Source organism: Streptosporangium oxazolinicum, assembly GCF_039537505.1.
GTDB lineage: Bacteria > Actinomycetota > Actinomycetes > Streptosporangiales > Streptosporangiaceae > Streptosporangium > Streptosporangium oxazolinicum.
Map to the genome: position 1 here is coordinate 172,347 of NZ_BAABAQ010000010.1, position 57,671 is coordinate 230,017.

Consider the following 57,671-nt stretch of genomic DNA (forward strand, 5'->3'; position numbering starts at 1 on the left):
CCGGCGGCGCGGTGCCGTTCCAGCCCTACGGCGCCCACGAGGGGGAGATCCTCCACTCGGTCCTGCGCCACGACCTGATCACCACGCTCGTCGACCACGCCGAGGCCCAGCCGGGGGTGACCTTCCACTTCCGGCACCGGCTGGTCGGCCTGGACCGCGAGACGGCCGCCGCCCACCTCGTCCACGAGGAGACCGGGGACGAGAGCACCGTCGAAGGCGACGCGGTGATCGGCGCGGACGGCGCGTTCTCGCAGGTGCGGGCGCACATGCAGCACGGGCTGCGGGCCGACCACCACCAGGAGTTCCTGGAGTGGGGTTACAAGGAACTCACCATCCCCGCCGCCGACGACGGATCGGCCAGGACCAGGCTGGAGGCCCTGCACGTCTGGCCCGGCGAGGACGCCCTCATCGTCGCCCACCCCAACCGGGACAACTCGCTCACCGGCACGCTCTTCCTGCCCGTCGAGCGGTTCGGCGAGATCACCGACCCCGAGGAGTTCCTCGGGGAACGGTTCCCGGACACGCTCGACCTGATGCCCCACCTGGCCAAGGAGTACGCCGAGCACCCGGTGGGGCACCTGGTGTCGATCCGCACCTCGCCCTGGCACCACCGGGACCGGGTGGCGCTCATCGGCGACGCCTGCCACGCCGTCTACCCCTTCTACGGCCAGGGCATGAACTCGGCGCTCGAGGACTGCACGGTCCTCGACCGCTGCGTGGGCGACCACCCCGGGGACCTCGGGGCCGCCTTCGCCGAGTACCAGCGGCTGCGCAAACCGCACACCGACGTGCTCGACGAGCTGTCCAAGCAGAACTTCGTGGAACTGCGCGACCGGCTCAGGTCCCCGCTGCACCTGCTGCGCAAGAAGGCGGACCTGCTGCTCGCCCGGACACTCCCCGGCCGGTGGGTCCCGCTCTACACGATGATCTCCCACACCACCGTCCCGTACGCGGACGCGCTCGCCCGCGCCCGGCGGCAGGACGCGCTCCTGCGCCGGGCGGGGGCGGCGGTGGCCGTCGCAGGGCTGCTCGCCGCCGCCCCGGCCGTCGTCCGCCTCGCGCGCGGCTCCGGCCGCTCTCCAGACGGCACCGGCCGCATTCCTGCCGTACGCGCCGCACACGTCGTACGCGGTGCCGACCCCGCATCTCTCGTACGTGCCGCCGACGCCGCACACGTCGCGCGTGGTGCCGACCCCGCACCCCGCACCGTCTTCGCGCGTCTCGTACGCCTCACGCGCTTCGCACGTCGCGCACGCCTCGCACAGCGAAACACCCGGAAGGGCGAACCACCATGCTGACCGATCCCGCGGATCCCTCCCGCGTCCTCCTGGAGACCGCCGATCTGGCCGGTGACCACGATCTGGTCCTGCGCTACCGCACCCCGCTCAGGGAGATCGTCACCTGGGCACGAGAGTACCTCTGCCGCCCCCACGAGGAACTGGGCAGGAAGGGGCCCGTCTGCCCGTACGCCCAGACCGCGCTGGAGCGCGGCACCTTCTACCTGGCGGTCCGCCCCGGGCGGCCCGGCGGGCCCGAGGCCGCCGAGACCCTCGCCGGCTACCGCGACTGGTTCCCGAGGCTGCCCGCGACGCCGGGGGTGTCCGCGCAGTACCGCACGATCCTCGTCCTCTTCCCCGACCTGCCGGAGCCCGAGGCCGCGGCGGTGATCGACCACGCGCAGGAGACGCTCAAGTCGCGCTACGTCTCGGAGGGGCTGATGATCGGGGAGTTCTACCCCGGCCCGCCGCCCAAGGCGGGGCTGTGGAACCCCGCCTTCCTCCCGCTGGGCAGCCCGGTCCCGCTGCTGGCGATCCGGCACATGGTCGCCACCGACTTCCCGTTCCTGCGTGACGACCCCGCGCAGGTCGCGGCGTACCTGGAACGTTTCGGCGACCGTCCGCCGGCCGCCCTCAGGACGGAGATCCAGGCCGTCGCCGGCCGCTACGGCCTGGTGCCCGGGAACGCGTCCCGCGCGCCGTCCCTCACGGCCTCCTGACCCGGTCTTCCTTCGCGAGAAAGGACACGGCCCGTCCCCGCGAGAACCGAGGGGACGGGCCGTGTCGTGGGACGTCAGACGCCGAGGAGCTCGGCGGCGGCCTGGGCGTTGGCGCGGGCGGCGCCGTAGGTGGCCAGGTAGGTGACCCCCTCCGGACGCCAGATCGGCAACCCCATCTCGACCACCGTGGCGTCGGGGCGGGCGGCCAGCAGCGCGGAGACCACCGACTGGCTGACCTCGTAGCGGTGGGCGTCCTTGACGACGACGATCAGGGAACGTCCCGAGGCGCGCTCCAGGATGTCCGCCACGTCGGCCACCTCCGGCTTGACCCGCAGCACCTCCGCCTGCGGCAGCAGCGGCGTGAAGCCCCACGGCACGTCGCCGACCGCGATGGTCGGCGGGGTGTCCACCTCGACCACCAGCGGGTCGACCAGGGGGGCGGCCGAACCGGTGAGGCTGACCGCGCGACGGGCGGCGGTGAGGCCGATCACGTCCCGCTCGGCCTCGCCGGTGCGGGGCGTGCCGAACCAGGCGCGCAGGGCGGCGACCCGCTCGGCCGCCGCCTCCAGGCGGGCCGCGGGGAGCCGTCCGTCGTGGACGGCCGCGACGATCTCGTCCACGATGAGGCGGACGTCGTCCTCGGTGGGGATCGGGCCGAGGCAGAGCAGGTCGGCTCCGGCGGCGAGGGAGAGCACCGAGCCCCCGGCGAGGCCGTAGGCGGCGGTGACGGCCTTCATGTCGAGGGCGTCGGTGATGATCACGCCCTCGTAGCCCATCTCGCCGCGGAGCAGCCCGGTGAGGGCGGCGGGGGAGAGCGTCGCGGGAAGCGCGCCGGTGACGGCGGGGACGCGGACGTGCGCGGTCATGATGGACCTGGTCCCGGCCTCGATCGCGGCGCGGAAGGGCGCCAGCTCGCGTTCGCGCAGCAACTCCACGGAGGCGTCGACGAGCGGGACCTCCAGGTGGGAGTCCTGCCGGGTCGAGCCGTGGCCGGGGAAGTGCTTGACGCAGGCGGCCACCCCCGCCGACTGCAGGCCGTGGACCGCGGCGACGGTGTGCCGGGCGACGAGCGCGGTCTCCGCCCCGAACGAGCGGGTGCCGATCACCGGGTTGTCGGCGGCGGTGTTGACGTCCGCGGACGGAGCCATGTCCAGGTTGACGCCGCAGCGGGCCAGGTCGTCGCCGATGGACCGGTAGACCCGCCGGGTGAGCTCGACGTCGTCCACGGCGCCGAGGGCGGCGTTGCCGGGGTACGGGCTGCCGACGTGGTAGGCGAGCCGGGTGACGTCACCCCCCTCCTCGTCCAGGGATATGACCGGATCGGCGGACGCGCGCAGACGGGAGGTGAGCGTGGACAGCTGTGCGGCGTCGGCGACGTTGAAGCCGAAGAGCGTGACGCCGCCGAGACCGTTCTCCAGCTCCCGCAGGACCCACTCGGGTGCCTCGGTGCCCTGGAACGCGGCGAGCAGCGTGCCGGCCGCGAGACGACGCAGCCCCTGATCGCCGCGTTCCGCGATGAACTCAGACATGGCGGTAGGTGTTCCTTACCTGAGATGTAGGGGGGTGTCGGACATGGGAGTAAACAATGTGAAAACAGACAGAGCTGGTACGGCCCGCGCCTTGTGGGTGCGTGCCGTACCAGCACCGATGGGATCAGCCCTTGACGGCGCCCGCGACAAGTCCGGAGACCATCCGCCGCTGCACCAGCAGGAAGAAGATGATGACCGGGATGGTCATCAGGGTGGAGGCGGCCATGATGGCGCCCCAGTCCACCGACCGCTGGCTGACGAAGTAGCGCAGCGCCACGGGCATGGTGTAGTTGCCCTGGTCGCCGATGAGCGTCAGCGCGAACACGAACTCGTTCCACGCGGTGATGAACGAGAAGATGCTGGTCGCCACCAGGCCGGGGGCCACCAGCGGGAACAGCACCCTCCAGAAGGTGGCGAACCGGCTCGCGCCGTCGATCCAGGCGGCCTCCTCCAGCTCCTTGGGCACCGCCGCGACGAAGGTGCGCAGCATCCAGATGGCGAACGGCAGCGTCATGGCGACGTTCACCACGACGAGGCCGAGGAGCTGGTCGTACAGCCCGGCCCGCCTGACCATCATGAACAGCGGGATGAGCAGCGCCTCGCCGGGGACCATCTGCACGATGAGCAGCAGGATCAGGAACGAGGTGCGCCCGCGGAAGCGGAAGCGGGCCACCGCGGTCGCCGCGAGCAGGGAGAACACCGCGCCGATGAGCACGGTGCCGAGGGCGACGATGGAGCTGTTGAGCAGATACTGCCAGATGGAGTGGCCCGCGACGCCCTCGGTGAAGACCCGCGTCACGTGTTCGAGCGTGGGGTCGGTGGGGAACGGGATGAAGTCCGTCGTGAAGATCTGCTCGCGGCTCTTGAAGGCCGTGCTCACCATCCAGTAGACGGGGAACACCGCGAACAGGAACACCACGATGGCCAAGGTGTTCAGGCCGGCCCTGCCGAGTTTCTTGCGCCTCTTGAGGCTGCCCTGCGTCCCGTACGCGGGCTTCCCGCGCGTGTCGTAGGTGGTCATCGCACGTCCTCCGTCTTCACGATCTGGCGGACGTAGAAGAAGGTGATGACGAGCAGGATCAGCGTCAGCACCACCGCGATGGCCGCGCCCATGCCCATCTTGGGCGGCGCGCTGAAGGCCTGGGTGAAGGCGAAGAGCGACAGGTTGAACGCCTCCCGGTTGGACGTGCCGCCCGCCAGCACGAACAGCTGGGTGAAGACCTTGAAGTCCCAGATCACCGAGAGCACCGTGAGCACCGCGAAGACCGGCTTCAGCAGCGGGAAGGTGATCTTCCAGAAGATCCGCCACGCGGAGGCGCCGTCCACCCTGGCGGCCTCGTACAGCTCCTGGGAGATGCTCTTCAGCCCGGCCAGGATCGAGACGGCGATGAACGGGAACGACGCCCAGACCACCGCGATGATCAGCACGATGTAGATGGTGAACGCATCGTTGAGCCACGGCTCGCCGGTCCAGTCGGAGCGGCCGAACAGCAGGGAGGAGAACCAGTCGGGCAGCGCGTTGAGCGCCCAGTTGACGACGCCCGACTCCGCGTCGAACAGCCAGCGCCAGATGATCGCGGTGGCGATCTGCGGGGTGGCCCAGGCGGCCATGATGCCGACGATCAGGAAGGTCGACATCTTCTTGCCCAGCTTGTGCAGGAGCAGGCCGACCAGGGTGCCGAGGATCAGGGTGAGCGCCACCGTGACGACGGCGAAGACGACGGTGTTGCGGAGGGAGGTCCAGAACAGCTCGGACTCGATCAGCTTCTGGTAGTTCTCGAAGCCGACGGACTCGGCCGGCACTCCCCGGATCTGTCGCAGTCCCACGTTCTGGAAGGACATGACGACCATCTGGTACAGCGGGTAGAGCAGCAGACCGGCGATGACGAGCAGGCCGGGGACGAGCAGCGCGTAGGGGACCACCCAGGCGGGCAGTCCGCTGGACGTGCGCGGGGGCGTGGCGCCTCGGTGCCCCCGCGCCGGGACGGAGGGGGTGCCCCCGTCCCGGGCGATGGTTGAGGTGTTCGCCATGGTTACTGGTTCAGGATCTCTTCGAGTTCCTTGTTGGCGTCGGTCAGCGCGGTGTCGACGTCCTTCTTACCCTCGATGACCGAGCGGGCCGCGCTCTGCAGGACGGCCTTGGTGTCGTTCGCCTCGGCCCAGTTGGTGTCGTTCGGGAAGCCCTTGGCGACCTTGAAGGTCTCGGCGAACGGCGCCTGCACCGGGTCGGCCGCGTACTCGGTCAGCGCCTCCGGGTAGAGCGGCAGCAGGCCACCCTCCTTGGCGTAGCGGGTGCCGAACTCCTTGCCGGCGGCGAGCTTGACGTACTCGGCGGACAGCTCGACGTTCTTGGTGTCCTTCCAGATGGCGATGTCGTTGCCGCCCTGGAAGGCCGGGGCCGGGCCGCTGCCGTCCTTGGCCGGGAGCGAGAAGAACGCCATCTTCGCGTCGTCGACCTTGCCGCCGCTCTGCTCCTTGATGGTGGTGATGTCCCAGCCGCCGGTCACGTACATGCCGACCTTGCTGTTGGCGAAGCGGGTCGCGATGTCCACCGAGTTCTGGGTGAGGGCGGACTTGCGCGAGACGCCGTGCTTGGTCACCAGGTCGGTGTAGTACTGGAAGCCCTCCTTGAAGCCGGGCTCGGTCAGCTTGCCGACCCACTTGCCGCCCTCGAACGCGGCGAAGTCGCCACCGGCCGACCAGACGAACGGCGACAGCGACATGTTGGCGTCGGAGCCGCCGTTGAAGGCGAAGCCGTCGACGTCCTTGCCCTTCTCGGCGACGATCTTCTTGCCCGCCGCGACGAGGTCCTCCCAGGTCTTGGGCACCTCGATCTTCAGGTCCTCGAACCAGTCCTTGCGGTAGAGGACGGCGCGGGTGCCGCCACCCCACGGGGCGGCGTAGATCTTGCCGTCCACCGTCTCGTAGCCCCACAGGTTCTGCGGGATCTGCTGGAAGTCGGGCGCGCCCTTGACGATGTCGGTGATGTCGGTCAGCGCGTCCTGCGCGACCCACGCGGCCACCTGGTCGTTGCCGAATTCGGTGACGTCGGGGCCCTCGCCGCCGGCGAGCGCCGCGGTCCACTTGGCCTGCGCGTCGGGCCAGGGCACCCACTGGAGCTTGACGTCGGCGCCGGTGGTCTCCTTGAACTTGGCGTTCAGGTCGGCCATCAATTTGTTCTGCTTCTCGTCCGGAGCGCCAAGGCGCCAGACGGTCAGCGTCTGACCTGCGAACTTGGGGCCGGACGCGGCGGGTGCCGTCGCGTCGGAGCCGGCGGCCGGGGCGGCAGGTTCACTGCTGCCACACGCGGCGAGACCCAGGGCGAGGGCGGCCGTGGTGGCCGTCGTGGTGGCGATTCTCGCGAACTTCACTGGAGTTCTCCCTTTCAGGCTTTCGCCGGGGTTTGCGCTCATCTGTTATGGCCGGGGTCCCCGTGACCCTCTGCACTCAATGGGAGCGGTCGGAACTACCGCAACCCGCGGTTCCGATCGCTTGCCTGCGGGCTGACTGGGGTTAAACTAACAAGAAACTTTATTAAAAGAAACGATCGTTAGCGGATCGTGACGGGGAGGACGGCCTTGCCCACACGCCCGGGAACCCCCCGGCTGCTGCGCCAGCTCAACGACCGCGCGGCGCTGGAACTCCTGCTGTCCAGCGGCCCTCTCACCCGGGCTGAGCTGGGAGAATACACCGGGCTCTCCAAAGTGACCGCCGGTCAGCTGCTCTCCAGACTGGAGGAGCGCGACCTCGTCACGGTGGTCGGCGAGCAGGCGGGCGGGCGCGGCCCCAACGCCGCGCTCTACGGGGTGGTGCCCTCCTGCGCGTACGTGGTCGGACTCGACGTACTGCCCGACAGGATCAGCGCCGGGGTCGCCGACATCACCGGCGCCCTCGTCGCCGAGGTCTCCGCCGACCCCAGCGGGCACGACGACCCGGCACGGCTCGTGCGCAGCGCGGTCGGCCGGGCGTGCGAGTCGGCGGGTATCGGCGTCGACCGGCTGCGCGCCTTCGTGATCGGCACCCGGGGTGTCGTCGACCCCTGCAGCGGCGACGTACGTTTCTCCCTCGACCTGCCCTCCTGGCACAACGGCGTGCTCGCCGAGCTCCGCCGCGACCTCGGCGTCCCGGTCACGATAGAGAACGACGTGAACCTGGCCGCGCTGGCCGAGCGCGCCTACGGGGCGGCGCTGGGCGTCGACGACTTCGTGCTCGTCTGGGCGGGGGTCGGGCAGGGACTCGGCGTCATGCTGGGCGGACGGCTGCACCGCGGCTTCACCGGCGGCGCGGGCGAGATCGGCTGGCTCCCCGTGCCCGGCGAGCCGCTCCCCACCGACGTGAGCGAGCCCCAGTCGGGCTCGTTCCAGCGCCTGGTCGGCGGCGACGCCGTGACCGGGCTCGCGAACGCCCACGGCATCGGCTCCGCCTCGGGGGCCGACGCCGGTTCCGTGGGAGACCGCGTCCGTACGGCCGTCGCGGAGGGCGCCGAAGCGTTCCTGGACGAGCTGGCCGGACGACTGGCCGTCGGCGTCGCCGCCGTCGCGGTCGTCCTGGACCCCGGACTGATCGTGCTCAGCGGCGACGTCGGCAGGGCCGGGGGAGACGCGCTCGCCGCCAGGGTGCAGGACGCGGTGGCCCGGTTCTGCCCGAGCCAGCCCAGGGTGGTGGTCTCGCGGGTCAGGGGCAACCCCGTACTGCGCGGCGCCCTGGTGTCGGCGCTCCAGCAGGCCCGCGAGCAGGTGTTCTCGGACACGGTCTGACGTCCCGTGCCGTGGTCGCTGCCGGTGCCGGTCACGATGGGAACGGGGGCGGACCGGCGTTGTTCCCTTCCGGGCACAGGGACGGGCACGGCACGGTACTCCCGTTCCCTCCTGAGCGGGGTCCGCGCATCGTGGCGCTTGGGGAAGAATTGCCGCCATGCGTGACATCGTTCTGATCTCCGATCCCCGAGTCGCCTCGATCCCCGTCGAGGAGTCAGGAGAACAGCTGGTCGACGTACGGGGGCGGCTGCGGACGGACGGGCGGCTCGCCGACCCCGAGGGCGCCTTCGCCCATCTGCGGCTCGGGCTGCTGACCCGGCTGGAGGAGGCACAGGCGCAGCTTCCCACCGGATACCGGCTGCTGGTCGTGGAGGGGTACCGGCCACCGGCGACGCAGAAGGAGATCTTCGACGGCTACTCGGCGGAGCTCCGGGCGCTGTATCCGGAGATGTCACCCGCGGAGCTGCGGGCCGCCGCCAGCCGCTACGTGTCACCCGTCGAGATCGCCCCGCACACCGCGGGAGCGGCGGTCGACCTCACCCTGTCCACCGAGGACGGGACCGAGCTCGACATGGGCACCCGGCTCAACGCCACCCCCGAGCAGAGCGACGGCGCCTGCTACACCGACGCCCCCGGCCTGTCGCCCGAGGCCCGCCACCACCGCAAACTCCTCGGCGTCACCCTGGAGGCCGCCGGACTGGTCAACTACCCCACCGAATGGTGGCACTGGTCCTACGGCGACCGCTACTGGGCCCTGGCCACCGCCTCCCGAGCCGCCCTCTACGGCCCGGTCTCCATCTGACCCCGTACGGCGGTTGGGAGCGGTATTTCGCGACCATGGGATTGTGCTGTTCAACAAATACGGCATTGGCTTGTTCCGGCGAATCCTTATCAACTGGCATTGCCCTTTTCCTCGGTAGGAACATCCCTCGGCACTGGCATGCCAAACCAGCGTTACTTTGCCGTGCGCTCCTCAAAGACTCTCGTTTTGCTCTGTTCGTCCTGTTCTGGCTCTCGGTGGTAGGGGCGGCGTCACGAGAAGTGGCGTGGAAGTGGCGATGGTTTGGCGTATTGGTGCCACGGACCGTGCGTCACGGTTGAACCCAGGCCGAGCGTGGCCTACGCCACAGGGCGTCTCGAGTGTGAGGAGACGAGGGTGCCCCCGACAGCCGTCGATTTGGTCCACCACCGAGGTTTCGGAAAGCTAGTCGACCACCGTGACATCAATCTCACCAACCATGTTGCTCCCCAGGGGGTAGCCCGTGTCGAGGTGCGCACGGCGTTGAACGGCTGGTTCAACGCGGAGCGGATCGATGACGCGGTCCTGGTGGCCGATGAACTCGTCGGCAATGCGCTCAAGCACGCCGGCGGCCCGGTCTCGCTCATTCTCGACATCTACGAGCAGTGCGCCGTCGTGGCGGTTGCCGATCGCGACACCGACATCGACGCAGTCCCGGTCAGTCCGTCCAACCCGTCGAATGACTTGGACGACATACCCGAAGACGGCCGCGGGATGTTCCTCGTGGCCCTCCTCTCGACCGCCTGGTGGGTGGAAAAGATGGAAGCGGGCAAAGTCGTGACGGCGTTCTTCGCCTCGTCCACCGGTGATCACTGATGGCTGGGCATGATCATGCACTTCGGTGCCTGTGCCGCCGTCCCTTCGTTCACCTTTCAGGTGTGAACTGCGGTGTCATCGGCGCTATGGCAGTAGGGCGGAAACTCGGTCCCTCAAGTTTTTCCCGTAGGGATACAGGCCCCGGTACCGGGCGCGCCCTCTGGATCTTGCCCGTCACACTGGTCGGCGACTTCCAATCGCCCTGGCCCGCGGCCCACCCGCCCACGTGTAAGGCCCACGATCACCATATCTCCCAGGGAAGGAACGCCAAGAGATGGAAGGCCAGTCGGATTTCAATCGGTGGTTCGGCCGGGCCAAGACCCTGGTACTCCAGCCGACCACGCTGTGCAACCTTGATTGCGTCTACTGCTACCTGCCGTTCCGGCGGCTCGGCAATGAGATGTCATCCGAGGTGGCTCGGGCCGTTGCCGCCTCGGCTGTGGATCTGACCGACTCTGGTGACGAACTGGACATTGTGTGGCATGGCGGAGAGCCCCTGGCCTTGGGACGACGCAAGTTCGCCGCCCTGCTCGCGCCGTTCGAGGAACTGCGGCACGCGGGCCGCATACAACACAGCGTGCAGACCAACGCCACCCTCATCGACGACGAGTGGTGCGACCTGCTCGCCCAGTACCAAATCCATGTTGGCGTCAGCATCGACGGCCCGGCGGCTCTGAACACCCGGCGGGTCGATCTTCGTGGCCGCCCTGCCTTCGACCGGATCGTCCGAGGCATCCGCCGCCTCGCAAACTACGGCATCCGCTTCTCTCTGATCGCTGTCGTGGGGGCCGAAGGTATCAAGCAGCCCGAATCCCTCCTGGATTTCCTCGCGGACCTGGGGCCGCACACCATCGGCCTGAACGTGGAGGAGATGGAAGGCGTCAACGACCAGCAGTGCGGGATCACCCAGGATCAGGCCGAACGCTTCTGGTATGGGGTCCTGAACTGGCGCAAGACCCACGACGGAGGACCGGCGCTGCGGGAACTCGACCGGCTCGCCGACTACCTGGGCCTCGCCCGCAGCGGGCGAGGCGACGAGTGGTGCAGATATGGCCTCGATCCGATCCCGACAGTGTCGGTGGATGGAGACGTGGTGCTGCTCTCGCCCGAATTGGCCGGCATCGGCGACGACGCCTACGGCGACTTCCTTGCCGGGAACGTCCGCTCTCAGAGCATCGCCAGCATGCTGGATCAGGCGCACCGGCTGCGCTACGCCCGCGAGTTCATGGCCGGTCTGCGACGCTGCGAAGCCGAATGCGAATTTTGGGACTTCTGCCGGGGCGCCCAGGCGTGCAACCGCTACTTCGAGAACGGCAGCTTCGCCACGACAGAGACCGACTACTGCCGCCTTACCCGTCAAGCCCTCATCACCGCCCTGTACACCGCAACCACAAAGGAGATCGCGACATGACCATGCTGGAGTACCTGGCCGCCACGGATGCGAAGGTGGTCGACAAGCTGATCGGCAGCAGCACCCCTGAGAGTCCCGGTCCGATTCAGGCCGCCAAGTTCGACAACAAGCCGAGCTGGGACAACAAGAAGGGGGGATTCGACAACAAGCCGAGCTGGGACAACTGGAGCAAGAAGAAATAGCAGATGACCGTCGTGGGCGCGGCGATCTCGCGTCCACGACGGAATCATTCACCTCCCCTGGAAGGTAGGACCATGGACACACGTACTGTGCGCGAGACGAGCGTCACGCTGCCGGACCTGGACGACGCGGACTTGGACGAGGTCGATTCGCTGGAGGGCGAGCACGGCAAGCTGCGCGACTTCCGATATGCCGACGCCCGTCTGCGTGAGCTGTCCCTGTCGGGGACCCAGCTCATGGACGGGCGCGTCATCGGCCTCACCACCCAGCGTGCCCGCCTGGACGATCTACGCCTGCACTCGGTGGAGTTCTCCGACTGCGACCTGTCCGACCTCCACTGGGAAGACAGCAAGCTCTCCCGGGTCACGTTCACCAACTGCAAAATGCTCGGCACCGTGTGGGAGGGAATCACCCTCGACGACGTGGTCTTCGAAGGGTGCAAGCTCGACCTCGCCGCCTTCACCCGCGTACGCGCCACCGGGTCGGTCATCTTCTCGTCCTGCTCCCTGCGGGATGCGCGGTTCTCCGCGGCCGATCTGAGCAGCGGCGTGGCCATTGACGACTGCGATCTCACGCTGGCCGAGTTCGACGACGGTAAGTACCGCGACCTCGACCTTCGCGGCAACGACCTGTCCGGCATTCGCGGAGTGAGCGCGCTCAAGCACATCATCATCGATCGGCCGCAGCTGCAGGGCCTCGCCGAGGCGTTCGCGGCCGAGATGGAGATCACTATCGGTTAGGACCCGGCAATCGTTGGGCGAGGGGTGAGGATATGAGCGTACGGCTGTTGTTCGACCGGTTCGATGACATCCGGGGACGCATCGACATCGGGGATGTCAGGCAGGCGGGTGACATGCCCGGCTACGACGATGGCGCGGCCGTCGTTCCCCAGGGGAACTGGATGGCACTCAGCGAGGAGGAAGCTGAACGATTCCGGCCTGCGGCCGCCACATCGCCCAACACGATGGTCGAACTCGTCAATCAGAATTTGCCGGTCTTCGCCTCCGACGATCTACCGGACCGACTGGACGCCGCGACCGCTCTCGACCCACTGGCAGGCCACTGGCCGCGTCGGCGCCTCGCTTGCGCGGTCGGCCCGCCCGGACGGCTCACCAGCACCGAGGACTCCACGACCGGTCACCGGATCGGGCTGCACATCGACAACTTCGACCAACAGCCCTACTCGACCAGACAGGACAGCCGCCGACGCCTCTGCCTCAACCTTGGACCCGGCACCCGCTATCTCCTGGTCGGCGACCTGGATATCAAGGAGATCTGCCGAGCCCTGGGCTGTGACCAGGACGGGTACTACCCGCACACCGACGACCTGCGCCGTTACGTCGCAGAAGGGCACCCGCTGCGGTGCCTGCGCATCCGGCTTGACCCCGGCGAGGGATACATCGCCCCCACGGAGTTCCTACCGCACGACGGCTCTACAAGCGATGCTCAAACGTGGTCACTTGCCGCCTTCTGCTGGGCTGAGCCGAACGCGCCCCACCTCTGCACGGTTCTTTTCGATTTCCTGTTCTTTTGACGATCGATCTTCTGGTGGCTATGAAGGCGAGCGAGACGGCCGCAGCCCAAGATCTGGTGTCCTTTGCCTCATCTCCCCGCAGATTTCGGATTAGTTCCGCTCGCCGAACGTGAGCAGCGGGACATCGTACAAACTCGGCATCCTGGGCCTGGTCAGGGCCGGGGCGAGGATTTCCACAACGATGAGTTCCATGACGAACTGGACCTTGGCGCCGAGTAGATGACTTGTGCGCCCGTCTGCGGCTTGGGCTTTCAAACCAGCGGATACGTGGATGTGGGGGGCGAGGCGGTCGTTCTCGGTGTCCCAGGCGAGTGTGCCGCCACCGAGCGCTTCGAGAGTCTCCACCTCGATCTCCTCCCACAGCGGCTTCTCCGGGTGCTTCAGCGGCTCGCAGGAGCCGACCAGCCTCGCGGAATGGAAGCCGCCGACGAAAGTCGGGACGTAGCCCGCACGAATGTTGTTTTCGGCACAGAACTCCTCCAGCGTGGGAAAGAACTCCTCACCATGGTCGATCACGACGGCGAAACTTCGGCCCGTGGCGATTTCAGTGGTGCGCATGCGGTGCTCCAGATCTCTCGCGGGTGGCTCAGCGCCTGATTTCGAAGGCGTTCGTGATCACCGTAAGGTCCGCTCCGGTGCTCAGGTGTGCGAGAAGGAGAAGGCGCGCTTTGTACGGGTCCAGCGAGCCGCCGTTGATGAGGCCACGTGCCAGCAGGTCGCTCTCGGATCCCCTGAACGCGTACGTGCTGGAGAGCACACTGCCGGCGCCGGTGCGGGAGGTGAGGACCACGGGGATGCGGGCCGCGAGTTCTTCCAAGCGTTCGACCCAGGTCGCCGGTACGTGCCCGGCTCCGAAGGCCGCGATCACGAGGCCGTCGAGGCGTTCGTCGAGTCCCTGGAGCAGGATCCCATCGCTGCCCAAAGTCGTATGGATCACCTCCACCCTGGCCTGCCGGGTGAACGGGAGCGCCACGGTCGGCCGACGCGGCAGCGAGAAGTGCGGGCGGGGTCGCCCTTCGATGACATGACCTATCGGTCCGGCGCCGGGCGAGGAGAACGCGGACGTGCTCGTACTGTGGATCTTACGGACGTGACGCGCGGCGTGGATCTCGTCGGCGAAGACCACCAGGATGCCAAGGTTCCGGAAGGCCGGGCTCGCCGCGGTGCGTATGGCGGAGAGAAGGTTCGCCGGGCCGTCCGCACCGGCCATCTCGGGATTGCGCATCGCACCGGTGAGTACGACGGGGGCGTCACCTCGATAGAGGAGATCCAGCAGGAAGGCGGTCTCCTCTAACGTGTCGGTGCCCTGCGTGATGACGAAACCGGCTGTCCCCGTGGCGGCCTGTTTGTTGAGCCGGTCGGCCAGGGCCGCGATGTCGTCGACGGTGAGCCAGGCGCCGGGCATCTGCCGGAAGTCCTCGACCTCCAGGGTGGCCTCTCCCTTCAGACCGGGCACCGCCGCGACGAGGTCCGCCGCGGTCAGCCGCGGAGTGACACCACCGGCCTCTCCGGACGGAGTGGTCATGGCGATGGTGCCGCCGAGCGAGAGCACCAGAACAGCGCGGTTCGGTTCCTGGGTGTCGAGGGCCATGGAGAGCGCCTTTCGAAAGGGCGGGTCACTGTTGCCGGGATCAAGGATCAGCCTTGTCCCCTCTATCTGTCTGGGGCAAGGGTGCTGAGGAACCGCAGGACGTTGTCGAGCGCGTCGAGGCTGATATGGCGGCTTCGGGGTCGTACGAGACTCGCCGTCCCGTGTTCGCCCAGCTCACGGCAGCGTCTGATGAGCCAGGACCACTGCATGTCCAGGTATCCGGTCAATGCGCGTAGGCGGGTCTCGGAGTCTGGTCCCCGCATCACGCTGCGGGAGCGGGCGTCGTTGAACGCCTCGCTGTAGGCGCGGAGTTCGGATCGCCGGGTGATGGTGTCGGCAGCCCGAAGAGACTCCGTACGGACCCGGTTGGCGACCACCGCACGCTGTTCCGGGACCAGGGCGAACCCATCGACTGCGGAGTATTCCGGATGGACTATGACCTGGACATGGATCCCGTGTGTCTCCATCAGTGTGATGGCCAGGAAGAGCAGGATGCGCTCGTAGCGGTTGCTTTTCGCCACCTCGGCTTCCGGTATGCAGAAGGCTCGAGACAGCGGGCTACTCGTTCCGGCGTACTGAGCTGAAAGCGCCCGCAAGTAGTCGATCTTGTGGCGGAAGAACAGCCACGCGGACGCCTGTTCGCCGGTCTGCTCACGGGTCCAGAAGACCGGTGGTGCGGAGGCTCCCTGTAGGCGTCGCTGGATGTGCTGGGCGCAGAAAGCCGAACCGAGCCAGTTCGAGCCGACAGTGGTGAGGTCGGGCAGGGTCACTCGGCTGGGGGCTGAGCGTGGCAGGGACAGATATGTGCCGAGCATGTGTCGTTCCTCATCGAGGGACCGGTCATCGGCGAGTAGTCCGTCGTCGAGTTGAATCAGTGCCCAGAGGATGCCGTAGGTGAGGTCGTCTAGAAGATGGGCTGCGGGCAGGTCGTGCGTGCCCTGGGCCGCAAACGTGGCACGTGCCCTTCGGGCGTTCGAGGAGTCGACCACATAGAGCTGGAGGTCGTCAGCCTGCTCCTGCACCCCGACGAGCAGTCCGCGTCGTGCGGGGCGCAGGAACTGCCTAAGCGCTCCGGTGTCCGATGCGTAGATGCTTACGTCGTCTCCGCGGCGGAATGCGGGGTGGAACTGTACGGCGACCGTGGTGCCGTCCAGAGCCTGCCTCCCGGTCATTTCCCAGGAGTCGGCAACGTCGTCGGTCGCGGACATGAACAGCCGGGAAGTCGGCCAGCGCTGTCCAATGATCACGGAGGCCCGCACTCCGCCGCGGTCGTGGACAGTCGCCCGCGCGTTCAGGACGTCTGGTGTCGGGCTGAACAGGTCCGCACAGGGGAAGCCGAGAAGACGTTCCAGGATCCGCGCGGTGTTCGGCCAGGGACGCCCATACCAGTCGCCAGAAATCCACCGGTCGAAGGTTCTGCGTCCCACCGTGACAGCGGCCAGGCGGGGCGAGTTCGTCTCTGCGGAGAGTGTCCGCGCCGCCTCCTCGAAGTGGGGGCAGAACACGCCCCAGCTGTTCCAATGACGCTCCTGAAGAAGGGTGCGGAACAACGTGGGGCGGGGCATCGTGACAGCCTCCCAGGACGAAGGTCGGACGAGCTCAGATCGGCACAAGCAGGGGCATATATACGAAAAAAGCAGGCGGACTCATGCGCATTGTGGCTCTGGCTAGGATGCTCTTTCGTCATTTGCTAAGCAACATGAACAAGCAAATTGTTCAATAGATTTGGTTGTGGGGAGCGTGGTGAGCCGTCACACTGACTCAACATGCCGGACATGAACAAGGCGCCGTGGTCGCTGACACTCAGTGAGATCGGCAGACGTCTTGAGGAGTTGCGCGAGAAGGAGAACCTGACCCTCGTCGCGGTCGCGAAGCACGAGACGCTGCGCGAGCGGGGGATTAAGACGGACTCAAGTGCGCTGAGCCGAATCGAGAGTGGCCAGCGCCGTCGCCTCGCGCAAGAACTGGTTGAAGCCCTCCTCGATTGTTACAAAGCCGACCCGAAGGTGCGGCGCGAGATTATCGGTCTCCTCAGCGTGGACGCGTCCTCGGCAGGTCACCGCCGGAGGCCCGCTCTGTGGCGAAGACACTCCGCGCTTCTGGGGCCGATGCGGTTCGAGGGGTATCTGAAACTGGAGCCACATGCCTCTGTCCTGCGCAACTATGAGCCCCTCCTCGTCCAGGGCCTGCTTCAGACGCCGGAATACGCTCGCCACGTCATCGAGAGCATGCGCACCGAACTAAAGCCGGTCGAGGTCAGGGGTCTTGTGGATGTCCGTATGGACAGGCAACGGAAGATCGCTGAAGGGGCGCTCCGTGAGTTCCAGGCTCTCATCGAAGAAAGCGCCCTGCGGCGCGTCGTTGGCGACCGGCAGGTGATGCGGGACCAGTTGGAGCGTCTGCTCTCCGCGTCCGAACAGTCCAAGAACACCATCCGGATCCTGCCGGATACGATCGGGTGCCACCCGGGTCTCGGCGGTCCGTTCGTACTGATGAGTTTTCCTGAGGCCACACGCGACGTCGTGTGGGTGGAGACCATGAACCGCTCGGTGTACTTCGAGGAAGAGTCGGATGTGGATCGCTACGCTGAGGTCTTCGCCGACCTGTGGAAACGGGCACTGGAGCCCGACGGCACGCGCGTTCGTCTCAAGAAAATGATCAAGGAGCTGTGACGTGAGTGTCAGCAAGCCCGACCCTTCTGCGTTCGACTTAACGGATGTGAAGTGGCAGGTTTCCTCCCACAGTGGAGGCGGTGGCAACTGCGTCCGGATCGCGAGCAAGAACGGCTACATCCTGGTCGGCGACTCCCAGAACCCCGACAGGCTGCCTCATGTGTACACGCTCACAGAGTTCAGGGCATTCGCCCTCGGCGCCCGTGACGGTGAGTTCGATCACCTGACCGCACTCGACTGATCGCGACGCCACTTCATGGTGGCGGCCGGCCTCTGACCATCGGCTCCCCGGCCGCCCCCGCGATCCGATCTCCACCTGACCTCGTACGGCGGTTGGGTAGCGGCACTTCGCGATCACGGATCGTGCTGTTCGGTATGTACGGCGTCGACCTGCTCCGGCGAGTCCGTGTCACTGAGAAGAGGGCGCACCGCCGCGGAAGGCGCGGCGGTAGGCGGTGGGGGTGGTGCGCAGGGCGCGGTGGAAGCGTCGGCGGAGGTTGGTGGCCGAGGAGAGGCCGACCCTGACGGCGATCGCCTCGACGGGAAGGTCTGTCTCCTCCAGCAGGGCCTGGGCGGCCGCGATCCGTTTGCCGAGCAGCCACTGGCCGGGGCTGACACCGAGCTGTTCGGCGAACCGGCGGGCGAGGGTGCGAGGGGAGACCCCGGCCCGGGAGGCGAGGTCATCGGCCGAGAGGGGTTCGTGGAGTCGTTCGGTCACCCAGTCGAGCACGGGGGCCAGGGAGCCGGGCGGGTGGCCGGTGGGAGGGGGCGCGGCGTACTGCAGCTGCCCGCCTTCGCGGTGTGGCGGCATGACCATGTGCCGGGCGACCTGCGCGGCGTAGGCGGCACCCTGGTCGGCACGGACCAGATGCAGGCACAGGTCGATACCGGCGGCCGTACCGGCGCTGGTGGCGACGTCGCCGTGGTCGATGTAGAGGGTGTCGGGATCGACCTGGACGTCCGGGAAGCGGGCCGCCAGCTCGGCGGCCATTCGCCAGTGCGTGGTGGCCCGGCGGTGGTCGAGCAGACCGGCCTGGGCCAGCAGGAAGGCGCCGGAGCAGATCGCGACGGTCCGGGCCCCGCGCCGATGAGCCAGCCGCAGCGCGCGCACCACGGCGGGCGAGGCGGGCGTGTCCGGTCGCTGCCAGCCGGGGATCACGACCGTGTCGGCGGCGTCGAGCGCTGCCAGGCCCGCGGTCACCGCCATGTCGTAACCGGCCAGAGTGGGCATCTGCCCCGGGTGCTCGGCGCAGACCTCGAACTCGTAGCGGACGGGCAGGCCGGGACGGCGCACGCCGAAGACCTCGGCAGCGCACGCGAGTTCGAAGGTGGACTGCGGCGGGAGGACCAGGGCGACGACGCGATGAACGGCCATGGCAGGAAAGTACCGGAGGATGTCATTCTGGACACTGGGCGGTCTGACCGTACCCGGCCACGATGGGCTCATGAACGAAGAACACGACGGCGTACAGATCCTGAACGTCGATGAGGTCGAATCCGTTGAGGTCGCCTCCGGCATCTTCCGGCGGCTGCTGCCCACCACCGAGTCGGCCCGTGGCTGGGTCTACGACTTCGCGCCGGGCAGCGAATGGCCGGAGGTCGACGTGCACGACGGGGAGGAGCGCTACTACGTCGTGTCCGGCGAGTTCATCGACAGGGGCCACCGGCTCGGGCCGGGCAGCTACGTGGTGTTCGCCCCGGGCAGCACCCACCGCCCGCGCACGGAGACCGGGGCGCGCATGCTCGGGATCAGCATCCCCCGGCGCCAGGTGTGATGACCTGAGAGTGCCCGCAGGTAGCCGATCTCGTGGCGGAGGAACAGCCGTGCGGACGACTGTTCCCCGGTCCGCTCACGGGGCCAGAAGGCCGGCGGCGCGGAAACCACCGCCGGCCCCCGCGAGCGGCGGGTGATCACTGAGAGGGCGCCGCGCCGCTGACCTCTCTGCCTCCCTTCGCGCGCGGTTCGGTGAGCGGCTCAGTTCCGTTGCGCGGGCAGTTTCGGCCGTTCGTCGGTCCAGCCGATCGCCTGGTACGAGGTGGAGTGACGGATCTCCACCTGTCGCCCGTTCGCGAGCTTGCCCACGATCGTCCACACCTCGGCGAGAGGCAGGCCGGTGCCGGGATCGACCACGAAACGGATCTCGGTGAACAGGCCCGGCTCCTCGTCGTCTATCAGCTGATAGCCGAGCGCCTGCCCGCGCCTGCCCAGCGGATCTGTGACCTCCCCCTCGGCCCGTATGCCGGGAAGAGACGCGAGGATCCGGTACGCGGACGCACGAGCCTCGGGGGACACCGGCAAGCTACTGATGATCCGCATGCAGGCTGACCGAAGGTGCTGCACCGTCACCTTCTCCACGTCTACCGCGACATCAGGGTCCGCTGTCAGCCGCCGGATGATGCGCTCTTCCAGGTAGGTCCTGAGCTTCTCGGGCTCGCTGGGGATCGCGCGCACCTCCTTCCAGGTGATCGGCTCTACCGTCAGGTCACCGGCCGTGTCCTTCCAATGAAGTCGCTCGGCGGTTCGCTCACCCGCTGCGGCCTCCAATGGCCCGAATGGGACGGCGAACTGTTGCTCCCACCTGTTCTTGGGGTCTCGCCAGTCCTTGGGGTATCGCCAGCTGCTGGGCGCGCCCGCGGCCCGCCAGGCCGCCTCGTCCTGCGGGGTCGCGGGCTTGACGCCGAGATCCTGGCCGATGCGCCAACTCCGCAGATCCGGCCGCTTCGCCAGCCATTGCTCTCCAGACCGCCCTTTCTCAAGCACATAGCTGCGGGTGGGGTCGATCAACATCGCCCGGTTGACCGTCGCGATACGCCAATAGTCGCCGTCCGCACGGGCCTGCTCCGTGGCGGCGGCGGCGGCGAGCAGGATCTGCTGGGCGGTCGGTTCGGCCGTCGCGGACACCGACGTGTGGGGTTGGGATGCGATGGAGATCGTGCTGTCGGACAGCATCGTGGGGGTGATGACCGCTACCGCGACGGCCGCCGCGGCCAGGCCGAGCAGGGCGCGGCTGGGGGAGGGCATGAGCCGTCGCCGGGCCGGGGTGTTCTCCGGCGAGACGATTGTCGGGGTGTTCTCCAGCGAGACGATCTCCGCCAGCAGCGCGTCCGCCCCCGCGGTGGACGCCCGGCCGGCCAGGTCCTCGTCCAGCACCCTCGCCCGGCGCTTGAAGGTCTGGTCGTTGTTCATCGTGACTCCCTCTCGATGAGCGGCCGTGCTGCGAAACGGGCGGCCGATGGGCGGGTCTTCTCCAGGGCCTTGGCGAAGCGCCTGCGGGCCCGGTGCAGGCGGATACGGGCGGCGTTGCGGGAGCAGTCCAGCACCGCGGCGATCTCGCCGGGGTCGAGCCCCTCCCAGAGGGCCAGGGCCAGCAGTTCACGATCGCCGTCGGAGAGCATGCTCATGGCCTCGTCCACGCCGTCCTGCTCACCGTGGCGGGAGGGGGCGGTGTAGAGGTGTGCGATCTCGTCGGTGAGTTCGGTGTGCCGGGTGAGTCTGCGCCGCTCGCTCCGGCGATGGTTGGCCAGGACCCGCCGGGCCACGCCGTACAGCCACAGCTTGCCGCCCTCACCGTCGGGGAGCTCGGTCATCCGCCGCCAGGCGATCACGTAGGTCTCGGCTACGACGTCGGCGGCGTCCTCGGGAGAGGAGCACCGCCGCACGGCGTATCCGAGGATCTGCTCATGGGTTCGCCGGTACACCGCCTCGAACCGGGACCGGTCGTCTTGTTCACTCACGCGTCATCCTCGTCAGACCTTCCGAACGCTGCGGGCTTTCAATTCCTACGTGTCCGCGGGCGGCGGCAGAATTTCAGACCGGGAACGGAACGGCTGAGCCGATCGGAGCGAGTCGGCGATCAGAGGGCGGCGTACTCGGCGCGGGCCTGTTTCCGCCGCCGGACCACGCGGCCGTGATCGAAGCGAGCCGACGCCTGGCGTTCATGATCGCTTACGGGCGCAGGTGAGCCAGAAGTTCGTCTCCGGCGGGGTAGGGGCGCTCTTCGGGGAGGAGCCGGGCCGCGGTGTCCGGTTCGCCCTCGCGCAGGAGTGTATGGATCTCGCGGGCGAGTGGGGTGACGTCGGTGATGGCGACCGTCCACTCGTCCGCGTACCGGCGCGCGATCTCACCCGAGAGGCCGAGTTGCAGGGAGCGATAGGGCAACGGTCGCAGGCGGAGATCGCGTTATCGATTTACCAACCGCCCTCTTCGGATGCGCCCATACCCCTCCTCCGGTCCGGCCGCGCCGGCGACGATCGCACGGACCGGCCGGCGGGGCGTCATACCGGTGTGGAGACCAGTGGGTCTTCCCGGCGCTGCTGGCGACGGGCCAAGGGGGCCAGCGTGCGCTGGACGATGAAGTACTCGGCCACCAGGACGTTGCCCAGGATGGACGCCCATACGGCGGCGGTGTAGATCGGCTCGAACCCCGCCGAGGGGGACAGCTGCAGCCCGAGGAGCAGGTAGACGCGCAGGGTGACCGCGGCGAACGTCAGGGCGTAGTTGCGGATCATCCAGATCCGGTGCAGTTGCACCTCGCCGCGGCGGATGTGCCGGTAGGCCATGGCCAGGGTGTACAGCCACGCCGCCACGAGGATGAAGAACGCGACCTGGACCGCGAAGCCGCTGATCGTGATCGCGGCGTTCACCGCGGCCGCGATGGATGCGATCACGATGGAGATCATGTACACCCGGCCGACGACACGGTGCACCTTGGGCCGGCGGACGCGGAGGCGGGTGACGAACTGCACCGGCCCGAGGGCCAGGGCGAGGCCACCGGGGACGGCGTGCACCATCAGGGACAGGTAGTGCAGCGCCACATCCGGGTTGAGCGGCAATGGGACGTCGGCCGCGTCTCCGCTCAGGTACGGCGGCACCGACCCGACGGCGAAGCCGACCGCGGACAGCGCCATCAGCCCCCACAGCGCCCACCACCTCCGGCCGCGGATGGAGCGTGCTCTCGTCGTGGACATCGTTGTGTTCCTTCACTGTCTCGGGTGGTCGGGGAACGACTGGCGGCCGCGGCGGGGGGGCGTCGCGCCCCGGACCTCGCCGCCGCTACGAGGAGGTGCTGATCACCCGTCGGTGGCGTTCGCGTACGCGGCGAGACCGTCGGCCATGCGTTGCATGAAGCGGGTCAGGTACCACCGCCAGAAACCACCCGAGAGCGGCATCCTGGGGTCAAAGGTGGCGGACCACGCGATGTGCGTGCCCCCGCCGGGCACCGGGGCGAGATCGATGGTCCCGCGGTACGAACGGAAGGCCCCGTTCACGGTGTCGTAGACGAACCGCCGGTTGTCGATCAGTTCGACGATCCGCTCCCGGGAGACGCTGCGGCCGGTGCGGAAGATCCTGGTGTCGCCGACCTCCTGCCGGTCTTCGGGATCGCCGCTCTCGACGTCGGCGGAGTCGATCGGCGTCCACCGGGGCCAGGTGGCCGCGTGGGTGAGCGCCGCGAAGACGGCGTCGGGAGTGGCCCGCGAGCGTGCGGTCACGCCATAGGAGTACGGCATGCGCCCAAACGTAGGCACTGCCGACTTCGCTGAACATGCGGGCGATTGCGGTCGATCGATCAGTTCTTGCGGTACGTCGAGGGGCGGACCCCCGTATGGCGCAGGAAGGCCGACGACAACGCGCCCGGACTGGCGAACCCGCACCGCGTGGCGATCTGCTCGATGCTGAGGGAGCTGGTGGACAGTAGCCGCCGCGCCTGCTCGATCCGTAACCGGGTGAGGTACCGGTGCGGTGTCTCGCCGGTGGTCTGCCGGAAAACACGGACAAAGTGGTACACGCTCAGATGGACCTCGATGGCGATCGTGGCCAGCGTCAGAGGCTCCGCCAGGCGCTCCCGCATGATGGCGACGCCCGCCCGGACGGCGGCATGCTCGGGACCGGGCAGGCGCACGTCCCTGCCGAGGGTCAGCACGTGCGTCGAGAGGAACGCCGCGGCGGACTCCGCGTACAGGTCGCCGGCGTCGCGGGTGCCCGGCAGCGCGCGGAGAAGCTGCTCGACGACCGGATCTCCCGCCAGGAGGGCGGCGGCCAGCCCCTCGAAGTCGGGCTCACGATCGCCCAGCGCCCCGGTGGCCTCCCGGACGGCCGACGAGGGAATGTGCACCTGGATGGTCCGCAACCTGGACGTCGCCCGATACGTGACGGAGGTGGCGCGCCCGGGAACCATGAGCTCCAGGTGGCCCGGCACCCACCGCCGCCCAACGGGCTTCCCGCCGGTGTACAGCCGAACGTCCGCGTTCCCCGCCACACACAGCGCGATGTGCAGGTCGGACACCGCGGGCATCGGAAGGTGCTCGGCCTCGGACACGTGGTCGAAGCTCTGTACCAGCAGCGATCGCCAACCGGCGTCGTTCCAGCTGTTGTACGTGTGCCGCACATACGCTGGTGTGTCGAAATCGGCATAAGACGATGTATCGAAGCCGGGCGAATCGCACACACCACGAGTCTAGTCGGCGGTCAGACACCTGACACGGCTCCAGAACCAGGGCTGCCCGGCGGCCCGCGGAGCCGGGCTCGTCCGTGCCCTTCCTCCGGTTCGGCCGGTGAGCCGGGAGGTCATCCCGTGTCTCGTGGGACTACGGTCCCCTCCGTACGGATGTCCCTTCCTTCGCGAGGGAGAATCGAGGTTGTGCGGTTCGGCGTCCTCGGTCCCCTGGAGGTGCGGTCCCCCACCGGGGAGGAGATCTCCGTGGGCGGGCCCCGGCCGCGTGCCCTGCTCGTGATGCTGCTGCTCGACGCGGGCCGGGTGGTCGGCGTCCAGCGTCTGATCGACGGCCAGTACGGCGACGATCCCCCCGCCGGGGCCGCCAACGCGGTGCAGGCCCAGGTCTCCCGGCTCCGCCGGAGCCTGCCCGGCGAGGTGATCGAGTTCCACGGGACCGGCTACCGGCTCGTGGCCGACCCCGACGACGTCGACGCCCACCGGTTCGAACGACTGGCCCACGAGGGACGGCGGCTGCTGGCGGCGGGCCGCCACGCGGTCGCCGTCGGGCCGCTGCGGGAGGCGCTCGCCCTGTGGCGCGGGCCCGCGCTCGCCGACCTGCCCTTCGGGCGGGCGTCGGCGGACCGGCTGGAGGAGCTCTGGCTGGCGGCGACGGAGGACCTCGCCGAGGCGGAGTCGGCCCTTCCCGAGGGCGGTCCGGCGGCTTCGGCGGCTTCGGTGGCGGAGCTGCGGCGGTTGGTGGCCGCGCATCCGCTGCGAGAGCGGCTCAGAGGGCAGCTGATGCTCGCCCTGCGGGCGGCGGGGCGGCGGGCCGAGGCGCTGGCGGTGTTCGAGGAGGCTAGGCGGCTGCTCGCCGAGGAGCTCGGCGTCGATCCCTCGCCCGAGCTCGCCGCGATCCATCTGGCCGTCCTGCGCGCCGAGCGACCCGAGCCGCCGCCACGGCGGGGGCTCGCGGCCCAGCTCACCAGTTTCGTGGGACGCGAGCGGGAGCTGGAGCGGATCGACGCGCTGCGCGACTCGCGGCTGATCACGATCACCGGGCCCGGCGGCACCGGCAAGACCCGGCTCGCGATCGAGGCGGCCGGACGCGGGCGGCGCGAGGTGTGCTTCGTCGACCTCTCCCCGCTCGACGGTCCCGTTTCACCCGGTGATTCCGCTTCGTTCCGCGACTCCGACCTGTTCGACGGTTCCGCCCCGCCCGGTGGGCACGGTCCGGCCGGTGGTGGTGACCAGGTGGCGCGGGCGGTGTTCGGCGCGCTCGGGTTGCGCGAGCCCGGGTTCCACGCGCCGCGTCCGGCCGACCTCGTGGAGCACCTGGTGGCGGCACTCGCCGGGCAGGAGCTGCTGCTGGTCCTCGACAACTGCGAGCACGTGAACGCCGCCGCCGCCACGCTGGTCCGCAGGCTGCTGGGCGAGTGCCCCGGGCTGACCGTCCTGGCCACCGGTCGCGAACCCCTGGGCATCACCGGAGAGACGCTGGTGCCGCTGGCACCGCTGGAGACCCCGCCGCCGGACTCCTCGCCGTCCGTCGCCCTGGCCGGCCCGGCCGTGCGGCTGTTCGCCGACCGGGCGGCGGCCGTACGGCCGGGATTCGAGGTGCGGCGGGCCAACGTGGAGACGGTCATCCGGATCTGCGCGGCGCTGGACGGACTGCCGCTGGCCATCGAGCTGGCGGCCGCGCGGCTGCGCTCCTTCACCGTCGAGGAGATCGCCACGCGCCTGGCGGAGCACGGCCGGTTCCGGCTGCTGTCGCGCGGTGACCCCACGGCGGCGGCCCGGCACCGGACCCTGCGCGCGGTGGTGGAGTGGAGCTGGGACCTGCTCTCGCCCGGCGAGCAGGTGCTGGCCAGGCGGTTCTCCGTGTTCGCGGGAAGCGCCTCCCTGGAGGCGGCCGAGGCGGTCTGCGAGGTGGAGGACGCGGCCGGGCTGCTGGCCGACCTGGTGGACAGGTCGCTGGTCGAGACGGACGGCGACCGCTACCGGATGCTCGACACGATCAGGCTGTTCTGCGCGGAACGGCTGGCCGAGGCGGGGGAGGAGGACCGCCTGCGCGGCGGCCACGCCCGCCACTTCCTCGACCTGGCCCGGCGCGCCGACCCCCACCTGCGCCGGGCCGAACAGCTCCACTGGCTGGCCAGGCTCTCCGCCGAGCACGGCAACCTGACGGCCGCGCTGCGCTGGGCCGTACGCGACGACAGGGAGACGGGGTTGCGGCTGGTCGCCGCGCTGGCGGCGTACTGGTGGCTGGGCGGCCGACGCGGCGACGCGGGGGAGGCGGCGGCCGAGCTGCTCGCGGCGACCGGTCATCCCCTCGCCGGGCTGGAGGAGGAGTACGTCATGTGCGTGGCGCACGCCCTACCCCGGCCGTCACCGGAACACTGGGAACGGGCCGAGGCGATCATGTGGTCGCGGGACCGGCCGCTGCGTTACCCCTTCGCCGCGGCACTGTGGGGCATGTCCGCCGGGCCGCCCGAGTCGGTGTCGCCCGCCGGGCCCGAGATCGACCGGCTGTTCGGTGTCGATCCGTGGAGCCTGGCCCTGGCCGGGCTGAGCCGCGCCCTGCTGAAGGTGCTCGGCGGTGATCCGGCCGGGGGCGAGCGGGAGCTGGAGGAGGTGCTGGCTCGCTTCAGGTCCCTGGGGGAACGCTGGGGGACGGCTCAGGGGCTCGACTGGCTGGCCCTGGTCGCGGGCTGGCGTGGGGAGTGGGGACGCGCCCGCGACCTGTGGCGGGAGGCGCTGGAGCTGCTGGAGGAGCTCGGTGCCCTTGAGGAGACCGCGGACGTGCTGGGCCGCCGGGCCGAGGCGTTGGTCCGCGAGGGCGACCTCGCCGCCGCTGCCGCCGACCACCGGCGCGCCGGGGAACTCGCCCGGAGGGCGGGTGCGCCGGACGTGCCCGCCGCGACGCATCTGGGGCTCGGGGAGATCGCGCGGCTCGAAGGCGATCACACCGAGGCCCGTCACCGGATCGGCCTCGCGCTTCGAGGGGCGGCGACCGGGGCCTTCGGCGCGGAGTCGGCGCGGGCGCGCGCGCTCACCGCGCTGGGACGGCTGGCCGAGGCCGAGGGCGATCTCGCCGGGGCCCTGCTCCACCATCGCGAGGCGCAGGCCCGCGCGCGCAGGTCGCCACTGGCGGTGGACCTCGCCGACGCCGTCGAGGGCCGGGCGGGAGCCGACCTGATCGAGGGGGAGGGGACACGGGCGGCACTGCTGCTCGGCATGGCGGTGGCGCTGCGCGGGACGGCCGTGGCCGGTGACCGCGACGTCGCCGGGGTCGCCGCGGGCGCCCGCGACCTCGTCGGCGCGGAGGCGTTCGCGTCGGCGTACGCCCGAGGGGCCGCGATGCGCCACGACGAGGTGCTCGCGGCGCTCGATCCGGACGACGAGTGTGACGTGGACGACACGGATGACGTGGACGACGGCTGAGAGCGGCCACTCCGGGAGAGGGAGAGACGCACGGTTGTGAAGGTGGCCGATGGGGCTTGGCGGGGTGCTCGCGCCGCTCGGTTCCGGGGGTGGTCGAGAGCGTCCGGTGCCGGGGGCTGCCGACAGGGGTCGGTGCCGAGGAGGGCTGACGGTGTCCGGCGCGGAGGGCGTCCGGCTGTCAGCCGATGGTCGGTGAGCTGTCAGCGTTCCCCCCGAAGCTCGTGAACATGAAGAACACCACGGTCCTCATCTCCGGTGCGAGCATCGCCGGGCCCGCGCTCGCCTACTGGCTGAGCCGCTCCGGCCACACCGTCACCGTCGTCGAGAAGGCGCCCGCGCTCCGTCCCGGCGGCCAGGCCGTCGACTTCAAGGGCGAGACCCACCGCGTCGTGCTGGAGCGGATGGGAATCCTCCGGGAGGTGCGGAGACGCCAGACCGGCGGGACCGACCAGGTCATCGTCGACGCGGACGGCAGGCGGCTGGCGGTCATGCCCGGTGAGTTCACCGGCGGCGACATCGAGATCCTCCGCGGCGACCTCGCCGCCCTGCTGTACGAGAGGACCGAGAAAGACTGCGAGTACGTCTTCGGCGACTCCATCACCTCGCTGACCGACACGGAGGGCGGCGTGCACGTCACCTTCGAGCGCGGCGCGCCGCGTACCTTCGACCTCGTGGTGGGCGCCGACGGCATCCACTCCAACGTGCGGCGGCTCGCCTTCGGCCCCGAGTCCGACCATGTGCGCTTCCTCGGCCACTACTACGCGCTGGCCGACCTCGGCACGGGTGCCGGGAACGTGATGTACAACGAGCCCGGCCGGATGGTGGCGCTCGGCGGACCCAAGTCGCCCGCGTTCTTCGTCTTCGCCTCCGAGCCGCTCGATGACGACCGCGACGACGTCGAGCGGCACAAACGCCTCCTGGCCGACGCCTACCGGGGGATGGGCTGGCGGGTTCCCGAGCTCGTGGCCAGGCTGCCGGAGGCGCGCGAGCTCTACCTCGACTCGATCAGCCGGGTCGAGATCGACCGCTACGCCAGGGGCCGGGTGGTGCTGCTCGGCGACGCCGCCTACGGCAACACCCTGGGCGGCTTCGGCACCGGCCTCGCCGTCGTGGGCGCGTACGTGCTGGCCGGGGAGCTGGCGGCGGCCGGTGGCGACCACCGGACGGCGTTCCGCGCGTACGAGGAGGCCTTTCGCGGCTACGCCAAGGTGGCCAGGCAGGGCAGCGCCGGTCCCTTTCTCGCCCCGGCGACCTGGGGACGGATCAGGATGCGGAACTGGGTCTTCAAGCGCCGGTTCCTGCTGCGGGCGATGCTCAGGCTGACGGACAGGTTCGCCACGGACATCAGGCTCAAGGACTACCCGGCGCTCACCGGGACCTCCGCCGCGCCCTGAGGGGTGGCGGTCTCCCTCAGGAGGTTCGCGCGCCGGAGCAGGGGGCGGTCGCGGCCGGTGCCGATCAGGGTGCCCGCGTGCCCGGTCAGCACGGTGCAGCCGCCCGCGTCGCACAGGTCGGTCCATCCGGCCGGGGTCGCCACCGGCAGCCGCGTGCGGATCCGGCCGTCCGCGTCCACCAGGTACAGCCGGCCGTTCATCGCGGCCAGTGCCACGGCACCGGTACCGGCCTCGACCAGGCTCCAGGAGGAGGTCTCCGGGTCGAGCAGCCACAGGCCCTCCGTGGCGGCGGCGAACAGCTCGCCGTTCACCATGCCCAGGCCGACCCCGCCGCGGGGCCCGTCGGCGAGGGTGGTCCAGCCGTCCTCGGGGTCGCGGTAGACGAGCCGGTCGTCGGCGGTGAGGCCGTACAGGCCGATGGGGTGGATGGCGGTGGCCTCCCTGGGGGTGGCCAGCGCGACGAGCGCGGGGGCGGTGCCCGCGGGGCGCCAGCGCAGGTTCTGGCCGGAGACCTCGCGGGTGAGCAGCGAGCCGTCCCGCGTGGCGCCGTACAGCAGGGAGTCGAACACGGTGAGCGCGCCGACCTCGTCCGCGCCGCCGATGGTCTCCCAGCCGCCCGCGCGCACCGACAGCCGGTCCAGCACGTTGCGGGTGATCCGGTCCACGACCGGGTCGTGCAGGGTGTTTCCCCAGTTCACGGTGGAGGCGGTGAACACCGTCCCGGCGCCGAGGCCGAAGACGCCCATGGTGGCCATGCCGCCCTGGCCGTACCGGTGCCAGTGCCGCAGGTCGGCGGTGGCCAGGATGACGAAGGACGGCGGGGTGCCGTCGCGCCCGGTGGCCACCGGCACGCCGTCCTCCTCGACGTAGTCGCAGGCGTCGGTCTCGTAGCCGATGGCCCCCCTGCCGAACGTGTCGCCCTCGCCCAGCTTGGTGCCCTCGAACACCCAGTGCTCGGGGAACCGGACGGTGTAGGACTCCTCGTGCATGAGCCGCATGTACGGGCCCCAGGTCCCGGCGCCGCGCCGGAAGCTGACCCCGGTCAGGCCGTTCTCCGGGCGGTTCACCGGCGCGCTGGACCACTCGACCGTGGTGAGGGCGGGATCCACGGCGGCCATCGGGTCGGCGATCGCGTCGCGGTAGCAGACCATGGTGCGCCCGTCGTCCTCCAGCCGGAACTGCCACCAGCAGGTGTTGCCGGAGAAGACGGCCATGTTGCCGCCCCGGCGGACGAACTCCTCGACGCTGTCGCGCATCCCCGCCGACCAGTACTCGTCATGCCCGCTGACCATCAGCAGCCGGTAGCCGGAGAGGAGCCCGCGCCCCTCGTGCAGGTCCAGGGCCGAGCAGTAGTCGACGTCGTACCCGGCCGGACCCAGCCAGCGGATCATGCCCTCCTCCCAGCGTTCGGGCGGCGGACCGCCACCGGGGCGGTCGAAGGAGACGCGCGAAGCGCGGGTCGGCTGCTCGCTCCAGTAGATGGACTCGCCGGGGATGCCCGCCCGGTTGTACGCCTGCCAGGTCGGGAACGGGATCGACAGCAGGACCGGCGAGCGGGGACGGGCGGCCCGTACGGCGAAGTAGACCTCGCTGCTCTCCTCGTCGGCGGTGAAGACCGCGCGGTAGAGCGAGCTGCGCCAGCCGGGGGGGACGTCGAGCGTCCACACCGGGCCGGTGAACTCCCCGTCGAGCACGGCCAGGTCGGTGGCCACGTCCTCGACCAGCACCGAGCCGCGCAGCGGGGCACGGGAGGCGCGGGCGAGGTGGAAGCGGAGCGCGCCGCCCTGGACGCAGGACGTCGACTCGGCGTAGGCGTGGACCGTCATCGGACACCTCCGGCGTGCGGTCCCCGGGCCCCGGTGGTCGTGGGAGGCGCGTCCGGCCGACCGGCTGCGGGCTCGGTCGGGACGCTTGGCTGACCGGTACCGGTTCCGGTTCCGGTTCCGGTTCCGGTTCCGGGGAAGGTACTTGACCGACCGGTCTCGGGTTCGGGCGGGACGCTCAACCGACCGGCTCCAGCACCTCGCGGAACGCGGCCTCGACCAGCAGGGACTCCAGGTCGAGCAGGTAGCGTTCCATGGCGGGGCGGGGGAGGTAGCCGGTGTCGGCGGTGAGCGAGACGCCCAGCCCGCCGGGCTCGCCGGTCACGTGCAGGCAGAACCGGCAGTTGAGCCGCTCCTGGCTGAGCGGCCAGGTGAGGGTCGTCTCGTCCAGTGCCCGCCGCACGCTCGGCTCGTCGGGGGAGGCGTCCACCCGGTCGGCGAAGCGCATGTCGTTGAAGCAGCAGTACGGGTGGATCCGCGCGCCCCGCTCCCGTCCGGCCCGTTCGGTGAGCCGGTCCCGGTCGTCCGGGTCGTGGTAGGCGGACCGGTAGGCGCGCAGCGCGGCGGGCTTGGCCGCGCGCAGCAGCTCGGTGAAACCGCCCTCGCGCAGGTCCAGCACGAACAGCCCCTCCTGGGAGAGCGTGGTGACCGCGTTGACGGTGTCTCCCCGGAAGCGGTTGCCCACGATCGGCAGCATCGCGGTCACATCGTGGCCGTTCACCCTCCCGGCCAGCACGGACGCGGCGGTGAGCAGGACGGTCGAGGTGCTCGCGCCGCTCAACGCGGCGATCCGCTGCACGGCCAGGTCCATCGCCCGGGAGACCAGGTGCGCCCGCCAGATCGGGGGGTCCGCGGGAGTGCCCGCCCAACGGTCGAACATCGTCGGGGGGATGCGCCGGTACTCGCTCTCCCAGTGTCCCGCGGCCACCGCCGCGACCTTCAGACCCTGCTCCGAGCCCTGCCAGCGGGCCAGCTCCAGCGGCGAGGGCGGGGGCGGCCCGGGTACGGAACCGCGCAGCAGGAGCAGCCGCAGGTCCGTGACCGCCACCTCGGCCCCGAGGCCGTCGGCGGCCAGGTGGCAGAAGACGAGCACGATGTGGGTGACCTCGTCGCGGTCGACGACGAGCCCGATCCTGAGCGGCCACTCGTTCCCGTAGTCGAACGCGGTCTCCGCCAGCGCGTCCCGCAGCCGCTCGGGGTCGCCCTCCGACACGGTGACCGGGATGGAGCCGCCGGTCGCCAGCACCTGCCACGGCTCCGCGCGGGCGCCGCTCCCGTACGTCTCCCCCTGGGGAACCGCGTCGTATGGCACCTCGCCCAGCCTGGTACGCAGGGACTCGTGCCGTTCCACCAGCGTGCGCAGCACCTCGGCCGCCCCCGCCACGGTGAGCGGCCTGGCCCGCCTGGGCACGGCGAGCACGCGGCCGAAGTTGAAGTAGTGGTCGTCCGGCGCCGTCTTCTGGATCGTGTCCCAGATGGCCCGCTGCCCCCAGGTCAGCGGTGCCGTCCCCGATCGGCTCCCCGAGAACCGGATGTCCATGTGCCTTCCCCCGTTCGGAAATGCGTTCAGGAATGCGCGTTACGCGCCTCGTTGATGTGGCGTTCCAGCGCGCCGAGGTCGTCCAGCAGGTCGAACCCGTCGCCCGACAGGTCGATCTCCACCCCGAACTCGGTCTCCACCGCGTCGATCAGCCGCATCTGCGCCAGGGAGGTGACCCCCAGCGCGGACAGCGGGACCGTGGCGGCCAGCGCCTCCCTGGCCGTGACCGCTCCGTCGGAGGCCGAGGCCACCATCGCCGCGAGTCGTTCCCTAACCATTGCCAGCCCCTCTCGTACGGTCTCCGGCGCCGCTCGCCGGGATCCGGATCCAGCCGTCGGACATCCCGCCGCCTTTCATGATCTTCTCGCGCTGAGCGGGCGCAGGTCGGTCCAGACGCGGTCGATGTGGGCGAGGCAGTCCTCCTTGGTGCCGGAGACGCCCTCCTCTCGCCAGCCGTCCGGGAGGTCCCGGCCGTCCGGCCAGATCGAGTACTGCTCCTCGTGGTTGACCACGACGCGGTAACCCATCTCAGCTCCCGGTTTCCATGAGGCGCTCGGCCTCCTCGTCGGACATCTCGGCCAGTTCGGCGACGAGCAGCTCCTCCACCGCCGCCGCGAGGTCGGCCACGCTGCTCCGGGCGAACAGGGTGCGGATCGGCACGTCCACCTCGACGGCGGCGCGGAGCCTGGCGATCGCGCGGGTGGCGAGCAGCGAGTGCCCGCCCAGCGCGAAGAAGTCGTCGAAGGCGCCGACCCCCTCGACGCCCAGCACCTCGCCGAAGATCTCGGCCACCAGCTCCTCGGCGTCGCCGCGCGGGGCGGTCCTCGTCCGGGACCCGGCCTCGGGCGCGGGCAGCGCGGCCCGGTCGAGCTTGCCGTTCGCGGTGAGCGGCAGGGCGGTGAGGCTCACCCAGTGGGCGGGGACCATGTAGGCGGGCAGCGTCCCCGCCAGGTGCCCGGCGAGCTCGTCTCCGGTGGCCGTGCCGACGACGTAGCCGACGAGCGTCTCCCCTCGGACGGCCACCGCCGCCTGGCCGACGCCGGGGTGGGCGAGCAGCCGCGCCTCGATCTCGCCGAGTTCGATACGGAAGCCGCGGACCTTGACCTGGTCGTCGAGGCGGCCCAGGAACTCCAGCTGTCCGTCGGCCCGCCAGCGCGCCAGGTCGCCGGTCCGGTAGATCCGCTCCCCGCCGGGAACACCCGGAACACCGGGGACCCCGAGGGTGGGGAAGCGCTCGGCCGTGAGGTCCGGCCTGCCCAGGTAGCCGACGGCCACCCCGGCCCCGCCGACGCACAGCTCGCCCGGGGCCCCCGGCGGCACCGCCTCGCCCGAGCCGTCCAGGAGCAGGATCGAGGTGTCGGCGATCGGGACGCCGATGGGCGGGCGCCCGGGAGAGCCGTCCAGCTCGGCGGCGGTGGCGATGATCGTCGCCTCGGTCGGGCCGTAGGTGTTGACCAGCCGTACCCGGTCGCCGAAGCGCTCCCGCCATCGGGTCACGGCCGCCTCGTGCACCTGCTCACCACCGAGGATCACCAGCCGCAGGGTCGGCGGCCAGGCGATCTCGCCGATGTCGTCGACGAGCGCGTGCCAGTACGCGGTGGGCAGGTCGAGCACGGTGACCTGGTCGAGGTGGTCGGGCAGGGTGACGCCGCCCTCGGGCAGCAGCTCCAGCCGGGCTCCGGCGGCCAGCGCCGGGTAGATCTCCTCGGCGTGGGTGTCGAAGCTCAGCGAGGCGAACTGGACCACCCGGTCCTCGGGCCGCAGCCCGTACGCCTCGCGCATCCACCCGACCCGGGCGGCCAGGCTGTGGTGCGAGACCACGACCCCCTTGGGCGTTCCGGTGGACCCGGAGGTGTAAATCACGTAAGCGGCCGACCCGGGCGCCGGGACGCTCTCCGGCGCGAGGGGGCGGTCGTGCGCATGTGGCGTACCGGGCCGGGCCGCATCGACAGCGGGCAAGGGCCGGTCGTCCGCGTACGCGCGTGGCGTGCCGGGCTGGGATCGGTCGTCCGTGTAAGCGCGTGCCGTGCCGGGAGGCAGGCGGTCGCCCAGGCCCGCCGAGGTGAGGACGAGGGAGGCGGAGCTGTCGTCCAGCATGAAGGCGAGCCGCTCGGCCGGGTGGTCCGGGTCGAGCGGCAGGTAGGCTGCCCCCGCCCGCCAGACGGCGAGCAGGGCCGCGACGGCGTCGGGCGACCTGTCCAGGCAGACGCCGACCACGTCGCCGGGGACGACCCCCCGCCCTCGCAGCAGCGCCGCCAGCTCGTCCGCGCGGGCGTCCAGCCCGGCGTAGGTGAGCGTGGCACCCCCGCATCCGATCGCCACCGCGCCCGGCGTGTCCCGTACGGTCGCCGCGAACAGGTCCGGCACCGGGGGAGCGGGCGGGCGCGCGGGTCCCCGCGAGAGACGCCGCAGCAGGGCGTCGTCGTCCCCGGTGCGCAGCGGCAGCTCGGAGACCCGGTCGCCGGACGCGTCCGGCAGCGCGGTGAGCAGCAGGCGGAACCGCGCGGCCATCGCCTCGATCGTGGCCCGGTCGAACAGCTCGGCGTCGTAGACGAAGCTGAGCGCCAGCTCGTGCTCGTTCTGCCAGGCCTCCAGCATCAGTTCGAGCTTGGCCTGCCGCATACCGTGCTCGAACCCCGTCGTGGTCAGCCCCGCGAAGGCGTCGCGGGACTGCGCGAAGTCCTGCGTGTGCAGGATGAGCATGGTCTGGAACAGCGGCGTGCGCGTCAGGTCGCGCTCGACCCTCAGGGCCGTCACCAGCTCCTCGAACGGCACGCCCTGGTGGGAGAAGGCGTCCAGGACACCGATCTGGGTCGCGCGGAGCAGCCCGGCGAAGGTCGGATCGGCCGACAGGTCACCGCGCATGACCAGGGTGTCGCTGAGATAGCCGACGACCGGTTCGAGCTGGACCCGGTCCCGGCCCGCGGTGGCCGTGCCGACCAGGATGTCGCTCCGCCCGGTGTGCCGGGACAGCAGGACCTGGTAGGCGGCGAGCAGGACCATGAACATGGTGGCGCCGTGCTCCCTGCCCAGCCGGGCCAGGGCGGCGGCCTCCGCCGCGTCCAGCCGGACACTCGCCACGTCGCCGCGCCTCGCGGCCCCGGCGGTGCGCGGCCGGTCGACCGGCAGGTCCAGCGGGGTGGGGTCGGCGAGCCTGTCCCGCCAGTAGCCGAGCAGGTCGCCGAGGTCGCGCCCGCGCTGCCAGAGGGCGACGTCGCCGAACTGGAGCGGGACCGGCGGCAGGGCGACGGCGCCGGAGTACAGGCGCGACACCTCGTCGAAGATGAGGTTGAGCGACCAGCCGTCACCGAGGATGTGGTGCAGCACGACGCACAGGACGTGGTCGTCCTCGGCGATCCTGACCAGGGTGACGCGCAGCGGCGGCCGCGCGCCCAGCTCGAAGGGCGCGTTGGTCAGGGCCGCGACCAGCTCCAGCGCCCCGGCCTCGCACGCCGCGTCCGTCTCCTCGACGGTCACAGGCCCCGGCGGGTCGACGACCACGACCGGCGCGCCGTCCACCTCGGGGAAACGGGTGCGCAGGCTCTCGTGCCTGGCGACCGTCCCGGCCAGGGCCCCGGCGAGCGCCTCCCGGTCCAACGGCCCGCGCAGCCGCCTGACCAGGCACATGTTGTACGACGCGTCGTCCGGGTCGAGCCGGTTGAGGAACCAGAGCCGCTCCTGACCGAAGGAGAGCGGCGGTACGGTCCCCTCGGGTCTCGGCCGAGGCCCGTCGCTCCGCTCGCCGGACGCGGTGGCGACCAGTTCGGCCAGCGCGGCGACCGTCGGCCGGATGAACACCTCCCGGACGGGCACCTCCGTCCCGGACAGCGCGGTCAGCCGCGCGGTGACCATGGTGGCCAGCAGCGAGTGACCGCCGAGGGTGAAGAAGTCGTCGTACGCCCCGACCTCCGCGACGCCGAGCACCTCGGCGAAGACCTGCGCGACCATCCGCTCGCCCGGGGTGCGGGGGGCGACCGCGTCCCGCGAGGGCGCCGCGTCCACGTCGGGGAGCGCGTTGCGGTCGACCTTCCCGTTGGGGGTGAGCGGCAACGTCTCCATCTCGACGAACACGCTGGGCACCATGTAGCCGGGCAGCTCGCGCGCGGCGTGCTCCCCGAGACCGTCGAGCGCCTCCGCGCCCGCGTCCGAGTCCGTGTTCGTCTCCGTCTCCGACGGCGCGACGGGCGCGGCCGGTACGACGAAGGCCACCAGCCGGTCCCCGCGCACCGCGACGACCGCCTGCCGCACGCCGGGATGGGCGTCCAGCACGGCCTCGATCTCGCCCAGCTCGATGCGGTGACCCCGCAGCTTGACCTGGTTGTCGGTCCGGCCGAGGAACTCCAGGGTGCCGTCGTTGCGACGGCGGACGCGGTCTCCCGTCCGGTAGTGCCGCGAGCCTCCGGGGCCGGGGACGAAGCGCTCCGCGGTCAGGGCCGGGCGGCCGAGGTAGCCGGTGGCGACCCCCTCGCCGCCGATGAGCAGCTCTCCGGCCACCCCGATCGGGCACGGCCCGCCGCCGGGGTCGGCGACGTGGACGACGGTGTTGGCGATCGGGCGGCCGATGACGATCTCTCCGGGATCCTCGGGGACGTCCCAGGCCGTGGACCAGATGGTGGTCTCGGTCGGGCCGTAGACGTTGACGAGCCGGTCCACCCGGGGACGCAGCTCGCGGGCGAGCCGGGGGGCGAGCGGCTCGCCGCCGGTCAGGCCCACCACGCGCGGCAGGTCCCCGGCGAGCAGGACGCGCCACCCCGAGGGCGTCGCCTGGACGTGGGTGACGCCCTCGTCCCTGACGAGGCGCGCGAGCCGTACCCCGTCGCGGGCCGTCTCCGCGTCGGCGACGACCACCCGCCCGCCCGTCACCAGCGGCAGGTAGAGCTCCAGGGCGGAGATGTCGAACGACAGCGAGGTCAGCGCCAGCCACACGTCCCGCGGCGAGGACCGCACCAGGTCGCGCATGGCCAGCAGGAAGTTGGTCAGCGCCCGGTGCGGCACCACCACCCCCTTGGGCCGCCCGGTGGACCCCGAGGTGTAGAGCACGTACGCGGTGTCGCCGGGAAGGGGCCGCGCGGGCGCGCCCGTACCCGTCGCGGGGGGAAGGTCGTCGAGGCCGGTCAGGACCAGCGCCGCCGCGGAGTCCTCGATCACGTACGAGACGCGCGCCTCGGGGTAGTCGGGGTCGACGGGAAGGTAGGCCGCGCCGCTCATCGCCACGCCCAGCAGGGCGACGAGCATGTCGGCGCCGCGCTCCATCCGGACCGCGACCAGCGAGCCGCGCCCGATCCCGGCCGCGCCCAGCCGCCCGGCCAGCTCCGTCGCCCGCGCGGCCAGTTCCGCGTACGTCAGCTCCCGCGCGCCGAGCCCGTCCACCGGCACGTTCCCGTTCACCGGCCCGCTCCCGTTCACCAGCCCGTTCGCGGCGACCGGCGCGGTACGGGCGGGCGCGGCGCGTACCGCGATCGCGTCGGGGGTCGCCGCGGCCTGTTCGAGCAGCAGGTCGACGAGCGTGACCTCCGGCAGCTCGGCCGAGGTGTCGTTCCACTCCTCCAGCAGGGCGAGCTCCGCGTCCGGCAGCATCCGCAGCGAGCTCACCGGGGAGCCGGGATCCGCCACGACGGCCGTGAGCAGCTCCTGGAAGCGGGCGACCATCCGTTCCACGGTCTCGCGGTCGAAAAGCTCGGTGCTGTAGATGGCGACGCCGTTCAGGGCGCCGTCCTCGTCGCCGTAGAAGTCCACCGACAGGTCGAGCCGGGCGCGGGCCCAGCCGTTGGGGAAGTACGTGGCGTCGAGGCCGGGCAGCGGGTCGACCGGTTCGCCGTGGGTGTGGAGGGCGAACATGGTCTGGAACAGGGGCGTGCGGCTCAGGTCCCGCTCCACGTCGAGATCCGCCACGAGGCGCTCGAAGGGGACGTCCTGCCGCGAGAGCCCGTCCAGCACGACCCCGCGGGTGCGCCGGAGCAGCTCCTCGAAGGTGGGGTCGCCGGACACGTCGCAGCGCAGGGCCAGCGTGGTCGAGAGGAAACCGATCATGGTCTCCAGCTCGGTGCTGCCGCGACCGGCCGAGGGGATGCCCACGCAGAAGTCGGTCTGGCCGGTGTGCCGGTGCATCAGGACCTGGTAGGCGGAGAGCAGCACCATGAACGGCGTGCACCGGGCGCGGCGGGCGAGGTCGCGGATCGAGGCGGCCACGTCGGGCGCGATCCGGAAGTCGACCTCGGCGCCCGCGCCGGTCCGCCGGGCGGGACGCGGCCGGTCGGCGGGGAGTTCCAGGGGAGGCACCCCGGCCAGCCGCTCGGTCCACCAGCGGAGCTCGGAGTCCGCGGGGCGCTGGGCGCGCGCGTACTCGCCGTACTGCAGGGGCAGTTCGGGCAGCGGGGCGGTGCCCCGGCTCCCGTAGTGGGCGGCGACCTCGGAGCGGAGCACGTTCAGCGACCAGCCGTCGCCGTTGATGTGGTGCAGGACGACGCAGAGCACGTGGTCGGCGGGGCCGAGTTCGATCAGCGAGACGCGGAACGGCGGTGCGGCGGCCAGGTCGAAGGCCGTGTTGGTGAGCGCCGAGACCAGGGCTGCGGTCTCCTGCTCGCCCTGGGCGGTGAGCCGCTCGACCGTCACCGGCGACGGCGGCTCGACGATCGCGACGGGCTCCCCGGCCACTTCACGGAACCGGGTTCGCAGGCTCTCGTGCCGGGCCGCCACCGCGGTGAAAGCGGCTGCTAGGGCGATCTTGTCAAGGGGACCTTTCAACCTGTAAACATAGGATGTGTTGTAGGCCGAGTCGCCCGGATCGAGCCGGTGGAGGAACCAAAGCCGCTGCTGACCGTACGACAGGGGGTATTCCGTCGCTGGCTGGCCGGTTGGAACGGTCTCCGGTGGGAACACGCAGGGCTCCTTTGTCGGCCGCGGGCCCGGTAGTTCACGCAATCGCGTTGGAGGTTGGTACGCAAAAAGCCCACTCTGTGCGTATTTGCCCAGTTGGGCGGGCGCTGAGAAGGTCTCTTTTTGGAAAGAAACTTTCCAGTTAGTTCTGCGGTCGTCAGTGTTACACCTTCGCCCGGAGGGCGCAAGGGTCACTTTCGCGTGGGTTTTGTTGCCTCTGCGAACCTCTCCCCAAAGTCTTGCGCGACCCTTACGATCATGTAAGACTGACGCTCGATTTTAAATAGTAAAGATTCTTTCCTGTAGTGCCCTCGATGCTCGCACACACCGAAGGCATATACATCCGATCTTTAGTGGGAGGTTCACTTGGTGAACCTGACCGTCCCGCAGTTGCTCGGAGACCGGGCCCTCACCGACCCCGACGGGGTCGCGCTGATCGTGCACGGCTCGGCTCAGCTCACCTACGGCCAGTGGCACGAGCGGTCCACCGCGCTCGCGAACAGCCTGGTCACCCGAGGTGTCGCCCGGGGCGACCGGGTGGGTCTGGTGTTCGGGGCCGCGGACTGGGCGGACTACGCCGTGGCGTTCTGCGGGGTCCTGGCGGCCGGAGGGGTGGCCGTGCCGCTCTCCGACCGCCTCACCCTCGATGACCTGCGTTTCATGCTGGAGAACTGTCGCGCGACCGGCGTCGTCCACGCCGAGGGTCTCGCCGTGCCCGAGGTCGGCTGGAGCGCCACGGTCGACGGTCTGAACGTCGAGACGTCCTACGACAAGGCCGACATCGCGCCTCCGGAGCCCGCGGAGCTCGGGGATCTCGCCCAGATCCTCTACACCTCCGGCACGACCGGCCGTCCCAAGGGCGTCTCGGCCACCCATGCCAATCTGGCCTACGGGTGCGGTGCCAAACGCCGCCCGTTCGCGCACTCCCGGCATCTCGTCCACGCCTTCCCGATCGGGACCAACGCCGGGCAGGCGATGCTGATCAACGCGCTCGACGCCCAGCCGGCCGTCGTGACGCTGCCGCGCTTCACCCCGGCCCGCTTCGCCTCGCTGATCGAGTCGTACCGCGCGGGAACGGTCTTCCTGGTCCCCGCGATGGCCATCGAGCTGGTGAACGCGGGGGTGGCCGGACGCCACGACCTGTCCAGCGTGCTGCTGCTCGGCTCGGCCGCCGCGCCGCTGCCCTCGGCCGTCGCCCAGGCGCTGACCACGGCCTTCCCCAACGCGACGATCACCAACTACTACACCTCGACCGAGGCCGCCCCGGCTCAGACGGTCATGATGTTCGACCCGGACCGGCCGGGAAGCGTCGGCCGTGCCATCGCCGGGGGGCGGGTCAGGATCGCCACCGTGGAGGGGGAGCCGCTGGCGCCGGGGGAGACCGGGGAGGTCTGGATGCGATCCCCCGCCGCGCCGCGCGCCTACTACGGCGACCCCGACAGCGGGACCTTCCGCGACGGCTGGGTACGGATGGGCGACCTCGGCTACATCGACGCCGACGGCTACCTCTATCTCGTCGACCGCGAGAGCGACGTGGTGAAGTCCGGGGCCTTCAAGGTCTCCACGATCCACATCGAGGAGGTCGTCTACCGGCACCCGGCCGTGATCGAGGCCGCCGCGTTCGGGGTTCCGCACCCCGTGCTCGGCACCGTCGTCACCGTGGCCCTCGTCACCAGGGAGCCCCTCACCCCCGAGGAACTGCGGATCTTCCTCAAGGACCGCCTGGCCCCGCACGAGCTGCCCGCGCACGTCATCACGGTCGACGCCCTGCCGCGCAACGCCGGAGGCAAGGTCGACAAGAAGGCCCTGCGCCGGACGACGGAGGGCGCGTGATGACCCGGGTCCCGTCCGAGAACACCCCCGGGCTCACGTTCGAGCCGCCATCGGAAAGCACACCCGAGCCCGCGTCCGGAAGCGCGCCCGAGCCCGCGTCCGGCGCGGCGTCCGAGGGGATGCCGGAGGTCACGTTCACCCAGCAGGGGATGTGGGTGACCGAGCAGACCGTGGGCGGGGGCGCCGCCTATCACATGCCGATACTCGTCCACCTGCGCGGCGACCTGGACACCGGCGCGCTTCTGGCGGCCTGCTCGGCGGTGGTCGCCCGGCACCCGATGCTGGGCAGCGTGGTGGCGGAGGTGGACAACGAGCTGCGGCTCGTGCCCGGCGCCGAGGTTCCCGTACGCCAGGCGACGATCTCCCTCGACTTCCCTGACTCCTTCGACTCCTCCGACGACGTCACCGGTGACTCCCTCCCGGACCCGACGAGCTCCGCGGACGCACCGGATCCGTCGTACGAGAACCGTGAGAGCGGCGAGAACGGTGGGAACGGCGAGCGGTACGGGCGGGCCGTGCGAGAGGCGGTGCGGGAGGAGATCCTGCGCGCGTTCGACCTGGAGAAGGGCCCGCTGGCCAGGTTCACCCTGTTCGAGGTCGGCCCCGGACGGCACCTGCTACTCTTCGTCGCCCACCACCTGGTCTTCGACGGGCAGTCGAAGGACATCCTGGTGCGCGACCTGGCCGCCTTTTACAACGGCGAGCCGCCGCTCCCGCTGCCCGGCATCGACCACGGCCGGGCCGAGCGCGAGCGGGTCGCGGCCGTGCTTCCCGGCGCGCGGGAGTTCTGGAAGCCCCGCTGGCGCGATCCCGGCGAGACCGTCGTCCTCGGCCGCGCGCTGAAATCCCGGAGGGCGGGGGAGGGCCGGGTGCTGCGGTTCACCGTGGACCCGTCGATCCCGCCCCGTCCGGCCCCCGGCCCGCCGTCCGTTCCGCCGTCCGGCATGTCTTCCAGCCCGACATCCGTTCCACCGCCCGGTACGTCTTCCGGTACGTCTTCCGCTTCGCCGTCCGGCGCGCCGTCCATTCCGCCGTTCGGTACGGCCTCGGGCCCGCCGTTGAGTTCCCCGTCGGGCCCGGCCTCGGATCCGTTCCCCGGCACGTCCTCCGGTTCGCCTTCCGGCCCGTCGGGCACGCCGTCTCCCGGCCTGACCCGGTTCGAGGTGCTGCTCGCCGCGCTGCACACCCTGCTCCTCGGCTACGGCAACACCGCGGTGACCACCGCCGTCGACCTGTCCACCCGGCCCCCCGAGGCCGCCGGACACGTCGGCCTGTTCGTCAACGAGCTCCCGGTCGCCTCCAGCCCGTCCCCGGAGGCGACCTTCCGCGAGTTCGCCACCGCGCTGCGCGCCGAGCTGCGGGAGGTCTACCGGTTCCGCCAGGTGCCGCTCTCCCGGGCGATGCCCCGCCTGCGGCCGCACGCCGCGCTGGTCCCCGTCTCCGTCAGCTACCGCACCCGCCGCGACGCCGACCCGGTGTTCACCGGGCTCGACGCGTCGGTGGAGTGGACCGTCTTCAACCACGCGGTACGCGGCGCGCTGCACCTGCAGTGCGTGGACGGCCCCGGCGGGCTGGAGATCAGCCTGCGCCACGACCCCGAGACGGTGCCCGACGCCGCCCGGGTGGCAGACGACCTGCGTCTCCTTCTGGAACGCGCCACTCACGACCCCGACCTGTCACTGCACGAAATTCTGGAGAACGAGATGGGTTCCGTCACCACGCTGACCGACCAGGTGCGCGAGATCTGGGAGGAAGTACTGGGCATCTCGCCGATCGCCGACGACGACGACATCTTCGATCTGGGTGGCCACTCCCTGACCATCACGCAGATCATCGCCCGCATGCGCAAGCGCCTGGACGTCGAGGTCTCCCTGGACGCCTTCTTCGACAACCCGACGATCGCCGGGATCGTGGACTCCCTCGGCGTTGACTTCCCCTCCCTCGTGAACGAGGGGGAGTCTCACGGTCGCCCGTGAGAGTTCCTGCTTCACCGCCGGTCGCCCGCCAGGAGAGAACTCCCTTGAGGTCTTACACCAGCTCCACAGGCGTTTTGCCTCTCCGCCAGCCCGGCGGCGAGGATGTTTCTCGCGGCGTTGATATCCCGATCATGAGTCGCACCGCAGGCACACACCCAATCACGGACGCTCAGCGGAATAGGCGGGGCGATGGTTCCGCAGGCCGGGCACAGTTTGGAGGAGGGGAACCAGCGGTCCACCACCAGCACTTCCCGCCCGTACCAGGCGGCCTTGTACTCCAGCATGGAGCGCAGCAGCCGCCAGGAGGCATCGGAGACGGCACGGGCCAGTTTGCGATTCGTGACCAGGTTACGCACGGTGAGGTCTTCCAAGGCGATCACTTGGTTCTCGCGAACAAGCCGGGTGGTGACCTTGTGCAGATGATCCCGGCGCCGGTCGGCGATCCGGGCGTGGATCCGGGCGACGACGCGTTTCGCCTTCTCCCGGTTGGCCGAACCTTTCTCCTTACGGGTGAGGTTGCGCAGGGCCCTGGCCAGTTTGCGCCGGTCGGCGCGCTCATAGCGAGGATTGGCGATCTTCTCCCCGGTCGACAGCGTCGCCGAGGCGGTGATACCGACGTCCACCCCAACTACGGCGGTGGCCGGTGCCAGTGGGCGAATCGCGTCTTCGCACAAGATGGAGACGAACCAGCGTCCAGCCGCGTCCTTGCTTACCGTCACCGTGGATGGGTCGGCTTCTTCGAGCAGCGGACGCGACCATGTGATGGCCAGCGGCTCACCCATCTTCGCCAACGTCAGCCTGCCTTCTCGCCATCGGAACGCCGAGCGGGTGTACTCGGCCGACAACCGCGACTTCTTGCGGGACTTGAACGCCGGGTATCCGGCTCGTCGGGTAAAGAAGTTGGTGAAGGCTGTTTGCAGGTGGCGCAGCGCTTGCTGCAACGGAACGCTGGACACCTCGTTCAAAAAGGCAAGTTCTGTGGTTTTCTTCCACTCGGTGAGTGCGGCCGACGACTGAGCATAGGAAAGTCCGCGCCCCTCCAATGCGTGGGCGCGGCTGCGCTCCTCAAGGGCCTTGTTGTAGACGAGACGTACGCAGCCGAACGTACGGGCAAGCTCTACCGCCTGCTCGTCGGTTGGATAGAAACGGAACTTGAACGCCCGCTTCACGGTCTGCGTCACATCACACACAGTAACGATTCCCGGGCCGGGCTCGCTCAGGATTTCGAGAATCCGTCGCGCGGCATCGTGCCATGTCTCCACCCCGATCTGAAGACCGAGGTTCCTACCCTGGAGATAATCGATGACTGAGACCCTCGACGGGCTCCGTCTCTCCCCCCTCGCCGACGACGACCTGGAACTCCTGCTCCTGGTCAGGCACTTCGAGCTCAAGCTCCTTGAGCTGTACGGCAGGGGCGACCTCAACGGCACCACGCACACCTGCCTGGGCCAGGAGTACGTCCCGGTCGCGCTGCGACCCCTGCTCGGCCCGGCCGACCACGTCTTCAGCAACCACCGGGGACACGGCCACTACCTGTCCAGGTTCCGCGACCCGCACGGTCTGCTCGCCGAGATCATGGGCAGGGAGGGCGCGGTCTGCGGGGGTGTCGGCGGCAGCCAGCACATCCACCGCGACCGTTACATGTCCACCGGCGTGCAGGGCGAGAGCATGCCGGTCGCCGCCGGTGTCGCGCTGCACCTCAAGCGCGCCGAGCCCGGCACCCTGGCCTGCGTGCACATCGGCGACGGCACCTGGGGCGAGGGCGCGGTCTACGAGGCGCTGAACCTCGCCGCGCTCTGGCGGCTCCCGCTGCTCGTCGTGGTGGAGAACAACGGCATCGCCCAGTCCACCCCGACCACCTCGCAGATGGCCGGTACGGTGGCCGGCCGGGCGGCGGCCTTCGGCATCCCGCACCGGCTGGTCGTCTCCATCGACGTCAACGAGATCCGCTTCTCGCTGGAACGCGAGATCGCGCGGGTGCGCGAGGGGCAGCCGCTGGTGGTCGAGTTCGTCACCCACCGCCTCGGACCGCACAGCAAGGGCGACGACATCCGCCCGGCCGAGGCCGTACGGGCCGCCAGGGACGGCGACTGGTACACCCGTTACGCCCACGACCACCCGGAGCAGTTCCACCGGCTCGACGGCGTCGTCCAGGCCGAGGTCGAGGCCGTCGCCGACGAGGTGGCCGCGCGCCCTCTCTCCCGCTGGGAGGGACCGTGCGCGTAGCGGAGAACCTCAACGCGGCCCTGCACGGGCTACTGGACGACGACCCCACCGCCTACGTGCTCGGCGAGGACATCCTCGACCCGTACGGCGGCGCCTTCAAGGTCACCAAGGGGTTGTCCACCCGCTTTCCCGAGCGCGTGATCGGCACCCCGATCAGTGAGGGCGCGCTGACCGGCGTCGCGGCGGGACTCGCGCTCACCGGCAACACGGCCGTGGCCGAGATCATGTTCGGCGACTTCGTGGCGCTCGCCTTCGACCAGTTGTGCAACTTCGCCAGCAAGTCGGTGTCGATGTACGGCAGGCGGCTGCCGCTGCGGATGGTGGTGCGCTGCCCGACCGGCGGCGGACGGGGCTACGGTCCCACCCACAGCCAGAGCCTGCAGAAGCACTTCGTCGGCATGCCGGGGCTGTCGCTGTACGAGATGTCCCCCTTCCACGACAACCGCGCGGTGTTCGCGGCGATGCTGGAACGGGGCGAGCCGTGCGTGTTCTTCGAGGACAAGGTCCTCTACACCCGGCAGATGGAGCGGGTGGACCCGCTGTTCCTGACGCGCCGTGACGGTGATCTGGCGGTGGTGGACATCCGCGACGCGGGCGACCGCCCCGACTGCGTGGTCATCGCCCCCGGCGGGATGGCCCACCGGGTGCTGGGCGCGATGCGCTCCCTGATGATGGAGGAGGAGATCTCCGTCCGGCTGCTGGTCCCTTCCCGGCTCTACCCGCTGGACGCCGACGCGTTCCTGCCCCACCTCGGGGACGTCGTCCTGGTCGCGGAGGAGAGCACCGCCGGGGGCACCTGGGGCAGCGAGGTCGCCCACCTGCTGCACGCCCGCGTCTGGGACCGCCTGCGCGGACCCGTCCGTCTCGTCCACTCACGGGCCTCCGTGATCCCCACCGCCGCGCACCTGGAGAACGAGGTCCTGGTCGGGGAGTCCACGATCCACCACGCCGTACGGGAGGCTCTGCGTGGCTGACATCCACGTTCCCAAGCTGAACAACAACGACACCGAGTACCTGATCGTCGAGTGGCTGGTGGGGAACGGCAAGCCCGTCATCGCCGGGGAGCCGATCGCCGTCCTGGAGACCTCCAAGGCGACCGACGAGCTGGAGGCCGAAGAGACCGGCTACCTGCACCACGCCGCCGCACTCGGCACCCTGATCGCTCCCGGCGCGCTCCTCGCCCGCATCACGCCCGAGGCGGCCCCGCCGCCCGCCCCGGTGTCCGACGCGGTGTCCGACGCGGTGTCCGGCGCGCCCGAGCCCGTGACCTCGGAGGACGCGCCGGTGGCCGAGCCGGTCGTCACCGTGCCCGCCCGCGCGGCGATGGAGGAGCTCGGCGTCTCCCACGCCGAGGTCGCGTCCCTGGGCCTCGCCGTCATCCGCAGGAACGACGTGGAGGCCCTGGCCGCCCGCCGTACCGAGCGGACGGCCACCGACACGCGAGAAGACACGCCGGAGGCCGTGCCGGGAGACGTACTGGAGGACGTGCCGGAACCGGTCGCGGACGCGGGCACGCACCGCCTCTCGCGGGTGCAGCGGGCCGTCGCGCGCGCCGTCACCACCTCGCACGACACCATCCCCGCCGCGTACACCGTCGTGAAGTTCGAGGTGGGCCCGCTGCTGGAGCGGGCCAGGGGACTGACCAGGGAGGTCCGCAGGCCGGTCGGGCTCGCGGAGCTGTTCGTCCAGGCGGTGGCCGCGCTGCACCCGGCGTTCCCGCTCTTCTTCGCCTCGCTCGACGGGGATCGGGCGCGTCCGGCCGACGCCCCGCGCGTGGGCGTCACGTTCGACATGGGCGAGGGCCTGTACGTGCCGGTCGTCCGCGACACCGGCTCGCTCAAGGCGATCGCCGACGCGCTCATGCGCTACCGGCTCGCCGCCACCGAGGGCGACTTCCGCGAGAAGGACCTCACCGGTGCCAACATCGCCGTCACCCTGCACACCGACGCCGACGTCATCCTCGCGATCCCCTTCGTCTTCCCCGGTACGGTCTGCGCCCTCGCGATCACCTCGCCGCAGCCCGAACCGGTTTTCGCCGAGGACGGCACGGTGGCCGCGAGGACCGTCGCCAACATCGGCCTCGCCTACGACCATCGGCTGATCAACGGCCGGGACGCCGCGCTCTTCCTCGCGGCCCTCCGGATGGAGCTACACGCGTGACCGAGACAACCCTGTCGGACGCCAAGAAGGCGCTGCTCGCCAAGCGGCTCAAGAGCCGGGGGGAGTCGCGGGCCGCCGTCGCCCGCCGCGCCCCCGGAACCGTCCCGCCCCTGTCCCACGCCCAGGAACGCCTGTGGTTCCTCGAGCAGTACCGGCCGGGCACCACCACCTACACCGTCCCCGTCGCGGTGCGCCTGCGCGGGGACCTGGACGCCGACGCGCTGCGCCGGGCGCTGGACGAGATCGTCGCGCGCCACGAGGCCCTGCGCACGAGGTTCCTCACCACCGACGACGGCACCCCCGAGCTGGTCATCGACGAGCCGGGGCCCGCCGCGCTGCGCGTCGCCGAGGCGGACGGCGTGGACGCCGCGATCGAGCTGCTCGACGCCGACCTCGCCGTCCCGTTCGACCTGGAGCGCGGCCCGCTCTTCCGCGCCGTGCTGGTCGGGATCGCGCCCGGCGACCACGTCCTCCTCATCGCCGCCCACCACACCGTCATCGACGGCTGGTCCAGCGACCTGCTCATCCGCGAGCTGCTCGCCCTGCACGACGGCGCCACCCCGCCGCCCGCGCCGGTCGGCTACGGCGACTACGCCCTCTGGCAGCGGGGCCGCGACCACCGCCGCGAGATCGGCCACTGGCGTGACCGGCTCGCCGGGCTGCCCGCCATCGAGCTGCCCACCGACAGGCCGCGCCCCGCCGAGCAGCGCCACGAGGGGGCCGCCCTCGACGTCCGGGTGGACGCCGACCTCGCCCGGCGGCTCGCCGAGCTGGGCGCCTCGGCCGGGGCCACGCCGTACATGACGCTGCTCGCCGCCTTCCAGGTGCTGCTGGCCCGCTACTCGGGGCAGACGGACTTCGCGGTCGGCTCCCCGGTCGCCGGGCGCGGGCTGCCCGAGCTGGACGGGGTCGTCGGCATGTTCGTCAACACCCTGGTCCTGCGCGCCGACCTGGCCGACGACCCGTCGTTCACCACCTTCCTGGCCCGGACGCGCGAGACCGCGCTGGACGCCTACGCGCACCAGGAGCTCCCGTTCGACCAGCTGGTCAACGAGCTGAACGTGGTCCGCGACGTGAGCCGGTCGCCGCTCGCGCAGGTCACGTTCGCGCTGCAGAACTTCAAGGCGGGCGAGGAGGACGGGCGCGTCTCCTACCTCACGCTCCCGGCCAGGACCACCCGCTTCGACCTCGGCCTCTACCTGTTCGAGAGCCCGGACGGCGGGCTGGTCGGGCACCTCGCCTACAGCACCGCCCTGTTCGACCCGGAGACCGTGGAGTTGCTGGCCGTGCGCTTCGAGACGCTGCTGCGCTCGATCGTGGCGGACCCGGACACGCGGGTGGGCGAGCTGTCGCTGCTCTCCGACGACGAACGGGACCTGGTCCTGGGCTTCGGCTCGGGACCCGCCCTGCGGCCGTCCGGACACGACCTGCTGCACGACCTCGTCACCGCGCAGGCCGCGCTCACCCCCGGCGCGACGGCCGTGGTCCACGACGTCACCGCCTCGGGTACGGCCCCCGCGGCGGGTGGCGGCTCGGGTACGGCGCACAGCGGGAGCGGCGGCTCGCTGACGTACGCCGAGCTCGACGAGCGCTCCACCAGGATCGCCGCCCTGCTGAGGAACCGGTACGGCGTGGGCCCCGACACCAGGGTGGGCGTCTTCCTGGAGCAGTCCACCGACCTCGCGGCGGCCGTCGTCGGCGTGCTGAAGGCCGGTGGCGCCTACGTGCCCCTCGACCCCAAGCAGCCCCGCGACCGGCTGGCGTACATGCTCGCCGACGCCGGGGCCGTCGCCGTCCTCACCACCTCCGCGCTGCGCGACCTGCTGCCCGACGTCCCCGACGCGCCGGCGATCCGCCTGGACTCCGAGGCGCTGGACGAGACCGGGTTCGAGTCCCCCGAGGTCTCGCCCGGCGACCTCGCGTACGTGATCTACACCTCGGGGACCACCGGGCGGCCGAAGGGCGTCGGGGTGCAGCACCGGCAGGTGCTCAACTACCTCGCCGGGGTCAGGGAGCGCTTCGAGGTCGAACCCGGCGCGGTGTACACGCTGCTGCAGTCGCTCTCGTTCGACTTCGGGGTGACGATCTTCTACCTGTCGCTCATGACCGGCGGAGAGCTGCACCTGGCCGACCCCCAGGCTCCCGCCGAGGAGCTCGCCGGGCTGCTGAGCGGCACCGACTACCTGAAGATGACCCCCTCCCACCTCGCCTCGCTGCTCGCCGCGGTGGACGATCCCGCCGAGCTGCTCCCGCGCAAGCTCCTCGTCCTCGGCGGCGAGGCGTCCCGGTGGAGCTGGGCACGGGAGCTGACCGCGCACACCACGGTGGTCAACCACTACGGCCCCACCGAGGCCACGGTCGGCATCTCCACCCACGCCGTCACCGGCGAGCGCGAGCGGGCGCTGAACCTGCCGATCGGCAGGCCGCTGCCTGGCGCCGGGGTCTACGTGCTCGACGAGCACCTGCGGCTGGTCCCGCCCGGCATGACCGGCGAGATCTACCTCGGCGGCGACCGTCTCGCCCGCGGATACCTCGGACGGCCCGGCCTGACGGCCGAGAGATTCCTGCCCGACCCGTACGGCGGGCCCGGTGCCCGCATGTACCGGACCGGCGACCTCGGCCGGTGGCTGCCCTCCGGTGACCTGTGCTTCCTCGGCCGCCGCGACCTTCAGGTCAAGGTCAGGGGCTACCGGGTGGAGCTGCCGGAGATCGAGTCGGTGCTCGCCGAACAGCCGGGAGTCGCCCACGCCGTCGTCGACCTGCGCGGGGACCGGCTGGTCGCGTACGTGGTCGGCGAGGTCGCGGGAGACCAGACCAGCGTCAGCGAGCTGCGGGCGCGGCTCGGTGAACGGCTCCCCGAGTACATGATTCCCGGGCGGTTCGTCTGGCTGGACGAGCTGCCCCTGAAGTCGCACGGCAAGGTCGACCGGGCCAGGCTGCCCGAGCCCGACGAGGCACGACCTGACCAGGAAGCCGGATTCGTCCCGCCGGAGACGCCGCTCGAAGAGGCGATCGCGGCGGTGTGGGCGAAGGTGCTCGGACTGGTCCAGGTCGGTGTGCTGGACGACTTCTTCGACCTGGGCGGTCATTCGCTGCTCGCCGCGCAGGTGGTCGCCCGCCTTCGGAAAGCCATTCCCGAAGGCGGGCGCCAGGTCACCATCCTGGACCTGTTCAAGCACCGGACCGTCCGCGAGCTCGCGCGGCTCGTTGAGACGGCCGACGACGGCCCGCGCATGCTCCTGCACCGGCTCACCCCGGCCCGCACGGCCACCTCGACCCTGGTGTGCGTGCCGTACGGCGGCGGCAGCGCGGCCATCTACCAGCCGCTGGCCGACACGCTGCCCCAGAACTGGGCGCTGCACGCGGTCGCCGTCCCCGGCCAGGAGATGGGGCTGATCGAGGAGACCCGGCCGGTGGCGGAGGTCGCGCAGGGCTGCGTGGAGGAGATCCTCAAGGACATCCGAGGCCCGCTCGCGCTGTACGGGCACTGCGGGCTCGGCGTGATGCTGACCGTGGAGATCGCCCGCCGCCTGGAGGCCGCGGGCCGCCCGGTGGAGGCGATCTACCTCGGCGGCATCTTCCCCTTCGCGCGTCCCACCTCGGTGCTGGCCAAGCTGTCGAACCTGACCGACCGCCTGCGCAGCGACCAGGTCTGGGCCAACGCCCTGCAGGCCGCGGGTCTCGACGTGGAGGACCTGGAACGCGACCAGCTCAAGCTGATGATCGACAACCGTCGCAAGGGCACCAAAGAGGCGGAACGCTACTTCACCCGTCTCTTCGAGGAGGGCGTCGAGCCGCTCAGGGCGCCGATCATCTCCGTGGCGGGCGACCGGGACCCGGCCACCGAGTTCTACCAGGAGCGCTACCGCGAGTGGCATCTCCTGACCGGCTCCACGGCCGTGGTCGTCCTTGACGAGGCCGGGCACTTTTTCCTGAAATATCGGGCGGAAGAGCTCGCCGCCATCGTCACCGGCACCCACCGGGCCATCGCCTCCGGCGACACGGCCAAGCTGACCCGTACCGACCGATCGACCTGGTGGCTCGGCGGCGTCTCCACCCAGGACGCCGCCGCGGAGATCGCCCCGGCGACGATGGCCCCCGCGGTCACCGGCGCGGGACCTCTTCCCGGTCCGGAAACGGCTTCTCCCGGTACGGGCACTGGCGGCGCGCCACCCGGGACGGGACACCCGGTCGCGACGGATCCCCCGGCGCGCTCCGGCCCTTCGCCAAGCATGAAGCGGTTCGCCGCCGTGGCGGCCGGGCAGCTCGTCTCGATCATCGGGTCGTCGCTGACCGAGTTCGCCATCCCGCTGTGGATCTACATCACCACCGGCTCGCTCCCCATGATGGCCCTGTTCTCCGTCCTCGCGCTCGTCCCCGGCATGCTGGTGTCCCCGCTGGCCGGTACCCTCGTCGACCGCTACGACCGGCGCAAGGTCATGCTCGCCGGAGACATCGGCGCGTTCGGCACCCAGCTGGCACTGGGCGTGCTGCTGTGGACCGGCAACCTGCAGATCTGGCACATCTACCCGCTCCTGGTCCTGCTGTCGGTCGCGCTGACCTTCCAGCGCCTCGCCTACAACTCCGCCATCCCGCAGCTGGTCCCCAAGCGCTTCCTCGGCCACGCCAACGGCGTGGTCCAGATGGTCACCGGTACCGCCCAGCTGGTCGTCCCGCTGGCCGCGGTCGGCCTGATGGCCGTGATCGGGCTGGAGGGCATCCTCGTCCTGGACGTCGTCTCGTACGTCTTCGCGATCGGGGTGCTGCTCTTCGTCCGCTTCCCGAGGACGATGGCGTGGAAGCGCAGGGAGTCGCTGGTCGCCGAGATGGTCGAGGGCTGGAAGTTCTCCTGGGGCAACCGGGGCTTCCGCGCCATGCTGTTCTTCTTCGCGGTGCTGAACATCTTCCTGTCCCCGCTGTTCCTGCTCATCTCGCCGCTGGTCCTGGGCTTCGCCACCCTGGAGGACGTCGGCCGGATCTCCTTCTTCGGCGGCCTCGGGGTCTTCCTCGGCGGCCTGACCATGACCGTCTGGGGAGGCCCGCGTCGCCGGAGGCTGCGCGGCGTCATGCTCTCCACCCTGGTCCTGGGCCTCTTCTGCCTGGTCACCGGCCTGCAGCAGAACCTGGTCCTGATCGCGGTCGGCGCCTTCGGGATGTCGTTCTGGCTCACCATGCTCAACGGCGTCTACGCGACGATCATCCAGGTCAAGGTGCCGCAACGCTTCCACGGCCGCGTCATCGCGCTCAACACGCTCATCGCCTGGTCCACCCTGCCGATCGGCTTCGGGCTGGTCGCCCCGTACGGCAGCGCGCTGTTCAAACCGCTGCTGGTCCCCGGGGGGCCGCTGGCCGACACGGTCGGCCTCGTGCTCGGCACCGGCGAGGGCCGGGGCGTCGGCCTGATGTACGTGCTGTTCGCCGTCGCCATCGCGGTCACGGCGCTGGTCGCGATGCGGACCCGCACGCTGTCCAGGTTCGACGAGGACGTCCCCGACGCGCTCCCGGACGACCTGGTCGGCTTCCAGACCATCCAGCGGCGTCAGGAGCGCGAGCGTCAGGAGGGCGGGCGTGACGAGCCGGTCGCCGAGGTGGTCTCGATCCGGAACTGACCCCGTCCTGACCGGCGGAACTCCGGGGCACCGGTCTCCTCCGGCGACCGGCCCTGAGGCGGGAGGCGGGGAGGATCCCGGGGTTTCGGAGGGGGAGAACGGGACGGAGAACGCGGACGGGGCGCGGCCGGTGGCCGCACCCCGTCTTCTCGCGCCTATCCGGCTACGCGTGCCGTGTCAACACGCCCCTGTCGGGTCAGTACGCCCAGCCACCGGGAGCGAAGTCCTCCCAGTGGTAGAAGTCCCAGTAGTAGCCGCCGTTGACCTGCGCGAGCTGGCTCTCGTCCAGCTCGGTGCCGATCTCGGACAGCGCGGACAGCTCCGGCTTGGCCTTTGCCATGTTGTTTCCCCTTTTCATCTAACAACGTGGCCAATGTCGCAATGTCCGGTTGTGAACCAGTGGTAGGTGGCTGCAATCCGTTCGCGGGCCCGGCCGGTGCCTCGGCGCGGGGCCCCGGCCCCCGGCCTCACACCGGCGGGTCGACCAGCGCCTCGGCGCGGGCGGTGGAGCCTGCCCGCACGTGAAGGCCGTGGCGCTCCCGGCGTGGGGACCGCCGCCGGGACCGGGTCCGACCTGCTAAGGGCCTGTTTTGTGGATCTTCGCCGTGGCGAGGATCGTCCAGGTGGATGCCCCGCGAGGCGGAGGAGGAGTCCATAACGGAGTTATGGGCGACGACAACGCCGCGAGGCGCCGCGTGGGCGACCGCAGTAGGCGAAAAGATCCACAAAACAGGCCCTAAGCCCGCAGGCGCAGCCCCCTCGGGGTCGGGTGGAACCCGGCGGCCTCCAGGGCGGCGCCCAGGGGGGAGTCGTTGATCGAGGTGCCGTCCGCCCGCTCGACGGTCAGCTTGCCCAGGGCGCCGTCGCGCACGGCGAGTGCGAGGGCGTCGACGGCGGGCTGGAGACGGTCGTCGCCGGAGAAGGACAGCAGGGTCTTGCCGCCGCGCTCGACGTAGAGGGTCAGGTGCCCGTCGACGAGCACGACCAGCGATCCGGCCTTCCTGCCGGGCTTGTGGGACACCTCCCCGGGATGGGCGGGCCACGGCAGGGCCGCCCCGTACGGATTGGCCGGGTCGGCGGCCGCCAGCACCACCGCCCGCCGGGTGTTTCCCTCCGGCCGCTCCGGCTTCCGCGCGCTCCACGGATCGGGCGCAGGTGCCGTGTCCGGGTGGTCGGGCGAGGGAGACGTGGCGCGCATCCGGTCGACGGCGCCGGGGAGGGCGAACTGGGCGCCGCCCAGCCCTTCCACGAAGTAGCCCCTGCGGCACCGGCCGCTCTCCTCGAAGGCGCGGAGCACCTGGTAGACGGCCGCGAACCCGCCCGGCGGACGCTCGGCGGTCACCGCGCCCCTGGTCACCACGCCGTGCCGCTCCAGAAGCACCTCGGCCTGGGCGTGGGCGCGCTGGGTGGCGTCCTCCGCGAGGGCGGGCAGCGCCCACCAGCGCCCGCCCACCGTGGGCGGACCGCTCCTGCTCGGCAGCACCGCCCGCCGTCGCCGGGTCGGGGCCGGGCGGTGCGCCGGGCGCCCCGTCCCGAGGACGGCGCGCAACGGCGCCAGCGTGTCACCGGTGATCCGGCCCGACCACACCAGATCCCACACGGCGGCGGACAGGGCACGGTCGTCCGGGACGGAACCGGTCAGGAGGGCGCCGACACGGGCGCCCAGCTCGCGGAAGAACAGCGCGCCCCCGCCGCCCAGCACCTCCAGCACCGCCTCGTGCACCGGCGTCAGGGTGATGTCGCCGGGGCCGGGCATCAGCAGCGGCGCGGTGTCGGCGAAGTAGAGCGACACCCAGCCGTCGCCGCCCGGCAGGGACCCCTGCCCCACCCAGATCACCTCGCCGGAGGCCGTCAGCTCGTCCAGGAACGACGGGTCGTACCCGGGCACCCGCGAGGGCAGGATGAGCGTCTCCAGCGCCGACGCGGGCACCGCCGCGCCCTGCAACTGCTCGATCGCGCCCACCAGCGCGTCGATCGGCGGCCTGCCCCGTTGCGGGGAGCCGGTGACGCCGTGCCAGGCGGGCGCGAAGGCGGCAAGGGTCTCCGGGGAGACCGGCTCCACCTCCTTGCGGAGCCTCGCCAGGGACCTGCGGCGCAGCATCCGCAGCACCCCCGCGTCGCACCACTCCTCGCCCCGGCCACCCGGCCTGAACTCCCCGCTCACCACCCGCCCCGAGGCGGCCAGGCGGCGCAGCGCGTCGGTGACGACCGCGGGGCCGAGACCGAACCTGGCCGCGGCGGTGCTCGCGAGGAAGGGGGTGCGCGTACGGGCGTGCCGGGCCAGCAGGTCGCCCAGCGGGTCGTCGACCGGCTCCAGGAACGCGTGCGGCACCCCCACGGGCAGCGGCACACCGAGCGCGTCGCGCAGCCGGGCGGCGTCCTCGATCGCCGCCCACCGCTCCTGCCCCGCCACCCGCACCCTGATGGCCCGCCGGGAGCCCTCCAGCGCGGTCAGCCACGCCGGGTCGCCCCCGCGCACACCGACGTCCTCGGCCACCAGGGGGCCGTGGGAGCGGAGCAGGTCGGCCAGGTCCTCGGCGTCGCGCAGCGGCCGGTCAAGCCGGGCCAGCTCCCGCTCGGCGTCGGTGATCACGTCGAGGTCGAGCAGCTCGCGCAGGTCCGCCTGGCCCAGCAGCTCTGCCAGCAGGCTCGTGTCGAGCGCGAGCGCCTGGGCACGGCGCTCGGCCAGCGGGGCGTCCCCCTCGTACATGAACGCGCCGACGTAGTTGAACAGCAGCGACGCCGCGAACGGCGACGCCTTGTCGGTCTCGACCTCCACCAGCCGGACCCGCCGCGCCTCGATGTCGCGCATCAGCCGGACCAGCCCCGGCACGTCGAACACGTCCTGGAGGCACTCGCGCATCGTCTCCAGCACCACGGGGAACGACCCGTAGCGGCCCGCCACGTTCAGCAGGTGGGAGGCGCGCTGCCGCTGCTGCCAGAGCGGCGAACGCCTGCCCGGCACGCGGCGCGGCAGCAGCAGGGACCGCCCCGCGCACTCGCGGAACCGCGCGGCGAACAGCGCCGAGCCGCCCAGCTCCTCGGTGACGATCCGCTCGATCTCGTCCGCGTCGAAGACCGCGACGTCGGACGGGGGATCGGAGAGCGTGTCGGGGATGCGCAGCACGATCCCGTCGTCGGAGTGCACGGCCTGCACGTCGACGCCGTAGCGCTCCCGCAGCCGCCGCCCGATCGCCAGCGCCCACGGCGCGTGCACCCGCGCCCCGTACGGGGAGTGCACCACCACCCGCCAGTCGCCCAGCTCGTCGTGGAAGCGCTCGACCAGCAACGTCCTGTCGTCCGGCACGTAACCGGTCGCCTGCCGCTGCTCCGCCAGGTAGGAGAGCAGGTTGGCGGCGGCGAACTCGTCCAGCCCCGCCGCCCTGATCCGCTCCAGAGCGGCCTCCCGCGCCGCGTCTCCCGCTCTCGTTTCCCCGTTTCCCGCTCCCGCGTCTCCCGCCTCCGGCTTCCCCGTTTTTTCCGCTCCCGTGTCTTCCGCTCCCGTGCCTCCCGTTTCCCCGCGTCCCGCTCCCCTGTTCTCCGCGTCCGCGCCTGCTCGCGACTCCCGTTTCCCCGCCTCTCCGCGTCCCGCTCCCGCGTCTCCCGCTTTCGCGCCTCGGGTGCCTCCGCCTCCCGCTTCGGCGTCCGCGCCCGCCGCCGACATCTCGCGGAGGAACGCGCCGATGGCCCTCCCCAGCTCCGCCGGTCGCCCGGCGGTGTCGCCGTGCCAGAACGGGAGCTTTCCCGGCTGGCCGGGGGCGGGCGTGACCAGCACCCGATCGGCCGTGATCTCCTCGATCCGCCAGGAGGTCGCGCCCAGCACGAACACGTCCCCGGCCCGCGACTCGTAGACCATCTCCTCGTCCAGCTCACCCACCCGGGAGGACTTCTCCCCGACCAGGAACACGCCGAACAGCCCCCGGTCGGGGATCGTGCCGCCGTTGGTGACCGCCAGCCGCTGGGCTCCGGGACGGCCCCGCAGGGTGCCGGTCACCCGGTCCCAGACGACGCGCGGCCGCAACTCGGCGAACTCCTCGCTCGGGTAACGCCCGGCGAGCATGTCGAGCGTCGCCTCCAGCGCGCTCCTGGGCAGCGTCCGGTAGGGGGCGGCTCGCCGCACGACCTCCTCCAGCTCGTCGACCGTCCACTCGTCCAGCGCGGTCATCGCCACGATCTGCTGGGCGAGCACGTCGAGGGGGTTGCGCGGGTAGCGCAGGTCCTCGATCCCCCCGCTCCTCATCCGCTCGGCCACCACGGCCGTCTGGACCAGGTCCCCCCGGTACTTGGGGAAGATCACGCCCCGCGAGACGGCTCCCACCTGGTGCCCGGCCCGGCCGATCCGCTGCAGGCCGCTCGCCACACTCGGCGGCGCCCCGACGCAGGCCACCAGGTCGACCGCGCCCATGTCGATGCCGAGCTCCAGGCTGGAGGTCGCGACCACGGCGGGCAGCCGCCCGGACTTGAGCGCCTCCTCGATCTGGGAGCGCTCCTCCTTCGACACCGAACCGTGGTGAGCCCTCACGATCTCCGGGACGACCCCCTTGGCCGCGCCCGCCTGCGCCATCATCGCCGCCGGGGTGGAGACGGAGGCCGGTGGCCCGGGGAACCCCTCGGACCAGTGCACCGGCTCCGCCCCCGCGCTCTCCCCGGCTCGCTCCTCGCCGTCCTCCCGCCGCTCCCACGCCAGCTCGTTGAGGCGGGTGCACAGCCTCTCGGCCAGCCGCCGGGAGTTGGCGAACACGATCGTGGAGCTGTGGCTCCCGATCAGCTCGAACAGCCGCTCCTCCACATGCGGCCAGATCGACCGCCTGGCCGGGGTCTCGGTCAGCCAGCGGTCGTCGTCGGTGTCGGGTGAGGGGGGAGGCGTGTCGAGCTCGGTCATGTCCTCGATCGGGACGACCACCTCGACCTCGATCTCCTTGTCGGAGGGTGGCTGGACCACGGTCGCCGGGCGCGCTCCGCCCAGGAAGGCGGCGACCTCGCTCACCGGCCGCACGGTCGCCGACAGGCCGATCCGCTGGGCGGGCCGGGGCAGGAGGGTGTCGAGCCGCTCCAGGCTGAGGGCCAGGTGCGC

Annotated in this window: 41 protein-coding genes and 1 pseudogene (2 of these 42 cut by a window edge); 20 read left to right on the forward strand and 22 right to left on the reverse strand. The window is 70.9% G+C overall.

From position 1 onward, the window contains the following. Together ABD817_RS25365 and ABD817_RS25370 are read left to right on the forward strand one after the other, a co-directional pair. Positions 1-1,298, forward strand: the 3' portion of a protein-coding gene (locus tag ABD817_RS25365; RefSeq protein ID WP_344920637.1) for an FAD-dependent oxidoreductase. It extends 244 nt beyond the left edge of the window; only the last 1,298 of its 1,542 coding nucleotides appear in the window; the start codon falls outside the window, past its left edge; the stop codon is at positions 1,296-1,298. Further along, positions 1,292-1,996: a DUF6875 domain-containing protein gene (locus tag ABD817_RS25370; protein ID WP_344920638.1), complete on the forward strand. Its 705-nt coding sequence runs from the start codon at positions 1,292-1,294 to the stop codon at positions 1,994-1,996. The genes ABD817_RS25365 and ABD817_RS25370 overlap by 7 nt, the downstream gene beginning before the upstream one ends. A gap of 74 nt (positions 1,997-2,070) precedes the next feature. Here the strand turns inward: ABD817_RS25370 and ABD817_RS25375 are convergent, their stop codons facing one another. The 4 genes from ABD817_RS25375 to ABD817_RS25390 form a co-directional block, all read right to left on the reverse strand. Beyond that, a complete protein-coding gene (locus ABD817_RS25375; RefSeq protein ID WP_344920639.1) occupies positions 2,071-3,525 on the reverse strand; it encodes a glycoside hydrolase family 3 protein in 1,455 nt (484 codons plus the stop codon). A gap of 124 nt (positions 3,526-3,649) precedes the next feature. Continuing rightward, a complete protein-coding gene (locus ABD817_RS25380) occupies positions 3,650-4,546 on the reverse strand; it encodes a carbohydrate ABC transporter permease (RefSeq protein WP_344920640.1) in 897 nt (298 codons plus the stop codon). After that, positions 4,543-5,556, reverse strand: a complete 1,014-nt coding sequence (locus ABD817_RS25385; RefSeq protein ID WP_344920641.1) for a carbohydrate ABC transporter permease — start codon at positions 5,554-5,556, stop codon at positions 4,543-4,545. The genes ABD817_RS25380 and ABD817_RS25385 overlap by 4 nt, the downstream gene beginning before the upstream one ends. Positions 5,557-5,558: 2 nt before the next feature. Further along, on the reverse strand, positions 5,559-6,896 hold the full coding sequence (locus ABD817_RS25390; protein WP_344920642.1) for an extracellular solute-binding protein: 1,338 nt from the start codon (positions 6,894-6,896) through the stop codon (positions 5,559-5,561). A gap of 207 nt (positions 6,897-7,103) precedes the next feature. Here ABD817_RS25390 and ABD817_RS25395 point away from each other — a divergent pair, with 207 nt between their 5' ends. The 7 genes from ABD817_RS25395 to ABD817_RS25425 all read left to right on the forward strand — a co-directional run bounded on the left by ABD817_RS25395 (position 7,104) and on the right by ABD817_RS25425 (position 13,022). After that, positions 7,104-8,282, forward strand: a complete 1,179-nt coding sequence (locus tag ABD817_RS25395) for an ROK family transcriptional regulator (protein WP_344920643.1) — start codon at positions 7,104-7,106, stop codon at positions 8,280-8,282. 157 nt (positions 8,283-8,439) lie between these two features. Continuing rightward, the gene (locus tag ABD817_RS25400; protein ID WP_344920644.1) at positions 8,440-9,084 is read left to right on the forward strand and encodes a M15 family metallopeptidase; all 645 of its coding nucleotides are present in this window, start codon (positions 8,440-8,442) and stop codon (positions 9,082-9,084) included. A 354-nt stretch (positions 9,085-9,438) separates the two neighbouring features. Continuing rightward, entirely contained in the window at positions 9,439-9,897 is a 459-nt protein-coding gene (locus tag ABD817_RS25405; RefSeq protein ID WP_344920645.1) for an ATP-binding protein, read from the forward strand. A gap of 274 nt (positions 9,898-10,171) precedes the next feature. Beyond that, the gene (gene amcB / locus ABD817_RS25410; protein ID WP_344920646.1) at positions 10,172-11,308 is read left to right on the forward strand and encodes a cyclophane-forming radical SAM peptide maturase AmcB; all 1,137 of its coding nucleotides are present in this window, start codon (positions 10,172-10,174) and stop codon (positions 11,306-11,308) included. Continuing rightward, entirely contained in the window at positions 11,305-11,490 is a 186-nt protein-coding gene (gene amcA, locus ABD817_RS25415; RefSeq protein ID WP_344920647.1) for a multiple cyclophane-containing RiPP AmcA, read from the forward strand. Before amcB ends, amcA begins: the two co-directional genes overlap by 4 nt. 72 nt (positions 11,491-11,562) lie before the next feature. Further along, positions 11,563-12,228, forward strand: a complete 666-nt coding sequence (locus tag ABD817_RS25420; RefSeq protein ID WP_344920648.1) for a pentapeptide repeat-containing protein — start codon at positions 11,563-11,565, stop codon at positions 12,226-12,228. A 32-nt stretch (positions 12,229-12,260) separates the two neighbouring features. Further along, positions 12,261-13,022 (forward strand): hypothetical protein, encoded by a 762-nt coding sequence (locus ABD817_RS25425; protein WP_344920649.1) that lies wholly within the window; start codon positions 12,261-12,263, stop codon positions 13,020-13,022. Between the two features lie 90 nt (positions 13,023-13,112). Here ABD817_RS25425 and ABD817_RS25430 read toward each other — a convergent pair whose 3' ends face one another. The 3 genes from ABD817_RS25430 to ABD817_RS25440 form a co-directional block, all read right to left on the reverse strand. Further along, positions 13,113-13,580 carry a PPC domain-containing DNA-binding protein gene (locus ABD817_RS25430; RefSeq protein ID WP_344920650.1) on the reverse strand — a complete coding sequence of 156 codons (468 nt, stop codon included), beginning with the start codon at positions 13,578-13,580 and terminating at the stop codon, positions 13,113-13,115. A 28-nt stretch (positions 13,581-13,608) separates the two neighbouring features. Beyond that, complete coding sequence (locus ABD817_RS25435; RefSeq protein WP_344920651.1) at positions 13,609-14,613, reverse strand: asparaginase; 1,005 nt, start codon at positions 14,611-14,613, stop codon at positions 13,609-13,611. A 62-nt stretch (positions 14,614-14,675) separates the two neighbouring features. Continuing rightward, complete coding sequence (locus tag ABD817_RS25440) at positions 14,676-16,178, reverse strand: hypothetical protein (RefSeq protein ID WP_344920652.1); 1,503 nt, start codon at positions 16,176-16,178, stop codon at positions 14,676-14,678. Between the two features lie 201 nt (positions 16,179-16,379). Between ABD817_RS25440 and ABD817_RS25445 the strand changes: the two genes are divergently transcribed. Together ABD817_RS25445 and ABD817_RS25450 are read left to right on the forward strand one after the other, a co-directional pair. Beyond that, a complete protein-coding gene (locus tag ABD817_RS25445) occupies positions 16,380-17,285 on the forward strand; it encodes a helix-turn-helix domain-containing protein (protein WP_344920653.1) in 906 nt (301 codons plus the stop codon). Between the two features lies 1 nt (position 17,286). Further along, positions 17,287-17,526 carry a DUF397 domain-containing protein gene (locus ABD817_RS25450; protein ID WP_344920654.1) on the forward strand — a complete coding sequence of 80 codons (240 nt, stop codon included), beginning with the start codon at positions 17,287-17,289 and terminating at the stop codon, positions 17,524-17,526. 168 nt (positions 17,527-17,694) lie between these two features. Here ABD817_RS25450 and ABD817_RS25455 read toward each other — a convergent pair whose 3' ends face one another. After that, complete coding sequence (locus ABD817_RS25455; protein WP_344920655.1) at positions 17,695-18,660, reverse strand: GlxA family transcriptional regulator; 966 nt, start codon at positions 18,658-18,660, stop codon at positions 17,695-17,697. Between the two features lie 70 nt (positions 18,661-18,730). Here ABD817_RS25455 and ABD817_RS25460 point away from each other — a divergent pair, with 70 nt between their 5' ends. After that, positions 18,731-19,060: a cupin domain-containing protein gene (locus tag ABD817_RS25460; protein WP_344920656.1), complete on the forward strand. Its 330-nt coding sequence runs from the start codon at positions 18,731-18,733 to the stop codon at positions 19,058-19,060. Between the two features lie 200 nt (positions 19,061-19,260). Here ABD817_RS25460 and ABD817_RS25465 read toward each other — a convergent pair whose 3' ends face one another. The 6 genes from ABD817_RS25465 to ABD817_RS25490 form a co-directional block, all read right to left on the reverse strand. Next, positions 19,261-20,472 carry a CU044_5270 family protein gene (locus ABD817_RS25465; RefSeq protein ID WP_344920657.1) on the reverse strand — a complete coding sequence of 404 codons (1,212 nt, stop codon included), beginning with the start codon at positions 20,470-20,472 and terminating at the stop codon, positions 19,261-19,263. Next, positions 20,469-21,020: an RNA polymerase sigma factor gene (locus ABD817_RS25470; protein ID WP_344920658.1), complete on the reverse strand. Its 552-nt coding sequence runs from the start codon at positions 21,018-21,020 to the stop codon at positions 20,469-20,471. The genes ABD817_RS25465 and ABD817_RS25470 overlap by 4 nt, the downstream gene beginning before the upstream one ends. A gap of 211 nt (positions 21,021-21,231) precedes the next feature. Beyond that, positions 21,232-21,453 carry a DUF4291 family protein gene (locus ABD817_RS25475; protein ID WP_344920814.1) on the reverse strand — a complete coding sequence of 74 codons (222 nt, stop codon included), beginning with the start codon at positions 21,451-21,453 and terminating at the stop codon, positions 21,232-21,234. Between the two features lie 107 nt (positions 21,454-21,560). Next, complete coding sequence (locus ABD817_RS25480; RefSeq protein WP_344920659.1) at positions 21,561-22,253, reverse strand: DUF2306 domain-containing protein; 693 nt, start codon at positions 22,251-22,253, stop codon at positions 21,561-21,563. Between the two features lie 102 nt (positions 22,254-22,355). Beyond that, positions 22,356-22,793 (reverse strand): SRPBCC family protein, encoded by a 438-nt coding sequence (locus tag ABD817_RS25485; RefSeq protein WP_344920660.1) that lies wholly within the window; start codon positions 22,791-22,793, stop codon positions 22,356-22,358. 59 nt (positions 22,794-22,852) lie between these two features. Beyond that, the gene (locus ABD817_RS25490) at positions 22,853-23,671 is read right to left on the reverse strand and encodes a helix-turn-helix domain-containing protein (RefSeq protein WP_344920661.1); all 819 of its coding nucleotides are present in this window, start codon (positions 23,669-23,671) and stop codon (positions 22,853-22,855) included. Between the two features lie 252 nt (positions 23,672-23,923). On the opposite strand from ABD817_RS25490, the gene ABD817_RS25495 reads away from it, so the two are divergent. Both ABD817_RS25495 and ABD817_RS25500 read left to right on the forward strand, forming a co-directional pair. Next, positions 23,924-27,160, forward strand: coding sequence for an AfsR/SARP family transcriptional regulator (locus ABD817_RS25495; RefSeq protein WP_344920662.1), 3,237 nt, complete (start codon positions 23,924-23,926; stop codon positions 27,158-27,160). 227 nt (positions 27,161-27,387) lie between these two features. Next, complete coding sequence (locus ABD817_RS25500) at positions 27,388-28,554, forward strand: FAD-dependent monooxygenase (protein WP_344920663.1); 1,167 nt, start codon at positions 27,388-27,390, stop codon at positions 28,552-28,554. On the opposite strand, the gene ABD817_RS25505 is transcribed toward ABD817_RS25500, so the two are convergent. The 5 genes from ABD817_RS25505 to ABD817_RS25525 form a co-directional block, all read right to left on the reverse strand. Beyond that, positions 28,518-30,380: a N,N-dimethylformamidase beta subunit family domain-containing protein gene (locus tag ABD817_RS25505; RefSeq protein ID WP_344920664.1), complete on the reverse strand. Its 1,863-nt coding sequence runs from the start codon at positions 30,378-30,380 to the stop codon at positions 28,518-28,520. The two genes, ABD817_RS25500 and ABD817_RS25505, sit on opposite strands and share 37 nt — an antisense overlap. Before the next feature lie 175 nt (positions 30,381-30,555). Then, positions 30,556-31,917, reverse strand: coding sequence for a condensation domain-containing protein (locus ABD817_RS25510; RefSeq protein ID WP_344920666.1), 1,362 nt, complete (start codon positions 31,915-31,917; stop codon positions 30,556-30,558). A 26-nt stretch (positions 31,918-31,943) separates the two neighbouring features. After that, entirely contained in the window at positions 31,944-32,195 is a 252-nt protein-coding gene (locus ABD817_RS25515) for an acyl carrier protein (protein WP_344920667.1), read from the reverse strand. A gap of 75 nt (positions 32,196-32,270) precedes the next feature. Further along, positions 32,271-32,444: an MbtH family protein gene (locus tag ABD817_RS25520; RefSeq protein ID WP_329091877.1), complete on the reverse strand. Its 174-nt coding sequence runs from the start codon at positions 32,442-32,444 to the stop codon at positions 32,271-32,273. Between the two features lies 1 nt (position 32,445). Then, a complete protein-coding gene (locus ABD817_RS25525; RefSeq protein WP_344920669.1) occupies positions 32,446-38,988 on the reverse strand; it encodes an amino acid adenylation domain-containing protein in 6,543 nt (2,180 codons plus the stop codon). 174 nt (positions 38,989-39,162) lie between these two features. Here ABD817_RS25525 and ABD817_RS25530 point away from each other — a divergent pair, with 174 nt between their 5' ends. Both ABD817_RS25530 and ABD817_RS25535 read left to right on the forward strand, forming a co-directional pair. Next, positions 39,163-40,626, forward strand: a complete 1,464-nt coding sequence (locus tag ABD817_RS25530; RefSeq protein ID WP_344920670.1) for a class I adenylate-forming enzyme family protein — start codon at positions 39,163-39,165, stop codon at positions 40,624-40,626. A gap of 278 nt (positions 40,627-40,904) precedes the next feature. Continuing rightward, positions 40,905-42,602, forward strand: coding sequence for a condensation domain-containing protein (locus ABD817_RS25535; protein ID WP_425583408.1), 1,698 nt, complete (start codon positions 40,905-40,907; stop codon positions 42,600-42,602). On the opposite strand, the pseudogene ABD817_RS25540 reads toward ABD817_RS25535, so the two are convergent. After that, positions 42,591-43,783: pseudogene (locus ABD817_RS25540) on the reverse strand (RNA-guided endonuclease InsQ/TnpB family protein); the annotation flags it as partial. The gene ABD817_RS25535 and the pseudogene ABD817_RS25540 overlap by 12 nt on opposite strands. A gap of 121 nt (positions 43,784-43,904) precedes the next feature. On the opposite strand from ABD817_RS25540, the gene ABD817_RS25545 reads away from it, so the two are divergent. The 4 genes from ABD817_RS25545 to ABD817_RS25560 are packed head-to-tail and all read left to right on the forward strand — an operon-like array spanning position 43,905 to position 52,597. Beyond that, on the forward strand, positions 43,905-44,828 hold the full coding sequence (locus ABD817_RS25545) for a thiamine pyrophosphate-dependent dehydrogenase E1 component subunit alpha (protein ID WP_344920673.1): 924 nt from the start codon (positions 43,905-43,907) through the stop codon (positions 44,826-44,828). Next, positions 44,819-45,802 (forward strand): alpha-ketoacid dehydrogenase subunit beta, encoded by a 984-nt coding sequence (locus tag ABD817_RS25550; protein WP_344920674.1) that lies wholly within the window; start codon positions 44,819-44,821, stop codon positions 45,800-45,802. The genes ABD817_RS25545 and ABD817_RS25550 overlap by 10 nt, the downstream gene beginning before the upstream one ends. After that, positions 45,795-46,988: a 2-oxo acid dehydrogenase subunit E2 gene (locus ABD817_RS25555; RefSeq protein ID WP_344920675.1), complete on the forward strand. Its 1,194-nt coding sequence runs from the start codon at positions 45,795-45,797 to the stop codon at positions 46,986-46,988. Before ABD817_RS25550 ends, ABD817_RS25555 begins: the two co-directional genes overlap by 8 nt. Continuing rightward, a complete protein-coding gene (locus ABD817_RS25560; RefSeq protein WP_344920676.1) occupies positions 46,985-52,597 on the forward strand; it encodes a non-ribosomal peptide synthetase/MFS transporter in 5,613 nt (1,870 codons plus the stop codon). Before ABD817_RS25555 ends, ABD817_RS25560 begins: the two co-directional genes overlap by 4 nt. Positions 52,598-52,793: 196 nt before the next feature. Here ABD817_RS25560 and ABD817_RS25565 read toward each other — a convergent pair whose 3' ends face one another. Both ABD817_RS25565 and ABD817_RS25570 read right to left on the reverse strand, forming a co-directional pair. Further along, complete coding sequence (locus ABD817_RS25565; RefSeq protein ID WP_344920677.1) at positions 52,794-52,937, reverse strand: hypothetical protein; 144 nt, start codon at positions 52,935-52,937, stop codon at positions 52,794-52,796. A gap of 396 nt (positions 52,938-53,333) precedes the next feature. Next, positions 53,334-57,671: the 3' portion of an ATP-dependent helicase gene (locus ABD817_RS25570; protein WP_344920678.1), read on the reverse strand. The gene runs 726 nt beyond the window's last position; the window shows 4,338 of its 5,064 coding nt (coding positions 727-5,064); its start codon lies beyond the right edge, outside the window — the gene reads right to left on this strand; the stop codon is at positions 53,334-53,336.

Coding starts and splice junctions, on each gene's coding strand:
- ABD817_RS25370 (WP_344920638.1), top strand. CDS start 1,292: ATGCTGACCGATCCCGCGGATCCCTCCCGCGTCCTCCTGGAGACCGCC.
- ABD817_RS25375 (WP_344920639.1), bottom strand. CDS start 3,525: ATGTCTGAGTTCATCGCGGAACGCGGCGATCAGGGGCTGCGTCGTCTC.
- ABD817_RS25380 (WP_344920640.1), bottom strand. CDS start 4,546: ATGACCACCTACGACACGCGCGGGAAGCCCGCGTACGGGACGCAGGGC.
- ABD817_RS25385 (WP_344920641.1), bottom strand. CDS start 5,556: ATGGCGAACACCTCAACCATCGCCCGGGACGGGGGCACCCCCTCCGTC.
- ABD817_RS25400 (WP_344920644.1), top strand. CDS start 8,440: ATGCGTGACATCGTTCTGATCTCCGATCCCCGAGTCGCCTCGATCCCC.
- amcB (WP_344920646.1), top strand. CDS start 10,172: ATGGAAGGCCAGTCGGATTTCAATCGGTGGTTCGGCCGGGCCAAGACC.
- amcA (WP_344920647.1), top strand. CDS start 11,305: ATGACCATGCTGGAGTACCTGGCCGCCACGGATGCGAAGGTGGTCGAC.
- ABD817_RS25420 (WP_344920648.1), top strand. CDS start 11,563: ATGGACACACGTACTGTGCGCGAGACGAGCGTCACGCTGCCGGACCTG.
- ABD817_RS25425 (WP_344920649.1), top strand. CDS start 12,261: ATGAGCGTACGGCTGTTGTTCGACCGGTTCGATGACATCCGGGGACGC.
- ABD817_RS25430 (WP_344920650.1), bottom strand. CDS start 13,580: ATGCGCACCACTGAAATCGCCACGGGCCGAAGTTTCGCCGTCGTGATC.
- ABD817_RS25435 (WP_344920651.1), bottom strand. CDS start 14,613: ATGGCCCTCGACACCCAGGAACCGAACCGCGCTGTTCTGGTGCTCTCG.
- ABD817_RS25440 (WP_344920652.1), bottom strand. CDS start 16,178: ATGCCCCGCCCCACGTTGTTCCGCACCCTTCTTCAGGAGCGTCATTGG.
- ABD817_RS25445 (WP_344920653.1), top strand. CDS start 16,380: ATGCCGGACATGAACAAGGCGCCGTGGTCGCTGACACTCAGTGAGATC.
- ABD817_RS25455 (WP_344920655.1), bottom strand. CDS start 18,660: ATGGCCGTTCATCGCGTCGTCGCCCTGGTCCTCCCGCCGCAGTCCACC.
- ABD817_RS25460 (WP_344920656.1), top strand. CDS start 18,731: ATGAACGAAGAACACGACGGCGTACAGATCCTGAACGTCGATGAGGTC.
- ABD817_RS25465 (WP_344920657.1), bottom strand. CDS start 20,472: ATGAACAACGACCAGACCTTCAAGCGCCGGGCGAGGGTGCTGGACGAG.
- ABD817_RS25480 (WP_344920659.1), bottom strand. CDS start 22,253: ATGTCCACGACGAGAGCACGCTCCATCCGCGGCCGGAGGTGGTGGGCG.
- ABD817_RS25485 (WP_344920660.1), bottom strand. CDS start 22,793: ATGCCGTACTCCTATGGCGTGACCGCACGCTCGCGGGCCACTCCCGAC.
- ABD817_RS25500 (WP_344920663.1), top strand. CDS start 27,388: ATGAAGAACACCACGGTCCTCATCTCCGGTGCGAGCATCGCCGGGCCC.
- ABD817_RS25505 (WP_344920664.1), bottom strand. CDS start 30,380: ATGACGGTCCACGCCTACGCCGAGTCGACGTCCTGCGTCCAGGGCGGC.
- ABD817_RS25510 (WP_344920666.1), bottom strand. CDS start 31,917: ATGGACATCCGGTTCTCGGGGAGCCGATCGGGGACGGCACCGCTGACC.
- ABD817_RS25515 (WP_344920667.1), bottom strand. CDS start 32,195: ATGGTTAGGGAACGACTCGCGGCGATGGTGGCCTCGGCCTCCGACGGA.
- ABD817_RS25520 (WP_329091877.1), bottom strand. CDS start 32,444: ATGGGTTACCGCGTCGTGGTCAACCACGAGGAGCAGTACTCGATCTGG.
- ABD817_RS25535 (WP_425583408.1), top strand. CDS start 40,905: ATGCTGGGCAGCGTGGTGGCGGAGGTGGACAACGAGCTGCGGCTCGTG.
- ABD817_RS25545 (WP_344920673.1), top strand. CDS start 43,905: ATGACTGAGACCCTCGACGGGCTCCGTCTCTCCCCCCTCGCCGACGAC.
- ABD817_RS25565 (WP_344920677.1), bottom strand. CDS start 52,937: ATGGCAAAGGCCAAGCCGGAGCTGTCCGCGCTGTCCGAGATCGGCACC.